Source organism: Pseudoalteromonas sp. ASV78 (genome assembly GCF_047806705.1).
GTDB lineage: Bacteria > Pseudomonadota > Gammaproteobacteria > Enterobacterales > Alteromonadaceae > Pseudoalteromonas > Pseudoalteromonas prydzensis_A.
Genome location: NZ_JBLOPA010000001.1, coordinates 1,325,787 through 1,383,457, shown reverse-complemented (window position 1 = coordinate 1,383,457; position 57,671 = coordinate 1,325,787). Strand labels below are relative to the sequence as shown.

Genomic DNA, 57,671 nt, shown 5'->3' with positions numbered 1-57,671 from the left:
AAGTCATTTTTAGAAGAATGATACATTTGATCACTTATTAAATAGTTTTGGTATGACCACCGTAGCGTGGGTTGATGAGTATCACGAAACCCACGACTAAGCCTGAGCTTTTTCTTTCACATATTTAAATAAGCTTTAAAATAGTGCAATAATACCAATCGACTTAAATATTTAGCCATTCTAGCGCTAATTATTTTGGTTTGTGTACCAAACCACGGTAAGGAATTAAATGTCTGATTGTAGCCTGAATCCTAATGTGATTGTTGATGACTTTATTGCATCGGTTTGTCATGAGCATGTGGAAATTTTATATCAAGACGATGATATTTTATTGATCAATAAACCCAGTGGGTTACTGAGTTTGTCTGGTAAAAACTCGGCTAACTGGGATTCGGTGCATTATCGTTTAGTGCATGGGCAGCGTGGTATCACAGCCGCATTTGAGAGCGCTAAATTGCCACATCGGTTAGATTATGGTACTTCAGGTATTATGATTGTAGGCCTTAACCCTGAATCAACTAGGCAGCTTAATAAGCAGTTTCAAGCAGGGACAATAAAAAAACACTATATAGCCATGTTGGATGGCTGGTTATTCAATGACGCAGGCCAAATAAACGCTGCAATAGCCAAAGATAAGTTACTCTTTCCATTAGTTAAAATTTGTAATACGACGGGTAAATCAGCCGTCAGTGACTACACAGTATTACAGCGCTTAACATCACCGCCACGTACTTTAGTGCAATTTACCCCTGTAACGGGACGTACTCATCAATTACGTATTCACAGTCATAGCATTGGGCACCCAATTGTTGGCTGTGATCTGTATAAAAACCAACATAGCCAACAACTGGCTGAACGGTTGCAATTACATGCCAGCGATCTGTTTTTTGTACACCCTCGAAGCTCCAAGCAAACGCACTTCCATTGCCCACAGCCATTTTGATTGCAAGGATAAACAACTTAACTTCCGTGTTTATCCTGCTAGAGCTTACTTTTTTACTCTTTTGACTTGAAGTTAACGAACCGCGCCCCATATTAAGTGCATAACGCAGACACTTTACAAATTGGAGATATATAAATGACTGCAGCACAAAAAGAAACATTAGGCTTTCAAACAGAAGTTAAACAACTATTAAACTTAATGATTCACTCACTTTATTCTAATAAAGAAATTTTCTTACGTGAGCTTGTGTCAAATGCCTCAGACGCGGCTGATAAATTACGCTTTTTAGCACTTTCAAATGGTGAGCTATACCAAGGTGACGCAGACTTACATGTGCGTATTAGTGCCGATAAAGAAAAAAATACCGTGACTATTTCTGATAACGGTATTGGTATGACTCGTGATGAAGTGATCAGCTCGTTAGGGACGATTGCTAAATCAGGTACAGCTGAGTTTTTCAAAAACTTAACTGGCGACCAAAGCAAAGATTCGCAACTGATTGGTCAATTTGGTGTTGGTTTTTATTCTGCATTTATCGTTGCAGATCTTGTGACAGTTCGTACCCGTAAAGCCGGTGAAGAAAAAGGCGTTGAGTGGCAATCACAAGGTGAAGGCGAATACACGTTAGAAGAAATTGAAAAAGCAGGCCGTGGTACTGAAATCACTTTACACCTGCGTGAAGATGAAAAAGAATTTGCTGATGAATGGCGCCTACGTAGTATTGTAACTAAGTACTCGGATCATATTTCTACACCAGTGCAAATGTACAAAGCCGAAGTGCCTGAGTCAGAAGGTGAAGATGGCGAGAAAATTCCAGCAGTCCCTGGTGAGTGGGAAAGCATTAACCGCGCCACGGCAATGTGGACGCGTGATAAATCAGAGCTATCTGAAGACGAATACAAAGAGTTTTATAAGCATGTAAGCCATGATTGGGAAGATCCACTTAGCTGGGCTCACAACAAAGTTGAAGGTAAAACAGAATACACCAGCTTACTGTACATTCCTAAAAAAGCACCATTTGATTTATGGAATCGTGATCGTCAAAGTGGCTTAAAACTGTATGTACAACGCGTATTTGTAATGGATGATGCTGAGCAATTTATGCCTAGCTACTTACGCTTTGTGAAAGGTTTACTTGATTCAAACGATTTACCGCTAAACGTATCGCGTGAAATCCTCCAAGATAACAAAGTAACGCAAGCAATCCGTAAAGGTTGTACGTCACGTACCTTAAAACTGCTTGAGCGTATGGCGAAAAATAAAGCCGACGATTATCAAGTATTTTGGAACGAGTTTGGTCAAGTGATCAAAGAAGGTCCAGCGGAAGATACAGCAAACAAAGAAGCGATTGCTAAGTTACTGCGTTTCTCTTCAACACACACTGATGAAGAGGCACAAAACGTTGCATTAGAGCAATACGTTGAGCGTATGAACGAAGGGCAAGACGCGATTTACTACGTTGTTGCTGATTCATTCACAGCAGCGAAAAGCTCTCCACACTTAGAGATCTTCCGTAAGAAAGGTATCGAAGTGCTGTTAATGAGTGACCGTGTTGATGAGTGGATGATGAGCCACCTAACCGAGTTTGCTGAAAAACCATTTAAGTCGATTACCCGTGGTGATCTAGACTTAGGTAACTTAGACGATGAAGAGACCAAAAAAGCGCAAGAAGAGTCTGAAAAAGAAGTGGCAGGCTTAGTTGAGCGCATCAAAACGGCACTCGGTGACAGCGTTAAAGACGTGCGTTTTACGCATCGTTTGACTGATTCACCAGCCTGTGTGGTTAGCGACGACAACGACATGAGCTCACAAATGCAAAAGCTAATGGAATCAGTGGGTCAAGCTGCTCCTGAAGCAAAACCAATTTTTGAGCTAAACCCAGAGCACCAACTTGTTAAGCATTTAAATGTTGAACAAGACGAAGATAAATTTGCTCAGTGGTCACATGTACTGCTTGATCAAGCCTTGCTCGCAGAGCGTGGCACACTAAAAGATCCTGCAGGTTTTGTGACTCGTTTAAATAAATTAATGCTAGATTTGAGCAAGTAATTGCCCAAAACGTAACATTTTAATAAAAAGGGGACCTTGGTTCCCTTTTTTATGATTGAGACTAATCAATTGGTATAAGTTGCTTGAGTATCGCAGGCGCTTATGGAAGAATTCAGGCTTTATAATAAATCATACTGATACGCTTTTCGTAAAATCAGTATCAAACGAGGACAATGATATGCGCATTATTCTTTTGGGCGCGCCGGGTGCAGGTAAAGGCACTCAAGCTCAGTTTTTGATGGACAAGTACGGTATTCCACAGATCTCTACCGGTGATATGTTACGTGCTGCAATTAAAGAAGGCACACCACTGGGTCTTGAAGCGAAAAAAGTAATGGATGCGGGTCAGCTAATTTCTGATGACATCATCATTGGTCTTGTTAAAGAGCGTATTACTAAAGCTGATTGTGAGAAAGGTTTTTTACTCGATGGTTTCCCACGTACCATTCCACAAGCAGATGCAATGAAAGAAAACGGCGTTGTGGTTGACCACGTAATTGAATTTGATGTAGCCGATGAGATCATTGTTGATCGCATGGGTGGACGTCGTGTTCATCCAGGCTCTGGCCGTGTATACCATGTTGTATATAACCCACCAAAAGTTGAAGATAAAGACGACGTCACAGGTGAAGAGTTAATTATTCGCGCCGATGATACTGAAGAAACAGTACGTAAGCGTTTGGGTATTTACCATGAGCAAACAATGCCACTGGTTGATTATTATCAAGCAGAAGCTAAAGCGGGCAACACGCAGTATCATCGTTTAGACGGTACTCAAGCTGTTGAAGCTGTTAACCAGCAACTTGCTGAATTATTAGGTTAATAATTCAATCAATAAAAAAACCGCCGATTGGCGGTTTTTTTATTATTGTAATTTACTCATTGGATAATAAATTACAATGCGCTTAATGCACTCAATACTGGGTCATATTTTGGTTCTGTTGATAAATCAGCGACTAACTGTTTATAAACAATTTTATGACTCGCATCTAATACAAATACGGCACGAGTAAGTAGTCCCATATCTTTAATTATCAAGCCATAATTTTGACCAAAGTCACGCCATACAGAATCAGATAATGCGGTGATTTTATCTATGTTTTCGGCTTTGCAAAAACGTTTTTGTGCAAAGGGTAAATCAGCACTGATGGTGAGCATGGCTATATTTGGAAATTGCGACGCGACCTTTTCGTTAAAATGTTTGGTTTGAATACTACAAACACCAGTATCTAGGCTTGGCACAACGCTTATTAAAATAGCCTTACCTTGATAATCCGCTAATGTGATTGGTGTAAATGAGCCATCAACCACTTTGAAATCAGGCGCTTTATCACCAAGTTTTACACCTTGCCCTAATAAAGTGATTGGTTTTGATTGTGCTGATACTTTACCAGCATCTAGCGTGTTTTCGGTCATATCGGCTGCAAAAGCCATAGAGCAAAAGGCACTTAAAGCAAAAGTGAGTGAACGAAGCATACGGTATTTCCTTTAGAGTTAACGCAATTAGCGTGAGTGTATTATAATCACTCATGTACACCAAGCGTTTAGTTTAATTTAAAATTGTAATGCACGGTTACATTGATTAACATGAAGCCGTGATACCGTTTGTACCTTACTCATAAAAATAAAAGCACATTGTTCTAGTATTTATTGCTACCAATGTAAGCGACCAGAGAGACACTATGCCAACATCGGTTCTAATTTGTGATGATTCTAAGCTTGCGCGCCGTCAGTTAGCTCGTTCGTTGCCCGATGATTGGGATATTAAAGTTGAGTTTGCTGAAGATGGCGTGCATTGTATTGAGCAAATTAAAGCGTTAAACCCTGAAATATTATTCCTTGATTTAAATATGCCGCAAATGGATGGCTACGAAGTACTGCAAGCAATTCAAGAGCAAAACTTGGATATATTAACCGTTGTTGTCTCAGGCGATATTCAGCCCAATGCGCATCAGCGGGTGATCGAACTTGGCGCGATAGACTTTATTCAAAAACCGTGTGATGCGCAAAAGCTTGCCGATATTATCGAACACCATGGCATTAAAGATAAAGCAATGCGCGAGCGACTCTCACACCGTTTAGGTGAGCAAGTTGACCCAGATGTTAGAGATATCTATCAAGAGCTTACTAACGTTGCTATGGGCCAAGCAGGGGACTTGCTTGCCCGTTTGCTGAATGTATTTGTAGAGTTGCCCATTCCGAATGTTAATATTCTTGAAGTAAACGAATTAGATATGGCACTGCGGTCAATTGACGCTAATGCGTCTACTTCTGGCGTGTGCCAAGGTTTTATTGGCGGCGGTGTTTCCGGTGAAGCGTTGTTATTACTTAATGATTCAAGCTTTAAAGAAATCGCGTCCTTGATGAATTATCAAGGGGAGCTCAATAAGAAAATTGAGCTGGAGCTATTAATGGATATTAGTAATATCTTGATTGGTGCAATTTTAACCGGTTTATCACGTCAATTAGATATGACATTTAGTCAGGGTCACCCTGTCGTGCTAGGGCAACACTGTGATGTAGCTGATTTAGTGAAGGCGAATAAATCACGCTGGCAACGTACCTTAGCCATAGAAATTAGCTATGGTATTGAAAATCACAATATAAATTGTGATTTAATGCTGTTGTTTACTGAAGATTCACTAAAAACTTTGAAATACAAAGTTGCTTACCTACTAGAAGACTAACATTATGCCTGCTGCTGATTTTAATATGAATGAAATCCATTGGTTAATGGATATGTTTAACACCGTTGATATTGGTTTGGTGGTATTAGATAGAGATTATAAAGTGTGTATTTGGAATGGCTTTATGGAAAACCATTCAGGTATGCTACCCAGTGCAGTGAAAGATAAAGACTTGTTTGATTTGTTTCCTTCAATAGACGAAAAATGGTTTCGCAGTAAATCTGAGTCAGTGTTTATTTTGAAAAACCGCTCATTTACGATTTGGGAGCAACAGCCCTATATTTTCCGTTTTAAAAACTACCGACCAATTACCGGTAAAGCGGATCATATGTATCAAAATGCAACGTTTATTCCGCTGTCAAATACAATGGGTGAAGTTGGCCATATTTGTATCATAATCTATGACGTCACTGACGTTGCGGTTAATAAAAAAGAGCTTGAAGAAGTCAATCGTCAATTGGAGCAAATGAGCCAAACGGATGCGTTGACACAATTAGCTAATCGCGGTCATTGGGAAAACACGCTTCGCCAAGAGTTTTTGCGGATCAAACGAAGTGCTGGATGTAGTACTTTATTGATGTTTGATATCGATCACTTTAAAAAAGTGAATGATGAATACGGCCATCGCTGTGGTGATGAAGCACTGCGCAACATTGCAGATTTATTGCGTAAAACATTACGTGAAACTGATATTGCGGGGCGCTATGGTGGTGAAGAATTTGCTGTTACTTTATTGGACACGGATCGCCAAGGTGCTGAAATATTTGCAGAGCGGCTACGTAGCTTAATTGAAAATTCCTCTATCTATTTTGATGAACAGCAAATTAAAATGACAGTTAGCATTGGCTTTGCTTGTTTTCAAGATAGTTTTGAGCGCCATGAAAAATGGATTGAAGCGGCGGATAAAGCACTTTATTTTTCAAAAGAAAATGGCAGAAACTGTGTCAGCGCCTATCAGGATTTAAACGAATCTTAATGCAAGAAATGACGCTAATAGCGTCATTTCTTTACCCCCGTGCAATTTATCATTACTGTGTGGTATGGCGAGAATCGTCCGATGGACATTGCCCAAGTGGGGTCATCTCGCCAGAGCTGGATTCTTGCTCCAGTTTTACTTGAAAGCCCCACAGCCTGTATAAGTGTTTTAATACCTCATCATGAGACTTAGCCAGCGGGATATTTTGATGTGGCACGTAGCGTAAGGTTAAAGAGCGATCACCTCTAATATCAACATCATAAACTTGGATGTTGGGTTCCCGGTTGCTGAGGTTATATTGTGCTGAGAGTGCGGTTCTTACTGCGTGGTAGCCGCTTTCATCGTGAATGGCACCGACTTGTAAGTTTGGATCTTTTTCGTGATCAATAATAGTAAAAAGCTTAAAATCACGGATCAATTTGGGTGATAGAAATTGGCTAATAAAGCTCTCATCTTTAAAGTTTTCCATCGCAAAATGTAAGGTATCCAGCCAATTACTACCCGCATAGTCAGGAAACCATTGTTTATCTTCTTCAGTGGGATTTTCGCAGATACGACGAATATCCACCATCATATTAAAGCCTAGCGCATACGGGTTAATACCAGAATAATAGTTACTATTATAAGGGGGTTGATACACCACATTGGTATGACTTTGTAAAAACTCTAACATAAACGAATCAGTAAGTTTTCCTTCATCGTATAAGTGGTTCAAAATGGTATAGTGCCAAAATGTTGCCCAACCTTCATTCATTACCTGAGTTTGTTTTTGTGGATAAAAATACTGTGAAATTTTCCGCACAATGCGGATCACTTCTCGCTGCCATGATTCAAGCAATGGCGCATTTTTTTCAATAAAGTACAAAATATTCTCTTGTGGCTCAGAGGGGAAGTGTCGCTCACGTTTTTTTGTTTCTTGCTGATTGGAAGGAATAGTACGCCATAGTTCGTTTACTTGTGATTGTAAATAATTTTCGCGTTCTTGCTGGCGTTTTTGTTCTTCAAATAAAGAAATTTGTTGTGGGCGTTTATAACGATCAACGCCATAATTCATCAGCGCATGGCATGAATCTAACAAATTCTCGACTTCGTCAATACCATACTTTTCTTCACAACGGGCAATATAGTTTTTAGCAAACAGTAAGTAATCAATAATTGAGCTGGCATCTGTCCATGTTTTAAATAAATAATTCCCTTTAAAAAAAGAGTTATGCCCATAACATGCATGCGCCATTACTAATGCTTGCATAGGTAAGGTGTTTTCTTCCATTAAATAAGCAATGCAGGGATCTGAATTAATCACAATCTCATACGCTAAACCCATCTGCCCGCGTTTGTAGTTTTGCTCTGTTTGAATAAATTTTTTGCCATATGACCAATGGCTGTAACCAATTGGCATGCCAACGCTGGAGTAGGCATCCATCATTTGCTCTGCGGTGATCACTTCTATTTGGTTGACGTAGGTATCGAGACGATAATGTTCAGCCACACGGGCTATTTCGTCTTGGTATTGCTGTAATAACTCAAACGTCCAATCTGGCCCATCACTCATTCGTTTATCGGTCATATAAATACCTCGTTGTGCAGCTTAGGCTGCACCTTGGTGTTGACGACTCTTTTTAAATAGCTCACGGAAAATAGGGTAAATATCTTCAACATTACGAATATGTTGAATAGCAAAATTGTCATGGGTTTGACAAATAGCTTGGTATTCGCGCCACAAACTCTGATGGGCACGCGTAGTGATCTCAATATAGGCATAATAACGCACGTCTTTTAAAAGTTTATTACGCAAAATTTCACCACACTGTGGTGAGTCATCAGCCCAATTATCACCATCAGAGGCCTGTGCTGCATAAACATTCCATTCGCCTGCGTGGTAACGCTCTGAGATGATCTCATTCATTAATTTAAGCGCACTGGAGACAATTGTTCCGCCGGTTTCTTGAGAATAGAAAAACTCTTGCTCATCCACTTCTTTGGCTTGGGTGTGGTGGCGAATATACACCACTTCAATGTCTTTATAACTACGGGTTAAAAACTGATAGAGCAATATATAAAAGCGTTTCGCCATATCTTTGGTGGCCTGATCCATTGAGCCCGACACATCCATAATACAAAACATCACAGCTTTACTGGTTGGGTGTGGTTGCTTTTCGTAATTACGAAAACGCAGATCATAATTATCAATAAAAGGCACTGCGTCAATACGTTTTTGTAATGCCGCAATTTCTTGCTCAAGTAATGCAATTGCTGCGATATCGGGTTTATCCTCTGCCATTAATATGCAAAGCTGTGCTTCAAGCTCTGCTAATTGCCGTTTTTTACCCGCGGTCATCGCTACGCGCCTAGCCACTGAACCTTGTAAAGAACGGACAATATCAATGTTGCTTGGCATACCATCGCTGCAAAAACCAGCGCGATGAGTTTTCATTTGCACGAGTTTATCCAACTGGTTCTGTTGTAGGTTTGGCAGCTCTAAATCTTCAAACAGTAAATCTAAGTATTCATCTTTTGAAATTGAAAATACAAAATCGTCTTCGCCTTCACCAGAGTCACTTGCTTCGCCTTCACCCGCACCACCACTGCCTTGGCCACCTTGCGGGCGTTTAATTGTATCCCCAGTTGAAAACTGATCATTGCCAGGGTGAATTTGTTCTCTATTACCTCCTTTACCTTGGTGAAAAGTCGGCTCACTGATATCCCGTTGTGGGATTGAAATACTTTCTCCACTACTGGTATCAGTGACGCTACGTTTATTTATCGCATCGGATACCGCTTCTTTTATTTGTTTTTTATAGCGCCTGATAAAACGTTGACGATTTAACGTGCTCTTATTCTTACCGTTCAGGCGACGGTCTATAAAATGCGCCATAAAGCCCCCTAAAATACTTCAGTTTGATTGTTATTGTGATTTACGCACCCGTAAATACCATTCAGATAACAAACGTACTTGTTTTTGGGTATAGCCTTTTTCTACCATGCGATTGACAAAATCCTCATGTTTTTTCTGATCTTCTGCGGATGTTTTCGCATTGAATGAAATAACCGGTAATAGCTCTTCGGTATTGGAGAACATTTTTTTCTCAATCACAGTGCGTAGTTTTTCATAGCTAGTCCACAATGGATTTTTACCATTATTGTGAGCTCGTGCCCGCAGCACGAAATTGACTATTTCGTTGCGGAAATCTTTTGGATTTGAAATCCCCGCAGGCTTTTCAATTTTTTCAAGTTCAGCATTTAAGGCTTCGCGGTTGAATAGCTGGCCGGTATCAGGGTCGCGGTATTCTTGATCTTGGATCCAAAAATCAGCGTAAGTGACATAACGGTCAAAAATGTTTTGGCCATATTCAGAATAAGATTCTAAGTAGGCGGTTTGCAACTCTTTACCGATAAACTCAACATACTGCGGAATTAAATAGCCTTTTAAGTGGCTTAAGTAGCGTTCTTCCACGTCGGCAGAGAATTGCTCGCGTTCAATTTGTTGCTCTAATACGTAGAACAAATGCACTGGGTTTGCAGCTACTTCAAGTGTGTCAAAGTTAAATACTCGCGATAAAATTTTAAATGCAAAGCGGGTCGAAAGCCCGGTCATGCCTTCATCAACACCGGCATAATCACGATACTCTTGATACGATTTAGCTTTTGGATCGGTGTCTTTTAAGCTTTCGCCGTCATAGACTCGCATTTTTGAGTAGATACTGGAGTTTTCAGGATCTTTTAACCGTGATAGCGTGGTAAATTTTGCCAATGTTTCCAATGTTCCAGGGGCACAAGGGGCATTATATAATTCACTGTGCTCTAGCAGTTTGTTGTAAATTTTCACTTCTTCTGAAGCGCGTAAACAATAAGGTACTTTTACAATGTAAACACGGTCTAAAAAGGCTTCATTATTTTTGTTGCTTTTAAAGGTCTGCCATTCTGATTCATTTGAATGGGCTAAAATCATGCCGCTGAAGGGCAGCGCACTGATCCCTTCGGTGCCGTTATAGTTACCTTCTTGGGTTGCTGTTAGTAGTGGGTGCAGCACTTTTATTGGCGCTTTAAACATCTCAACAAATTCCATTAAACCTTGATTTGCAAGACATAATGAACCGGAATAAGCATAGGCATCAGCATCGTTTTGAGCAAAATGCTCTAGTTTGCGAATATCAACTTTACCGACTAAAGCAGAAATATCTTGGTTGTTTTCATCGCCAGGTTCGGTTTTTGCAATAGCAATTTGATTTAATATCGAGGGGTAGCGTTTGACCACTCTAAATTGGCTAATATCGCCATTAAATTCAGATAAACGCTTAGTGGCCCAAGGTGACATTATCGTTTTTAAATAACGGGGTTTAATACCGTATTCTTTTGCCATCAGCTCAGCATCTTCATTTGGGTCAAATAGCGCCAGAGGGTGGTCATTAACCGGCGAGCCTTTAATTGAATAAATGGGCACCTGTTGCATTAAATATTTTAGCTTTTCGGCAATCGATGATTTACCACCGCCTACAGGTCCAAGTAGATAAAGCACTTGTTTACACTCTTCAAGGCCTTGTGCGGCATGTTTTAGGTAAGAAACGATTTGTTCAATCGCGTCCTCCATACCGTAAAAATCATTAAAGGCGGGGTAGCGTGCAACTACTCTGTTTGAAAATAATCGACTTAATCGTGCATCTTTGGAAGTGTCGATCATTTTTGGCTCACCAATGGCCGCTAATAATCGCTCCGGTGCGCTGGCATAAGCCGATTTATCAGTTTTACAAATCTCTAAGAACTCAGCGATACTGTACTCTTCTTCTTGTGCCGCTTCGTATCGTGCTTGGTAATGCTCAAAAATACTCATGGAACCTCCGAAAAACCTGCTTAAACTAGGTGCTTACAAATTAAAAAAGAAGCAAAGGTTATTTAAAGCTTAGTCATGAATTTAGATTTTTGTGCAATAAAATTAAAAATTTATGTTAGAAAATAAAAAAGACGCCGCAGCGTCTTTTAAATTAAGCTTGCTCAAAACGAGCAATCAATTATGCGAAGTTAGCGTTCGCGAATTCCCAGTTAACTAGCGACCAGAATGCTTTTAAGTAATCTGGACGAACGTTACGGAAATCAATGTAGTAAGCGTGTTCCCACAGATCCACAGTCAGGATTGGTGTTACACCGTCTTGAGTTAGCGGCGTTGCTGCGTTAGAAGTATTAACGATGTCTAAAGAACCATCAGCTAATTTAACTAACCAAGTCCAGCTAGAACCGAAGTTGTTAACTGCTTTGTCATCAAAAGCTGCTTGGAATGCTTCAAAAGAACCCCATTTAGCATTGATAGCATCTGCAACCGCGCCCGTTGCTACGCCACCGCCATTTGGAGATAGGCTGTTCCAGTAGAAAGTATGGTTCCAGATCTGTGCTGCATTGTTAAATACGCCACCTTCAGAAGAACATACGATTTCTTCAAGTGATTTACCTTCAAATTCAGTACCTGGGATTAAACCGTTAAGTTTAACAACGTAAGTGTTGTGGTGCTTGCCGTGGTGAAACTCTAATGTTTCTTGTGAAATATGTGGCTCAAGTGCGTTAATTGCATATGGTAGTGACGGTAGTTCAAATGCCATTTTTTATCTCCATCTTCTTTTGGTTGATAGTCCAAATAGTAATAGGTAATACCTGTTCAAACAGGATAGCTGCCTATACCAAATGGGATTATAGTGTTACTATAATTGTTGAGTATTTTACTCAAGTTTTAGCAAACAGCAATGCCAAACAGCAGTGCAAATGCAAGACTATTTCGATTGCGGCTTTATTTGCCCACTTTAAGATACATATATGAGGCTAAATGAAAATTTTTCAAGCCTTGATATGTTCAGCTATCGTCACTTTTGAGGTTGTAGATGGAAACCATTGATAAAATTAAACAGCAGATTTCTGAAAATCCAATTATCCTTTATATGAAAGGATCGCCTAAATTACCTAATTGTGGTTTTTCTTCACAAGCATCTCAAGCATTAATGTCATGCGGTGAACCGTTTGCCTATGTTGATATTTTACTAAACCCTGATATTCGAGCTGAATTACCAGCCTATGCTAATTGGCCAACATTTCCACAATTGTGGATTGATGGCGAGTTGATCGGTGGCTGTGACATTATCATTGAAATGTTTCAACGTGGTGAATTACAACCACTGATCACAGAAACAGCAGCTAAATACAAAGCAGCTGACGCTGAATAATCCTTATCAGCAAATCAACAAAAAGCCGCTTAATTGCGGCTTTTTTGTGATTGTTTGATGGGGTGGTGAGGCAGAATGACATGAACACTAAGGCCGCCGTGTTTACGATTATGTAAGCTAATTTGACCATGATGCGCTTCGACTATTTCACGGCACAATGCTAACCCCAAGCCGCTACCCGCGACTTTAGTTGAATAAAATGGGATCAATGCATTCGCCATCACTTGCTCACTCATGCCTTTACCTTGGTCGTTGACGCTAATATGCGTGCCTTTACTATCTTGTGAAATAGAGACTCTAATATGCTCGTGTGCTGAGCCTGATTCGTGGGCATTTTTTAGTAAGTTGATCAGCAGTTGCTCGATTTGAGTTGGATCGGCAAAGGTCGTTACCTCTTTACTGATCTCGATCATACAGCTCCATTGGGCCTGTAATTGTCCCAGTAACATCGGCCAATCAAGTGTAATGGGTTGTGGTGTAGGCAGTTTGGCAAATTTACCATAGCCTTGGACAAACTCATTGAGGTGTTTAATACGTTCAGAAATGGTGGCAAAAACCCGCCTAAGCCTTGGTTCATCTATTTTTTCACTGAGTAACTGGCCGCTGTGCAGCATTGATGACATGGGACCGAGTGAGTTATTAAGTTCGTGACTGATGATCCGAATGACCTTTTTCCATACTTCGACCTCTTGACGGCTAAGCTCGCGGGTGAGTTGTTTAAAGACATATAAGTAATGATATTGATTGTTAAGTAATAACTTACCTGTTGATAAATGCCACGCTTGAGATTCTTGCTGTTCAGTATCTAGTGTAAATAAACCATCACTACCGCGCGTTAAAGCATTGTTTAACTGCGGATGAGCATTTTCAAGCAGGTGTGTAAATTGACTTCCTTCAAGGGGAGTTTTAGCATTAAAAAGATCCCGTGCACTGTAGTTACTGTAAACAATAAAGCCTTTATCATTTCTTAATAGCACCGCTTGTGGTGAGCTTTGTAGCACTTTATCAAGCATCAATTCACGCTGATAAATCCACTGTCTCTCTTGGCGTAATTGCTTTGCCGTTTGATTATACAATTGACATAACTTACCTAATTCATCATTGCTGTTATAGGCAAGCAGGGTGGCTAATTCACCATCTTTAAAATTAAGTAAGCCGGTTTCAAGTGACTTTATACCTTGTACTAAAGTGTGGCTGAGCCGAAAAGATAAATAACTGGCAAGCAGTACTGTGATCAAAGTTGTTGTTATTAGTAATGGCCAGTTTAATTGCGTCAACCAACAGATGATCCAAACCGGAATAAGTGCAGAGACGTTACATAGCAACATTATTTTCTCGGTGATGGGCAATGCGAGTTTATTACTTTGCATCAATAATCAATCTCAAATTTTTGTAAACGTCGATACAGTGCCTGACGGCTTAAGCCAAACTGACGGGCCACTTTAGCAATAACGCCTTGTTGGTCACGCATGGCATTTTCTAGCGCTAGTTTAGTGGGTTCTTGTTTCGTTGGCTGAGCGTGGCTGGTTAGCGATTGCAGGGCAAAATCATCAAGGGTAATGTCGCCATGGGGCTTGAGTACCGCAGCACGTTTACAGGCGTTTTCTAGCTCTCGAACATTGCCTGGCCAACTGTACGCCAGTAACCCTTGCTCTGTTGCAAGTGTCAGTTCGCGATCAACTAAAAAGTGCTTAGCAAGTGCTAAAATGTCATCAGGCCTTTGCGCTAAACTTGGCAGGTTGAGCTCAATCACGTTGAGGCGATAATATAAGTCTTCTCTAAATCGACCTGCATGAATGGCCGCTTTTAAATCTTCATTGGTAGCTGAAATAACCCGTACATTTACTTTTTGTGTTTTTGTTGATCCGAGTCGTTCAAACTCACCCGTCTGCAGCACGCGCAATAATTTCATTTGCCCAGATAAGGGTAGGTTACCAATTTCATCTAAAAACAGCGTACCGCCATCAGCTGCTTCAAAGCGGCCAATTCGTTGTTTGGTAATACCAGTATAGGCACCTGCTTCAGCGCCAAATAACTCAGCTTCAATTAGGTCATGGGGCAGAGCCCCCGCATTGACTGTTACAAATGCTTTGTTATGTAAATGCGAGTTGGCTTGAATAATACGCGCAATGCGTTCTTTACCACTGCCGTTGGCACCTGTTATAAGCACAGACACATCCGATTTAGCCACTTGTATTGCCAAATTGAGAATTTTTTCCATGGCGGTACTTTGATAAACTAAACCAACTAAGTTGGCATCGGCTAAACTTGCTGTTCGCTCTTGCTGGTGGCGCTCATAAGTGGCGTTTTGTTGTTTTGTTTGGCCAAGTTCGATTAGGTTATTTACGCAGGTCAGCAATTTACTATCGTCCCAAGGCTTGGGTAAATAATCGGCGGCCCCCGCTTTCACCAGTTCAATAGCGGTTGCAAGCTCAGTCCACGCGGTGATCAAAATAATTGGCAAGTGTGGGTTGAGCTCTCTTAATTGGTAGAACAGCGCTTTGCCTTCCTCACCTGAGGTGGTGTCATTACTAAAATTCATATCTTGAATAACCAGCGCGATACGTTGGTATTGCACTATTTGTAACGCTTCACGCTGTGTTTTTGCAGTGACAACGTGGTAGTCATGAATTTCTAACAGTAATGACAAGGCTTCTAATATGGCAGGGTTGTCATCGACAATAAGTATTTTTTCCATGTGAATTTAATCGCTGTTTATTTTTATGTAGATAAAGATTTGTGAAAATGCTACACCGAGTAAATCAAGTGTAGCATAGGTTGGGAGCTGCTTTATATTGTTCTAGTGGCGATACTCGGTGATATGTTGGCGGCACGTTTTGCAGGGCCAAACACGGCAAGTAAGCTCATCACAAACACCATAATGGCGGTGCCTGCAATATAGCTCGGTGGCAGTGTGGCAATTGAAAAGTGCTGCATTAATAATTGACCAAGTAACAGCGCAGCAATAATGCCAATGAGTAACCCCATACAGCAGATCATCGCATTTTCAACCAAAAAGTAGTTAATGATGGCTGACTTTCTTGCCCCTAATGCACGGCGAGTACCTATTTGTTTGGTGCGTTTGCTGATATTAAATAAGGTTAAACCAAAGATCCCCAGAGCAGTTACCAGTACCAATATCGTGATGAGCACAATCAACATGCGCATCATCAGTTTGTCTGCTGCAACATATTCATCTTTAAGTTGATCTAAGCCTTTGATGTTGTTGATCACGCGTTTACTGTAATTATTTAGCATCGCGGTTTCGATTTGCTTCATTACAGCTGCACGTTGACCAGGCTTGGTTCTTACTGCAAATTGTGCGTAAGTTTTGCCTTGAATATAAGGGATCAGCGCCACATTATTTGGGTGACTATCTTTAAGCCAAGGACTCTTCATATGATCTGCTACACCGATAATCGTTAAAGGCAAATCGCCAAAGTAAATTGTTTTGCCTAGGCCATCACCTTCAGGAAAAAGTTCATCGAGTAACGCTTGCGTGACGACAGTCACATTGGTGGTTCGCTCCGTTGGTAAATTGGTGATTGTTACTTCATCCTCGCTAAAGTTGCGCCCTGCAATTAGTTTCACGCCATAAGTGTCTAAACCATGCTCATCAATGAAAATATAAGAACTACGGATACTTTTACTTTCTTGAGGAGCCGGTTTTAAATTAAAGCTTGATGCGCTACCACTGCCGGATAACGGAATACTGCTGCTTTGTGCTGCATTTACAACCCCAGGTAGGGCTCTTAACATCGCTTCGTCTAATTCAAACTGTTGGCTGGCATCAATATCTTTACCAAAGGTCATCACATTAAATTTGAATAAGTCTTGCTCAGGGTAACCCGTTTCTTGATTTAAAAAAGCGATTCTATCTTGGATAATAAATGCCGCATTACTAACAATGGCAGTGGTGATGGCAATTTGAATTAATAATAATACAGCCCCGACTTTTGAGCGGCAAAGAGCATGAAATATAGGTTTGATTTCTAACATAATAAGGCTCCTTATTGGCTCTTGAGGTAAATTGCAGGATTGGTTTTACAGACTAACCAAGCAGGATACAGTCCGGCTACGATGCAGGTTGTAATAGCGATAACAGGTGCACTGAGTAACATGGTGATATCCATGGTGGCGATTGATGAATAGTAATCATAGCTTTGACGAACACTCCACAGACCTAGTTGCGCAAGTACGATACCAACTAAACCGCCAAAACACCCGAGCATAGCCACTTCAACAAGGTGTTGTAAAAACACTTGTCGTTTACTGGCCCCTAGTGCTCGGCGCACACCCACCTCCGGTGCCCGACGTAAAAACTTCGCGAGCAATAAACCAAGGATATTTGCTAAGCACACAGCTAAAAACATAAAGCTTAAGCCGACCAATATTTTGTTGTCTTCACTAACGACATTGTTGTATTGCATCCATTGATTAACATCACGAAGGCTATACTCGGGTTTTTCTCGCGTAAAGCGGCCACGCTTTTTTTGTTCTGCAATGTAAGAATTAAGGTAATTGCTGTAGTTTGCTTTTTGCTCAGCGTTATCAAGTTGCGCCCAAAATTGGATCCAAACTATTTCCGATTGCATTCTATCGGCGTAGCTGTTGATATTTTCATGTTTCCAACCGTTACTGTTGCCCCAACTAGTGAGCTCTTTGGTTTTGACTAAACTAAACGGTAAAAATAAATCTTCAGGTTCATTAAATGCACCATTATTTAAATCATAATACTTAAGGTTGAGAGGCCAGTCAGCAATGACACCGACAACTTGGTAGCTATCGTCATCCAAATAGACTAGTTTGCCAATGGAGTTTTCACCAGCAAACAACTTATCGTTCAGCTCTTTTGAAATCACCACAACAGGGGCAGCAGATTGCTCTTGTTGCTCACTCCAAACACTGCCATAAATAAATGACACATCAAACATATTAAAGAAATCTGGTGTGGTCATGCGTGCTTCACCAGTAAACGGCTTTACTTTGTCTGAGTCTAAATAAACTGAAAAACCAGTGCGCATCATGGCCACCTTTTTTTCAGGAACAGCTGCATTTTGTAAATTGACTGCATCTTGATAAGTCAGCTGCATAGGCAGGTTATCATCGGTCCACCACGTATGTCCTTCATCCATTGTTTGTAATTGCACAGCATAAAGTTGACTGCTTTTTTCGGGAATAGGGTCCGCCGACATCATGTGATAAACGCTTAAACTGGTCATGGTCACCCCAATCCCAATAGCAATGGCTAGCACCATTAACATGCTTACCAGTGGTGTGCGCTTAAAGCTACGCCAACTTAAATCGAGGTAATGTAATAGCATGGCTTAGGCTCCTGCGACATTTTTAAGATTTTGCGCGCCTTGATAAAGGGTAAAGTCGGCGAGTTGACCATCAACCACTTGAATGTTGCGCGGTGCTCTGCGAGCAAGTTCTGGATCATGAGTCACCATAATGATAGTCGCGCCGTCACGATTAATTTGCTCAAGTAACTCCATCACTTGGCGTGCCATTAAACTATCAAGGTTACCCGTTGGCTCATCCGCTAATAAAAAGCGTGGCTCACCGGCAAGGGCGCGAGCTATTGCTACCCGTTGTTGTTGCCCACCCGATAATTGCTGCGGCAAATGCTTAGCGCGAGAGGCGAGGCCGACTTGTTCTAAGCATTGCTCAATACGACGTTTACGCTCGCTTGTTTTAATACCACGGTAGCGCAGTGGTACTTCAATGTTCTCATATAAATTTAAATCAGGAATAAGATTAAAACCTTGGAAAATAAAACCAATTTTTTGATTACGAACATCAGCGCGTTGATTGTCGTTAAGCTTACCCACATCAATGCCATCGAGCAGGTATTCACCACTGCTAAAAGGTTCTAACATACCTGCGATGTTTAAAAAGGTCGTTTTCCCCGAGCCACTTGGGCCTGTCACAGCGATAAATTCGCCTTCTTCTACGTGTAAATTAAAGTCGCGTAGTGCATGGGTTTGCACCATTTCTGTTTGATACAGTTTGCTGATATTGTTCATTTTAAGCATGAGTTGATCCTTGTAATATGTTTGTTCTTATCTCAGTAATAATGTTGGCGCTTGTTTAAAGTTATCGTAACTGGAAATGATCAGTTGATCGCCAGGGCTTACGCCTTGTATTAGTTCTATTGCATTGATACTGCTTGCGCCGGTTGTAATATTTACCAGCTGTGCGGTGTCGCCGATGACTTTATAAACCTGTGTACCACCTTGCTGCATAAACGCGCCGCGTTTGATTTGTAAAACGTCATCACGGTTTTCTAATAAAATGCGCGCTGTTAAGCGCTGGTTTTGGCGAATGCCTTTTAGCTCTTCGTCAAAGCGTACGCGGGTCGTTACTTCACGATTGTTTACTTCAGGGGAAATTGCCGATAACACACCGGTCACTTGTTTGGCCCCTAAGGTTAACTCTACTTCCATCCCTAAACCGAGTTCGTTGGCATAACTTTCCGGTACTTGCAGTTGTGCTTCAAAATTACTTAAATCGACCAGCGTCATTAACGGCTGGCTTTGCGTAACGGCTGCTTTTTGTTGCACCAGTAAGTTACCAACAATACCATTGACACTGGCTTTAATTGTTAGGTTACTCACTTGGCGATTTAACTCATCAACAATCAATTGTTGGCGAGCAAGATCACGCTCCGCTGCTTTAAGCTCAAATGCCAGCGTATCTTTAGCAAGTTCAACTTCTTGCTGAGCGTGTTTGTAAGAAAGCTTGGCACGGGCAAGATCATCAACTGCTTTTTCTAAATCAATTTGGCTGATCAAGTTTTTTTCGATAGAAAGCTTAGCACGGCGATTTTCCCTGTCTGCTGCATTGAGCTCTACTTGGGCGAGATCAAGCGTTTTGGTTAAGCTGAGTTTTTGGCGACGTGCTTCCAAATGCTTACGTTGTAACTCGCCATCAAGACGGGCTAATACAGATTGGTGCTGTTTTAACTCATTGGTTAATTCTGGGCTGTCGACTAATGCGATAATGTCATCTTTATTAACTTTATCGCCGGCTTTAACTTGTAGATCCACATAGCCACGTTCAGGGCTATACACCTTGGGAGCGTTTGCAGCGACAATTTTACCGCTGGCAGCTACATCCCGTACTAAACGACTCATATTAACGGTCGCAATGTGTAATGAAGCCCGATCAACAGAAATACTGCCTTGGTTACTGCCCATAAACGCTTGTGCACATAAAGCAAGTACGGCCAGTGATAGCGCCAGTGCTATTAATGGTTTTTTGTAACTACGTTTTTGCTTAACACTTACATCTTGTCCGCTGGTGTCTTTTATCATGAGTGATCCTTAGCTATGTCTATTTTCGCAGTAAGTGATCATCAAGCTCACTGCAAGCACAGTGATTGGTGAAACTAAAAATAAACTGAGAATAAACATAAGTTGTGTCCTGTAATTATCTTTTCATGTTTATTCGAATATCATGCCAATAATTAATGTCTTTACTTTCAATGGTTTAATGTTTTTTATGAAAAATGAATGTGTCCGTGGACAGAATAAGTGTCCGCAGTGGACAGTTATTTTTTAAAACAGCTTTCCGTCTAGGGAAAGGGATCCACTGTTTAAATAAAATTGGAGCGCGTAATTTATGCAATTATGTTCATTTTTATTGATAGTTATGCATGAGTTTGCTAATTCTCAGGGGCGATTGAAATAAGTTTGTTTGAAGTTATTACTCTAAGCCGATTGGGGATAGCGATTTATGCATACGTAAAAAGGTAATAAATAACAATAAAGATAAAATGCATACAATATAAACAGTGAATAAATATTCACTTTTCCGATGGTTTACGTTGACGTAAACTGTAAGTTGCTAGCGTGGTGTTTTTTACAACTTGTTAAATATGACACCAGTGTCATAAAAAAATAACGGGTGAATTATCGCTAAATGTTAAAAATAGACATGAAATAAAAAGATTGTGTTGTAGTGAGAAATATTCAAGAATGTGAATATGTATTCAAAGTGCTATTGACTCAATGTGCAATTGGCGATAGTTTTGACTGTCTGCTAGCAAACCGTCGAGAAGGTCATTCATAGCTAGCTGTTGTAGCAAGGGGAGGGGTCTATGTTATACGACTCAAAATTAGAAAAAGATAATTGTGGCTTTGGCTTAATTGCCCAGGTCAATGGTCAAGCAAGTCATCGCTTAATTCGTACAGCGATCACCGGCTTAGACCGTATGGAACACCGTGGTGGTATTTCTGCCGACGGCAAAACAGGCGATGGCTGTGGCTTATTATTACAAAAGCCAGATAGCTTTTTTCGTGCGATTGCCGCTGAACAAAATTGGCACTTAGGTAAAAATTATGCCGTTGGCATGATTTTCCTAAATTCAGATCCAGTACTTGCGCAAGCTGCAAAAGATATATTGAGTGAAGAACTCGAAAAAGAAACCCTCAATATTCAAGGTTGGCGTGTAGTACCAACAGATGAATCATGTTTAGGGCCGATTGCAATAAAGCAGTTACCTAAATTTGAACAGATCTTTGTTAATGCACCAGAGGGCTGGCGTCCTAAAGATTTAGAACGTCGTTTATACGTTGCGCGCCGTCGTGCTGAAAAGCGTTTAAGCGAAGATGATGGCTTTTATATTGCCAGCTTGTCAGGGTTAGTAACTATCTACAAAGGCTTAATGATGCCAGTGGATCTGCCTAACTTCTATTTAGATTTAGCTGATATTCGCATGACCAGTGCGATTTGTGTATTCCACCAACGTTTTTCGACTAATACGCAACCACGCTGGCCTTTGGCTCAGCCGTTTCGTTATTTAGCGCATAATGGTGAGATCAACACTATACAAGGTAATCGTCAGTGGGCACGTGCTCGTTCATATAAGTTTGCATCGCCGCTTATTCCAGATTTGCAAAGTGCAGCGCCATTTGTCAATGAAACCGGCTCGGATTCATCAAGCCTAGATAATATGCTTGAACTGTTTTTAGCTGGTGGCATGGATTTATTCCGTGCTATGCGTATGCTAGTACCGCCTGCATGGCAGAAAAACCGTGCCATGGATGATGACTTACGGGCGTTTTACGACTTTAACTCAATGCACATGGAACCATGGGATGGCCCTGCGGGTATCGTGATGTCGGATGGGCGCTTTGCCGCGTGTAACTTAGATCGTAATGGTCTGCGCCCGGCACGTTATGTGATCACTCAAGATGGCTTTATTACACTGGCCTCAGAGGTTGGTATTTGGGATTACACTGCGGATGAAGTGGTTGAGAAAGGCCGCGTTGGCCCGGGTGAGCTACTCGTTATTGATACTCAATTAGGTAAAATTTGGCACTCAGACGAAATCGATCGCGACCTTAAATCTCGCCACCCATACAAAGCATGGCTTGAGGCCAATGTTAAGCGCTTAACGCCGTTTGAACAGTTGTCAGAGCAAGATGCGGGCAACCGTTCGTTTGATGACGAAACATTACTGAAATACCAAAAAATGTTTGGTTACACCAATGAAGAACTTGATAGCGTTATTCGCGTGATGGGTGAAATTGGCCAAGAAGCCACCGGTTCAATGGGTGATGACACGCCATTTGCAGTGCTTTCGGAAGGTAACCGCTCATTGTTTGATTACTTCCGCCAAAAGTTTGCGCAAGTAACGAATCCGCCAATCGATCCACTGCGTGAAAATCATGTAATGTCGCTGGCGACCTGTATCGGTAGTGAGCAAAACGTGTTTAACGAGACCACAGGACACGCTAAGCGTCTACAGTTTGATACGCCAATTTTAATGTATGCTGATATGCAGCAGCTACTTAGTGCCGATCAAGCGCATTACAGCTATTGCAAAATCGATATCACTTACAGCAAAGAAGAAGGCCTTGGCGATGCGGTAACCCGTATTTGTGACGAAGCGCAAGAAAAAGCCGCTGCTGGCTGTGTGATGTTGTTTTTAAGCGACCGTAATTTTGATGAGAATAAATTACCAATTCCTGCCGCTATGGCTGTTGGAGCGGTACAAAAGCGTTTAGTTGATAACAACTTACGTTGTGAATCAAATATCATCATCGAAACAGGCAGTGTCCGTGACGCGCATCAATTTGCGGTATTAATTGGTTTTGGTGCAACGGCAATTTACCCGTACTTAGCCTATGAATCACTGGTTGCGATGAGCGACTCTAAAGTGATCAACAAGAGCTATTGCCAAGTTACGCTTGCTTATCGTAATGCAATCAACAAAGGCTTGTACAAGATCATGTCAAAAATGGGTATTAGTACCGTGGCATCGTATCGTTGTTCAATGCTGTTTGAAGCGGTTGGTTTGTCGGATGCAATTGTTGATACCTGTTTTAATGGTGTGGCAAGTCGCATTAAAGGCGCGTGCTTTACTGATTTTGATGATGATCAACGCAAGTTACATACTTTGGCATTGAGTAAACGTAAATTACTCAGCCATGGTGGCTTATTAAAGTATGTTCATGGCGGCGAGTATCACGCGTACAACCCTGATGTTATTCAAACGCTACAAAAAGCGGTGCGCTCAGGCGAGTATTCTGATTACAGCGTATACGCAGATCTGGTTAATAAGCGCCCAATCGCTACATTGCGTGACATGCTTGCACTTAAACTGCCAGCAGAGGGGATCAGTATTGATGATGTTGAGCCTGCTACTGATCTTTATAAGCGTTTTGATTCAGCCGCAATGAGTATCGGTGCATTATCGCCAGAGGCGCATGAAGCGCTTGCAATTGCGATGAACCGTTTAGGTGGCTGTTCAAATTCAGGTGAAGGCGGCGAAGACAAACTTCGTTATGGTACTGAGAAAAATTCACGTATTAAACAAGTTGCGTCAGGTCGTTTTGGCGTAACGCCGCATTATTTACGCAGTGCTGACGTGATCCAAATTAAAGTAGCGCAAGGTGCGAAACCAGGTGAGGGCGGGCAATTACCGGGCGAAAAAGTCACCCCGTATATTGCTAAGCTGCGTTACTCGGTACCGGGTGTGACCTTAATTTCACCTCCACCGCATCACGATATTTATTCGATTGAAGATTTAGCTCAGCTTATTTTCGATTTAAAACAAGTAAACCCTAAAGCGCTGATCTCAGTAAAACTGGTATCAGAGCCAGGTGTGGGCACCATCGCCACTGGTGTTGCTAAAGCGTATGCTGATTTAATTACTATTTCAGGCTATGACGGCGGTACTGGCGCAAGCCCGCTTACCTCGGTTAAATATGCGGGTAGCCCGTGGGAGCTAGGTCTTGCTGAAACACAACAAGCGCTGGTTGAAAACGGTTTACGTCATCGTATTCGTTTGCAAACTGATGGTGGTTTAAAAACCGGCCTTGATATCATCAAAGCCGCTATTTTAGGCGCAGAGAGCTTTGGTTTTGGTACGGGTCCTATGGTTGCGCTTGGTTGTAAATACCTACGTATTTGCCACCTGAATAACTGTGCAACCGGTGTAGCAACGCAAGACGAAACATTGCGTCAAAAGCATTATCACGGCCTACCAGAAATGGCGATGAACTACTTTAAGTTTATTGCTCAAGAAGCCCGTGAAATTATGGCAAGCCTTGGGGTTGCCAAATTAACAGACTTAATTGGTCGTCTTGATTTACTCGAAGCGATTGAAGGTAAAACGGCAAAGCAGCAAAAAATTGATTTATCGTCAGTGATTGCACAGCCGAATAACCCAACTGGTGAAACCTTATACTGCAGCGCACCGAATACGTCGCATTATTTAGGTAAGTTGAATGAAACCTTACTTGCTAAAGCTCAACAAGCAATTGATGAGAGCAGCGGTATTTCACTGGTCAGCCGTATTTGTAACACCGACCGTTCAGTGGGCGCGATGTTATCGGGTTATATTGCCGATAAACATGGTAACCAAGGCATGGCGGCAGATCCTGTCTCGATTGAGTTACACGGTACAGCGGGTCAATCATTTGGTGTATGGAATGCTGGTGGCCTTGAAATGACCCTAGTCGGCGATGCTAACGATTACGTCGGTAAAGGCATGGCGGGCGGTAAGCTGGTTATTCGCCCACCACTGGGTTCGTCATTTGCAAGCCACAAAGCGACCATCGCAGGTAATACCTGTTTATATGGTGCAACGGGTGGCAAGCTGTTTGCTGCAGGTTGTGCTGGAGAGCGTTTTGCGGTTCGTAACTCAGGCGTGCAAGCGGTTGTTGAAGGCGTAGGTGATAATGGCTGTGAGTACATGACCGGTGGCGTAGTGTGCGTGCTGGGCAATGTAGGCGTGAACTTTGGTGCCGGTATGACCGGCGGCTTTGCCTATATTTTGGATGAGCGTAATGACTTTGAAAAACGCATCAATCCAGAGCTAGTCGAAGTGGTGCTGTTAGATGAGCTGGCGTCACACCAAGAGCATTTGCGTGGTCTAATTGCTGAGCATTTAGAACTAACTGGCTCAAGCCGTGCAGAAACTATTTTAGCCAGTTTTGAAGCGTATTTACCAAAATTCAAACTAGTTAAGCCGAAATCAAGTGATGTGAAAAGTTTACTCGGGCATCGCGCTCGTAGTAGTGCTGAACTTCGTGTTCAAGCACAGTAAGGGGGTAGTATGAGCGAGAATGTATATCAATTTATAGACGTGCAGCGGGTTGATCCCCGCAAAAAGCCAATTTCATCACGTAAAAAATCATTTGTTGAAATTTACGAACCCTTTTCAGAGAAGCAAGTAAACTCACAAGCGGATCGCTGCCTAGATTGTGGTAATCCGTATTGTGAATGGAAATGCCCAGTGCATAACTATATCCCACAGTGGTTAAAGTTAATTCGCACTGGCCGTATCCTTGAAGCCGCGGAGCTATCACACCGCACAAATAGTTTACCAGAAGTGTGTGGCCGGGTGTGCCCACAAGACCGTTTGTGTGAAGGTTCATGTACATTAGACGAAGAGTTTGGTGCCGTCACCATAGGTAATATTGAAAAATATATTACTGATACTGCATTCAAAATGGGCTGGAAGCCTGATATGTCGTACGTGGTATGGACAGATAAAAAAGTCGCTATCATCGGTGCGGGGCCTGCAGGCCTAGGTTGCGCTGATATTCTAGTGCGTAATGGAGTAAAACCAGTGGTATTTGATCGTCACCCAGAAATTGGTGGCTTGCTTACCTTTGGTATTCCATCGTTCAAACTTGAAAAACAAGTCATGCAAAAACGTCGTGAAATTTTCACCGAAATGGGGGTTGAGTTTAAACTTAACACTGAAGTCGGTGTTGATATCACTATGGATGAAATATTGGCCGAATACGACGCAGTATTTTTGGGAGTGGGGACTTATCAAAGCATGCGTGCGGGCCTTGAGAATGAAGATGCACCAGGTGTTCATGATGCGTTGCCGTTCTTGATCGGTAATACCAACCGCGTCATGGGTTATGACGAATCAAACCAAGCTTACATTGACATGGCAGAGCAAAAAGTTGTGGTGTTAGGTGGTGGTGATACCGCGATGGACTGTGTACGTACCTCAATTCGTCAAGGTGCGGAAAAAGTAATCTGTGCTTATCGTCGTGATGAAGAAAACATGCCAGGTTCAAGACGTGAAGTGAAAAACGCCAAAGAAGAGGGTGTTGAATTTACCTTTAACGTGCAGCCAACCGGTATAGTACTAAACGACAACGGCCATGTTGCAGGCGTACAAATGGTGAAAACCCAAATGGGTGAACCAGATGAAAAAGGCCGCAGCCGAGCTGAAATTATACCCGGTTCTGAGCATGTGATTGAAGCCGACCAAGTACTCATGGCATTTGGTTTCAAACCACACAAAATGGATTGGTTAGAAAAGTATGATGTAGAAATAAACCACTGGGGCGGCATTAACGCACCAGAGCAAGGTGAATTTACCCATCAAACAACCAACCCTAAAATCTTTGCCGGCGGCGATATCGTCCGTGGCTCTGATTTAGTAGTCACCGCCATCTTCGAAGGGCGCAACGCCGCCGAAGGGATCATGGACTATTTGAAAGTGTAAACCTTTCAGACATAAAGATGTAAAGAGCAAGCCAAATGGCTTGCTTTTTTTATGGCTTCAATAATAGCCATAAGCCATAAGTTTTAAGTTACTCGGTGTTAAAGTAAGCGATGTAGGTAGGGTTGAGTAGTAGAACGAAACCCAACGAAAAAATACATTATTAGTCTGCATCAGGAACTTGCATTATCGAGTGTTTTATATCACTCAATTGTGGAAAAGCCATTTAAATAATGATCCACAAAGAGGTTAAGAGGCGCTGCGCTTAAGAGCAGACATTAAGACTATATTTAAGTCGCAGAGGTAAAACGCGGCCCCATTTCCTTCTATGAAGCAAGTAATTTGACCCCTTTTACTTTTTTATGCAGGCTACCCACACTTCACTGGGGGGAGTCTGATATCCCCCTCCTGGCCAACTTCTCTAAAGCAATAAATATACCCAAGCAGGACTTACGCAAGTTCATCTGAACCGCACATAAAAAACGAACTAAAAGCCTTGTGATGATCAGGTTTTCCTGACTGCGTATTCTCATGACTTTGATCACCGATTCTCATCAGCTTTGATCACCTGATTTATCATTTTGTAGAGCCGTTTTTAAATTAGCTTAACTGATCATCATCAGTCAATTTATTTAACTGTTTTCGTATCGATTCTCCTTTTAAGTTCAACTTAATCGAACCATGAATTAGCCTATCTAAAATGGCGTCAGCATGGGTTGATTCTCCGATCATCTCATGCCAGTTTTCCTGCGGGAGCTGGCTTATAATTATGTGTGATTTATACCCATACCGCGCATCGATTAATTCGAGTAAGTCACCTCGTTGCTGCGCACTCAGTGGTTCAAGCCCCCAGTCGTCTAAGATCAGTAGATCATACTTTATTAGCTTCGCTAGTAATTTTCGGTAACTACCATCTGCTTGTGCTAGAAACAGGCTTTCGAGTAGTTCTTTTAATCGAATATAGTAAACACTTTTTCCTTGTAGGCAGTGCTCATGTCCTAAGGCACACGCAAGGTATGTTTTTCCACAGCCTGTTGCCCCGGTGATTAAGATATTTTGATGTAAGTTCAGCCAGCTATTTTGGCTTAAGTTACGTATCTGTGCTTTTTCTATATTGCGTGTCGGCGAGTAAATCAGTTGATTTAACTGAGCCGGTAAGCGGAATTTAGCGTGTCGCACGAGCCGGTCGATTTTTCTTTGCTCACGCGTGTCAATTTCATGTGTTAGCAATAAACTGATACGCTCTATAAAGCTTTGCTCTTGGTATAAGTTAGGCTGCTCAAGCTGCTGTTTTAATGCGTGTTTTATGCCTGATAGCTTGAGTAGCTGAAGTTGTTGATTAATGGTGTCTATCATGATTCATTTCCTTAATGGTAATACTGTGTGCCGCGTATGTTGCCATGCTTAATTGGCTTTTCTGGCTCTGTTTGCTGTGTGGGTAACGGTTGTTGATCCAACCCTTTCTTCAGCATCTGCTTTATTGATTTGAGTGTGGTCGTATTCATTATGATTGCGCGATAGCACGCTTGCTCAAGCCGCTCTTTTGAATAGATTTTAGCTAAACTTAACACCCCTAAACAGGCGCGATAAGCGTGCTCGGGGTGACGCCGTCCACTGAGCTGTAACTCAATAACTTGGTGGGTATACTCCCCAATACTTAATGCCCATGAGCGTAAATTTATCGGTGACTGCTCATGCTGTTTTTGATGCGCCAGAGGCATATGATGAGACTGTGTTGTATGCCCACCTAAACGATGTGAGCGAGGATGTTGTGCGATTAAGGTATCGTCATGATAAAGCTGTACTAGCTGATTGGTTATGTGTGCGCGTAATTGTTTCTTAACCCACTGATACGGCACACTGTAGTAATGTTTTTCTATTTCAACATGATAATCAATGTGCACTCGCACCGTTTTGATTTGTGTATAGTGATAAGGCTTTTCAGGCAATGGCTTTAATGCGCTTTTATCCACCCTATCAAATAGCTGTTTACGTGACTGTTGATATTGCTTCATGACCTTATTGTTCATAGCATCAAGTAGTTTTGCTATTTCTCGATTTAGGTGCGCTAAGCTGTAGAAGGTTTGCTTGCGTAGACGTGCCATGATCCAACGCTCAACAATTTGTACACCGACTTCAGCCTTCGATTTATCTTTGGGTTTATAAGGTCTAGCGGGTATGACCGCGACATTAAAATACTCGGCTAATTGATGATACGTGGGGTTTAAATCAGGCTCGTAGCGACAGGGTTTACTAACGGCGCTTTTTAAGTTGTCGGGAATAACAAGTTCAGGAACACCGCCTAAAAACGCAAAGCAACGGGCATGACTCATCACCCAATCTTCAAGTTGTTGACTATACGTTGCCTCAGCATAGGTATAATTTGATGCGCCGAGCACGGCAACAAACACTTGAGCAGGTCGTGTTTCCTGTGTTGTAGGGCACGTGATGGTCAGCGTGGGGCCACAATAATCCACAAACAGCTTTTCACCGCCTTTATGATGCTGACGCATCGACAATCGTTGTTTGCCCACCCATTCCCGATAGGCTCGGCAAAAGTGGCTATAACTGTAATAAGGCTCACCGACTTTCTCACGCAATTCATCAAATACTAACTGCAACGTCAAATGTTTGTGCTGCTTCAAATCCTTATTGATGGTGAGCCAGTCAGGTGTTGGGTATCTTTTTTGACGGGTTGAGAAGTCCCTGATTTTTGTATTAAGAAAAGTACCGTGTTGTTTATCTTCAGGTAACGGCCATTGGTTTAAGCCTAACTCATTGGCCTTTTTAACGTAATTAGCCACAGTGCCAGGGGAGATAGTTAAGCTTCTGGCAATCTCTCGATGGGATAATTTTGCTGAATATTTCAGCCGTAAAATAGCATGTAATTTACTCATAGATATAGGTCTTGTTGACATTATTGTTATCCTCATCAAATGATTTAGATAACGGTTTAACATACCTACAAAAATGATAAAACGTGAACTCGGTGAGGAGTGGCATTAAGCTTTGATCGGCAAAATCATTAAGAACACAAAAGTGATCATTATCGAGTGATTTTCGTGATCAAAGCTTAATGAGAATAAGTGATCAAAGTTAATGCCATTGGGTGATCAAAGCTGGAGAGAATATGCACCTGACCAAAAAATATCAGATTACCAAGGATGTGGGGGTGAATAACTTAGACACGTTCTTCGTAAGTATCGATGATTTTTGTTTATTGCTTAAACCTTAATGGCAAGCACACTTACTCGAAACGGGTGAAAAGCAGTGATTTTCCAAACCTACTGGTATCGCCTTTAGGGACTCCACGCCATTGAAGCAATATCAAGCGTCAACCCATTTAAGGTTGGGATCGAGCAATGTCATCAAAACGGCGTTTGATCGACTTAAGAGCTTGCATAACTGGATCATAAGGACATCGTAGCTGCATTTCAATCATCGTGAACTTGATGGCAGGACTTAGTGCTCATACTGTTCGTGCTAAAAAGCCGAATATTAAGGTAACTCGGCTCTAGTTTTTTATAGATCTCGGGGTAATTAAAATCGCCTTTCCAATTTTATATTTCTAGTTGGGCGTTAATTTGATACCGAAATAGAAACTGTCGCTACGGCGCTTGTAATATCATAAAGGTTATTACCCTTAATGCGATATTGGAACGAATCCTGGCCAATGAACCCAGCTTTAGGTGTATAGGTAATAGAGTAGTCACTGTTAACAGATACTGTACCGTTAGTTGGTGAGCTAAAAACCTCAACACCGTAATAATATGCTACACCAGTGTCGTTATCTTTAACGTACACATCAACTGGTTGATCAATGAATGTCTGTGCCGAGTCATCACTCGGATAAACATCGTAATTACCATCAAAAGCTTGGTCTAAACTCACTCTAATCTCTCCCCACTCCGACGTTTCTCCAGCAGGGTTAACAATGCGAAATGGAATAGTATCAATCTCTTGGTTACCGTTGTCTTCACCTGAAAAGTAAAGAACCTTGCCCTTAAATTTAACCCAACGTCTATCTAATGTGTTGTATGCAACCGCCTGTCCGTATGTAGTGTAAGCTTTGTCATAAAAGCCTATCTGGTCGTAGGTTTTACTACCATCCAATTGAATACGCAATTCACTGTTTGGATAATTTGGATCAGTCACGTTGCCATCAGCAAAGATATTAAACTCTTCTTGAATGTTTAATCCTGCATTGTACTCAAATATGGCTTTATCAAGCTGAGGCGCTGCACTTACTAATGGTGCAAATAGCGCTACACTTACGCTGAGTGACTTTAGCCACATTGTATTTAATTTCATTATCTTATTTCCTTATGAATAGATTTCCAATTTCATTAACTGAGCCTTAATTAGAAACAAGACCATACCAAAAAAACATTAAACTTACAATATTAACAACTGGTAATCTTGTCATGTTAATAACTTTAGATATTAAGCCCACAGCAATTGCAACATACAAAAATTAGTAAGCCTAAGATTAATTAAAGACAAACACGACTTTTTGTTACCATTATGTTGATACGTTTTGCTTTTCGCGTTACTGCTCGTTGCTTTACCGGCGCACAGGTCAGACTGCAGTGAGTGTAATAACACTAACCTTACAAGCCATATTTTGTCTTGTAAGTAACACTTTGTTAAGTTGTATTGCACTACTAAATGGCTGCACAACGTTAAGTCAAGATGAGTGTAAAGTCTCGAATTGGCAAAGTTTAGGTTATAAACATGGCGTAAACGGTGGTGATTATGCCGATGGCATAACAAAGACCGCGACGTGAAACGATTACAATATCACCCCAAACGTAGCACAATTTAAAAGTAGCTACGAACGTGGTTTAGCTGTGTATTGTCAACCTGAAAACGGCTTTACTCTTGCTATGCGCGGAGTCTCGTATAGCGGTGTATGTAACAGCCGTGCATTTTGAAAAGCGTGGGAAGAAGGTAACGACTGTTATCAAATCCAACAACTCTCTGAAATTAATCAGCAATAACATCACGCAAACGCAGCGCAAAGAGTTAAATACATAGCAACGCCAATTAGAACGTGAGTTAAAAGACTTAAGACGCGAAAAATCCTTATTACTACTATTGAATAAAACCCAACCCACGGTGGCGAATTAAGCGCCGAGTTATTTGTGGGGGTCCTAGCGCCTAGCACCTCCAGCCTAGTATCTTTCCTTTAATACTTAATGCCTCGCTTGCAGACAATTCAGCCACTCATCGGGTTCAGCTAAAATAAACTCTAAGTGATGATTTTCTTTGGTGGTTATTTTAATCCCTGACGTTGTGATAGGCAGCACACCGGCTGCTTTACCAGCGCATTTCTCAACATGAGAGATATTATTAAGTTTTATCGCGTAACTGCCTAGGCTAAGTTGTTTATTGAGGGCCTCAAAGTGCAAAATATTATCTGTTAAAGTGAGGCGTCCATCTGCTTTACCGACTCCTAGTTGTAATGTTGCATAACAGCGTTTCAATTGTGTTGCGTTCATTATTCACTCCATCGATTTTATTATTTTCTTGAGTGTATGTGGGTAACCTTAATGTGTCAATCATGTAAATAAAATGTTTTATTTTGACTGTGTTTACAACTAATTATAAAAAATTATTGGCACGATGGAGCATTTTTTGCTGTTTATTTATACGTACAAATGCAAACGCAACCAATGCCATTTGCGTACCAAGTGCACATAAGGTGAGTATTAAATCTATTCTACTATCAGTACGTTGCACTAAACCTACCTCAATAAACCAGGCAATAGCGAGCATTAAAATAAGGGAGCCATGAAAATAGCGTTGTAGTGTGATTTTAAACTGGATGTGTTTCCACTGGCTAAATATCAACAGCGCTAAACTCAGTATTGGTATTAACACCAAGCAGCTAGTTGCTATGATTAATAGCGGCTGCCATGCAGGGAAAGTCGATGTTCCGTCAGTGATAAAATAGTCGTTGCAACCAGTTAGGGATATTAAGCAAAACAAGAGGCTTGCTAATTTTGTTGAGTCTGTTTTTTTCATCATTGTAAAAGTGTACTTAGGTTAGTTTGCAAGCCTTACAACCATTGGTAAGGCTTGCTAGTGTTTTGTCAAAGGGTGCAGCATTAATTGTGCTATTAGCTCTATAGGCTACAGTTTTAAGCATGGGCCATAATTAACTCTTTGGCGTTAGCTTTGGCTGTTTTACTGATGTTATCACCACCAAGTAAACGGGCAATTTCATCAATACGACCATGCTTATTCAGAGGTAGCATTTGGGTGAAAGTTTCACCATCAGCAATTTCCTTGGCAACAAAAAATTGCTGATGTCCTGAGCTGGCCACTTGCGGTAAATGGGTTACACAAATTACCTGAGTAGATTTACCCAGTTGACGTAATAACTTTCCAACAGCAGAGGCGGTTGGTCCCGAAATACCTACATCCACTTCATCAAAAATAAGCGTTGGCGTAGTGACTTTTTGCGCAATAATAACTTGGATCGCTAAACTTATGCGTGACAGCTCGCCACCGGAGGCAACTTTTGATAATGGTTGTAACGGTTGGCCTGGGTTAGTCGAGACTAAAAAGGCAATGCTGTCAAAACCTAAGCTGTTTGGCGCACGATCATGTTCTTGCTTTAGCGCAATTTCAAACAGGCCGTTTTCCATCGACAGGTTCGCCATACTTGCACTGATCAATTCATTTAGCGTATGCGCGGCACTTTGGCGGCTTGCACTAAGTGCGATTGCAGCACTGTGGTAGTCATCAAGTGCGGTTTTTATCTCATCGTTAAGCTCATCAAGTCTTGCTGAATTGGTACTGATCGATTCAAGCTCTTGGCTAATCGACTGGTGAAACTCGACTAGTTGATCCGGTTTTATATGATGCTTGCGAGCAAGATCCATCGCACCACTTAAGCGCGCTTCAACGTCAAGCAAACGATTAGGGTCAAGCTCTGTTTGCTCAGCGTAGTTACGAATTTCTCGGCTCGCTTCTTCTACTTGCACTGCGGCTTCTGCTAATAATGCAGCAACGCCACTTAAGCTTTCATCAAAGCTGGCCAGCTCTGCAAATTGTTGGGCACTATGTTGCAACATCGAGCATGCATTTTGTTCGTCGCTTTCATATAAGTGTTGCAGCTCACGCTGACACGCTTCAATAATCGTCTGGCTGTGGCTTAATTTGTGATGTTCAGCCTCAATCTGGCTAAACTCATCGGCTTGTAAAGCAAACTCATCAAGCTCAGCAACTTGATATTCTAATAGTTGTTTTTGTGCTGCTTGTTGTTGCTGTGCTTGTTCAAGGACAGTAAATTCTTTTTGTAGATTTTGATAATGGCGATACTGCTGACGCACATTATCAACTAATGTATGGTGCCCAGCATATGCGTCGAGTAACTGTAATTGATGCTCGCTTTTTAACAGGTGTTGATGCGCATGTTGACCATGGATTGAGATCAGATGTTGGCCGAGTTCTTTTAGCTGTGCTGCGGTTACAGGGCTACCATTAATATAGCTTTTACTGCGACCATTTTTACAGATCACGCGGCGCAATAAACATTCTTGATCAGTATTGCTAAGTAGCTGCTGCTCTAAAAATTGTTTGGCAAGGGGCAGTGCCGTAATATCAAATTGCGCACAAATTTCTGCGCGCTCTGTGCCTGGTCGTACCGCTGAGGCTTCAGCACGTTCGCCTAAACACAATGATAAGGCATCGATAGCGATTGATTTACCCGCACCTGTTTCACCGGTAATAGCAGTCATACCGCTTTGCCATTCGGTGCTTAAATTGCTCACAATTGCAAAATTTTTAATTTCTAACCCAATTAACATACTGTTTATCCATCCAGTCAATTAACTGTTAATTTATACAGTGTTTTGGGTTTTTGCAAATTAAATTTTATTATATTAGCGAGTTTATTTAATGCTCATTTACAGAAGTGTCAAAATTGTTTGCTGGATCAACAGCTTTTTCATAATCATCGGGATTGGCTGATAACTCGCTGGTAGATAAAACTTTGATCAGTGAAGGTAATAATTCATGGTAAAAGGTTTTATTGTAAGCTAAGCCCGCAGTGGGTAATTCACTGACAAAAAAATCTAAGCGCTCTGCGAGCGCATCACGTTCACCGGTCACATAAGTTTTTGCCAGTTCACTATTAATAGTACTGATCAGTGACTCTACAAGGCGCTCTAAATAAAGTAAGTTTTCGTCGCTGTGGGGCTGTACAACAAAAAAATTACTAACAATTACCTGAATACGAGGAATGTATTTTGGGCGAATTATTTTTGCTTCATAATATTCATTGAGCTTTAACTTTACATTCGCATTCACTTCGTTGACGCGGGTATTAAATAACTTCTTTTTTGCTGCGAGTGCTTTGCGGCGGTTATTTTCAATCACTAAATAGCTGCCAAGTAGGGTGATCAATAATAATAAAGCCAAGAAAACAACATAAGTCATGAGGCGTTAATTTCCCTGAAAAAGGTAACAAATAAATTTCAACTATTTTGCTCTAAAGTATGGTTAAGCGCAATGAAATTAATACAAACGACTGCCCCAATTTAACTTGGTTCTTAATACATGATAATACGAGTAATTTTTAGGATGGATCAGACGCAATTTCTTATCTGCTTTTTTAATTAGCACTTCATCGCCAGGTAATACCGCAAGCACCACATGACTATCACAACTAACTTGTAAACTGTCGGTATTTTCCAAGCTCAATTTTAAGCGTACTTCGTTATCTGCATCAACCACTAAAGGTCTACTTGATAGTGTATGTGGAAACATCGGCACTAATGAAATTGCATTAAGCTCTGGGGTTAAAATTGGCCCGCCACCAGAGAGAGAATAGGCGGTAGAACCTGTTGGCGTTGAGACAATTAAGCCATCGGAGCGCTGCGAAAAAACAAAATCGTTATTAATGAAGGCTTCAAATTCAATCATATGAGCGACTTTATCGGCGTGTAAAACTGCTTCATTCACTGCTGAGTTAGCGCTTTTTAGTTCGCCATGGCGGTATACTTCAACTTCGAGTAAAAAGCGTTTTTCTTCAATGTATTGACCACTTAATACTTGCTCTAAACTGGCTTCAAAGCCTTCGGGGTCTAAATCTGTTAGAAAGCCTAAGTTACCACGGTTCACGCCAATTACGGCAACATCAAAGCGGGCTAAAACGCGCGCTGCACCTAGCATATTACCATCACCACCCACAACAATGGCTAGATCAGCCTGCTCACCAAGCTCTATCAGTTTGACTAGTTTTTCTTTGGGTACGTCGGCTAATTGATGGCCAGTGCGTTGCTCTAATAATACGTTAAAGCCCAGCGCATTTAAAAAAGTGTATAAGCGCTGTAAAGTTGCAGCTGCGCCACTGTGATTTGGTTTGCCAATTAAACCTATGGTTTTAAACGGTGATTCCATGATAAATGCATCAATAGTATTAATATCAGTAGAGTAACTCAAAAGAGACAAGTTTGAAAATAACCTTGAAATAAACTCATTGCGCCCCGATATCCCCTGTATGCAGCAAGATGTAGATACTATGAATTTAAACCCTCGAGATCAGCAAATATTTTCCGCCGTAATGAGCCTGTACTGTAATGGTGAAGGGCAACCTGTGGCGTCTAGTCGTATTGCTAAACAAAAAGGCATGGCTGTGTGCTCAGCAACAGTCAGAAATGCGATGTCACGCCTTGAAAAAATAGGCTTGTTATATTCGCCGCATACCTCTGCCGGACGAGTACCGACCAATGCTGGCTTTGATTACTGGCTAAGTGAATTTTTTCCACTTGCTGAGATTGCCCAGTATTGGCAACCAGCGCAAGCGCAATTAGTTGAGCTTGCGCATGGTTTGAGTCAGCGTTATCAAGTGTGTTGTTGTGTTGGTTTACCGCAAGTCAGCTCGCAGCATGTTTTTAGAGTTGAAGTATTAGATTTTGACAGTAATGATTGGCTTATTTTATTGCTTGATAGAGCAGGGCAAAGTCATAATATTTGTATTCACAAGCCAGATGAGGCTTCAGATACCTTGCGTTATCAATTTGCAACTTGGCTTAATACGGTGTTTAGTCAACAAACCTTAATGGAAGGTTTGTATCGTATGCAAGCGATGGCAAATACCGCCCCGCGTAATTGTCATGACTCATTGCATCAATGGACTCGAGAGCTGAGCCAAAAATTAGGCTCAGATAACAGTATAGTCGTTGGTGAAAATTATCTATACCGACAAATTGATTGTGAGCAAAGCTTAAATATAGGTGTCTCTTTTTTAAACTTTGTTGAAGATAAATTGGCATTTAAAAATGGCGTGTCAGTGTTAAACACTGCGCAGCTGCCATTTACAGATTGTGATGAACTGATGGTGATCAGCGTACCGTATTTTCAAAATCAAGAATATCAAAGTCGTTTTTGCGTAATTTGCCCTAAATCGGCGCAAATTGAAGCAATCATTCAAGAATTTAAATTAATCGAGTCATTTGGCTCTTGAATCTTTTGATTCAATCCCCATAATTACCGCAATTGAAAAGAATTGGAGCACTTAAATTATGTCTGAGCAGACAAAATCACCAGAGCAAGAAGTCGAATTAAACGAAGAATTAGAGCAAATGCAAGCCGAAGTGGAAGCCGCTGTAGAAGCTGCGGATGCTCATGAAGGCGAAGAAATTAGCCCTGAAGCTGAAATTGCCATGCTTTATGCAGAGCTTGAAGAAGCTAAGCAAACGATTGCGAGTCAAAAAGACGGGGTCGTTCGCGCTGCCGCAGACGTAGATAATATGCGTCGTCGCGCTGCACAAGATGTAGAAAAAGCGCATAAATTTGCACTTGAAAAGTTCGCTAACGAATTATTGCCCGTTATTGACAACTTAGAACGCGCTATTGAGTTCTCAGACAAAGAAAACGAAACCTTAAAGCCATTGCTTGAAGGGATTGATATGACTGTGAAAAGCTTTAATGATGCGGTTGCAAAATTTGGTGTTGAAATTGTAAACCCACAAGGCGAGCAGTTTAATCCTGAATTTCACCAAGCCATGTCGATTCAACCAAGTAATGACGTAACACCTAACACTGTATTAGCAGTGATGCAAAAAGGTTACACATTAAATGGTCGTTTATTACGCCCTGCAATGGTGATGGTATCTAAAGCAGCTGAATAAATAAGTTGTTTATAAAAAATGCCCGTTAACGACGGGCATTTTTTTTGTTTCTAGCTCGGTGCCAAAGCTGAGCAATGAGTGTAAGCACTAAGGCACTGAACATTAAGCTCGAAAATGGCACTGCACTTTGTGCATGCATCAGCGCTAAAATTGGTCCCACTAATGCACCGCTACCAAAACGTAAAGTACCAATAACTGCTGTAGCTGTACCTGAGCGCTCTTCAAATTGCATTAATATCAGTGCATCGGCATTACTTGCGGTCACCCCTAAACTCATCATTAATGGTGCAATCGCTGCGACAATAAAATACAGTGACAGGTGTAATATACTGAATGTAAGTAGCGCACTGCCAGCAACAAAGCCAACCGCTAAACCATAATAGAGCATTTTTCGCGAGCCAACCCTCGGTACTAGTCGGGTATTTAAAAAGTTACCAAACATTAGCGCCATGACGTTAAACGCGAACAAAATACCAAATAACTGCTCTGACACTTTAAAGTAATCAAGGTATACAAACGGCACTGCGGTTAAAAAGCAAAAAAAGCCGAATGATACAAACATTGAACTGGCAATATCTGCACGGGTATCTTTATTTTTAAACACTGTTTTATAACTATCAAAAAATAGCGCAAAGCCTTTTAGCGGACTTTTAAAAATAGGAATATCAATTAGGTAAATTTGCACTAACGCCAGAATGACAAAGCTGTAGCTTGCCAGTACCAAAAAGATAGTTTGCCAGTGAGATAAGCCCATGATCATAGAGCCCACTGTGGGGGCGATCAAAGGGGCAACCATCATGATCATGGATACATACGACATACCTTTAGCGGTATCTTGTTTGTAGATATGGCGAATTATGCCAGGTACTACCACGGTTGCCGCAGCACCAGTAAAGGCTTGAATAGCACGCAGCGCCCAAAATAGATGAATATCATTACAAAAGGCCAATGCTACTGAGCTTACCCCAAATAATGCGAGTCCAACTTTGGTGAGTACGCGCCGACCAATTTGATCCGCTATTGGACCAAAAAATAACATCCCTAAAGCATACCCTGCCAAGTACAAACTTAATGATATTTGTACATTTGGCATGCTGGTATTAAGATCATTGGCAATAACTAACATTGCAGGTAAGTACATATCAATTGCCAATGGTGTAATTGCTACAATGCTGGCAAGTAAAGGTAACAGAATGCGTTTATTCAAAGAGACCGAGTCTTGCATGATTCACCCATTAAATAAAAAGAGACCTATATTGTAACAGCGGTAGTGACCCTTGGGTACTTAGTTTGCACGCTAACTATCATCTTTAACATATTAATAATAGAAGTAGTGTGTTTAGCTGTTATTGCAATATGTTCAATCGTAGACTGGTTTGCTATTCTAGGGATAATTAAATGTGAGTTGAGGGAATACAATGAAAAAATTAGTTTTGGCTGTGCTTGCCACTGCGGTATTAGCGGGTTGTAAAACATCACCAACAGGGCGTACGCAAATTGCGCTTTATTCTGATCAACAAATGAGTCAGATGGGTCAGCAAAGCTTTGCTGACATGAAAAAGAATCAAAAAATTAATAATAATCCTCAAGTAAATGCCTATGTAAAGTGTATTGCTGATGATGTGATTGCAGTATTACCGCAACAGTATGCACGCCAAGCTTGGGAAGTGGTGGTATTTGAAGACGATTCAGCTAACGCGTTTGCATTACCCGGTGGCTACATTGGTGTACACACGGGTTTATTAAAAGTAGCTGAAAATCAAGATCAACTCGCGACTGTAATTGGTCACGAAGTAGGCCATGTAATTGCTGAGCATTCGAATGAGCGTGTATCGCAAAGCTCAATGCTACAAACAGGTATGCAAGCCGGCAGTGCCGCACTTGAAATGGGTAATGTGCAATACCGTAACGAAATTATGCAAGGGCTTGGTTTAGGTGCGCAGTACGGCGTTATTTTACCATTTAGTCGTTCACATGAATCTGAGGCTGATGAAGTGGGTTTAGACCTAATGGCAAAAGCGGGATTTAATCCAAAAGAATCGGTCACGCTTTGGCAGAATATGAGTAAAGCGGGCAGTAGCGGTACGCCTGAGTTTATGTCTACGCACCCTGCACCGGGGAATCGAATTAAAGAGTTACAAGCAAAATTGCCACAAGCATTGAATGAGCAAAAAGCAGCGAAAGCAGCGGGTAAAAACCCACAGTGTAAGCTGTAATCTCACTTTTTGATGGTATAAAAAAAGCCTGTGAACTAACTGTTCACAGGCTTGTTAATTTTCAAATGCGAGTTAACCAGAGTGCAGGTTAATTATGCATTTTCAACAGCAGTACGTGGATCTACGTATGGCATGTTGAATGCTTCAGCAACTTCTTTATACGTTACTTGGCCTTTGATCACGTTAAGACCTTTAAGGAAGTTAGCGTCATCAAGTAATGCTTTCTTATAACCTTTGTTAGCAAGGTTAATGATGAAAGGCAATGTTGCATTGTTAAGTGCAAACGTAGATGTACGTGGTACAGCACCTGGCATATTAGCAACACAGTAGTGAACTACGTCATCAACGATGAAAGTAGGATCAGCGTGTGTAGTTGCTTTAGAGGTTGCGATACAACCACCTTGGTCGATTGCTACGTCAACAATAGCAGAACCAGGCTTCATTGCTTTGATGTGTTCAGCAGTTACTAGCTTAGGTGCAGCAGCACCTGGAATAAGTACGCCACCAATGACAAGATCAGCTTCAAGTACATGCTTTTCAAGGGCATCAGCTGTTGAGTAAATTGCTTTAACTTTATTGCCAAACTGAGCGTCAAGTGCGCGAAGTACGTCAATGTTACGATCAAGTACCACAACATCAGCACCTAGGCCTACCGCCATTTGTGCTGCACTGCGACCAACCATACCACCACCGATCACAACTACTTTAGCTGGCTCAACACCTGGTACGCCACCTAATAACATGCCACGACCATGATTTGATTTTTCAAGCGCTTGTGCACCAGCTTGAATAGACATACGGCCAGCAACTTCACTCATAGGCGCAAGTAATGGCAAACCACCACGTGAATCAGTTACTGTTTCATAGGCAATACATACTGCGCCACTTTTTACTAGGTCTTCAGTTTGTGGAAGATCGGGTGCAAGGTGTAAGTAAGTGAACAGAATTTGATCTTCACGAAGCATTGCACGCTCAACAGCTTGCGGCTCTTTTACTTTTACGATCATCTCTGCGGTTGCGAAAACGTCAGCTGCGCTTGCTAACACTTCAGCGCCGGCTTGAATATAGTCGTCATTAGTAAAACCAATGCCCATACCTGCATCAGTTTCAACAAAAACTTGGTGGCCGTGGTTTACTAACTCACGAACACTCGCAGGGACCATACCTACACGGTATTCATGGTTTTTTATTTCTTTAGGTACACCGATAATCATAATATTGCCTTGTTAGAACGGGATAAAATTTTTCACTATTATATTCATGACAAGCCAGTGTGTCTCACCTTTTTTAATTGATATTATAGTGATATAATCTACAAATACAATTTAAACAGTGTAAAAAACTAGTTGACCCTATGCATGAGTTATTAGACCGTATTGACCGTAAGATTTTGATAGAATTACAACACGATGGACGTGTTTCAAATGTCGAACTGGCCCGACGAGTAGGGCTCAGTGCGACCCCCTGTTTAGAGCGCGTTAAAAAGCTTGAACGCGAAGGCTATATTGTTGGTTATAAAGCGGTGGTTGACCCAGCTAAACTCGGTCAAGGTCTCTCTGTGTATGTAGAAGTGACGATCACTAAAACATCGCCAGATGTATTTGATGAGTTTAGCGCCGCGGTTAAAAAGCACGATGAAATTATTGAGTGTCACTTAGTGTCTGGTAATTTTGACTTTCTACTCAAAACTCGGGTAAACGATATGTCTGAGTATCGTGGCGTATTAGGTGACATATTATTAAAGCTGCCAAATGTCAGTGAAAGCCGTACCTATGTAGTAATGGAAGAAGTAAAAGGTGAGCAAGGGGTGATTATTCGCCCTTACATTGCTTGAATGATAAAAACTCGTTCATAATCAGGCCAGCATTGTTAAGATAAAGTGCAACAAAAAGTATTTCCTGCTAAGGTATTCCATTGCTAAGAGATGAGTACAAAGAAGTACAAAGAAAATGAGGAATAGCGAGTTATGCGCCTAAACGGTGTACAAAGACTATTAGAAACCGGTTTGATAATCAGCACCTTTGCCGCCATATTTATTTTGTGTGCATTGATAAGCTTTGATCCCGCTGATCCTAGTTGGTCGCAAACAGGTTATGAGAGTGTAAGAAACATAACTGGGGCGGCTGGCGCGTGGATTGCCGATATTTTATTACTTACTTTTGGTTGGTTGGCTTATTTAGTGCCGGCTGCAATCCAAATCTTTGGTTATTTATTATTTAAGCAACCGCATAAGATTTTTCAACTTGACTATACAACCTTGTCGCTTCGCGTAATTGGTTTTGCATTATTTATAACCTCGGCAACGGCCATTAGTAGTATTAATTTTGATGATATTTATAATTTTTCATCCGGTGGGGTAGTAGGTGATGTAATAGCCTCAGCTATGATGCCGGCCTTTAATTTTACTGGCACGTCTATTTTATTATTGTGTTTCTTTTTTGCCGGCTTAACCCTGTTGACGGGTGTATCTTGGGTACAGTTTGTCGACTTTATTGGCGACTGGATCATGCGTGGTTATCATTTTATCGCGTATCATCTACAAGCATGGTTACAACGTGAACGCGCAGCAAATACGCCAGTTACAGTTGAACAAGCTCCCATTGATGAAGCAAAAGCCACGAAGCAGACCCCGTCGATTCGCTTTACTGAAGCAAGCACAGGAACGACAACAGATCATCAAGACTCGCATCCGGCATTTGATGATTTGGATGACATTCTGGATCAAGAAATTAATTTTAGTGCCATTGATGATGAACCAATGGATACAGCGGCGGCCTTAAATGCACTTGATCAAAGCCATGTTGCTGAGCCTGAAAAACCGATAACCACAGTGGTTTCTCCTGCGCGACCTATGCCGAAGCCTAAGAGTACCTATCAGCCGCCACCTACGGCAAAAGAGCAGTTCGAGCAGTTATTAGAAGAAAAGCCGCCGAGCACACCTTTGCCAACACTTGATTTACTGGATAGGCCAGACAAAGCAAAAAACCCAATTTCGCCGGAAGAGCTAGAAGCCGTGTCACGTTTAGTTGAAACTAAACTACTTGATTTTAACGTGCAAGCTACGGTTGTTGCGGTTTATCCTGGGCCTGTTGTAACACGTTTTGAGCTTGATTTAGCGCCGGGTATTAAAGTATCTAAAATTACCGGTCTGGCAAAAGATTTAGCCCGCTCGTTATCAGCGGTGAGTGTCCGTGTTGTTGAAGTTATTCCGGGTAAAACTTATGTAGGGATTGAATTACCTAATAAACACCGTGAAATAGTGCGGTTATCAGAAGTGATCGACGCACCAAAATTTGAGCAAAATCCTTCGCCATTAACTATGGTATTGGGTAAAGACATTGCCGGTGAGCCAATCTGTGCTGATTTGGGTAAAATGCCGCATCTATTAGTTGCAGGTACCACAGGCTCTGGTAAGTCAGTGGGCGTTAATGTGATGATATTAAGCTTACTGTACAAATCAGGCCCTGATGATGTACGTATGATCATGATTGACCCGAAAATGTTGGAGCTTTCTGTTTACGAAGGTATCCCACATTTACTGTGTGAAGTGGTCACCGATATGAAAGAAGCTGCCAATGCGCTGCGTTGGTGTGTAGGTGAGATGGAACGCCGTTATAAGTTAATGTCGGCGTTAGGTGTGCGTAACTTAAAAGGTTACAACCAAAAGGTATTGGATGCTAAAGAAGCGGGTTACCCAATTCTCGATCCATTATTTAAAGATACTGATGGTATGAAAGAGGGACCAGACGAGTTAGGTAAGTTACCGAGCATCGTGGTGGTGATTGACGAATTTGCCGACATGATGATGATTGTTGGTAAAAAAGTTGAAGAGCTCATTGCCCGTATTGCGCAAAAAGCCCGAGCGGCAGGTATTCATTTAATACTAGCAACACAGCGCCCATCAGTGGATGTTATTACTGGTTTAATTAAAGCGAATATCCCAACGCGAATGGCGTTTCAGGTATCAAGTAAAATTGACTCGCGTACCATCTTAGATCAACAAGGTGCAGAAAACCTGTTAGGTATGGGTGATATGCTTTATTTACCGCCGGGAACTAGTGTGCCTGTACGTGTACATGGCGCGTTTGTTGATGACCATGAAGTGCATGCGGTGGTGAACGATTGGAAAGCCCGCGCTAAACCAAATTACATAGATGAAATTTTAAACGGTGACGCCACGGAAGATATTTTACTACCAGGCGAAGCCAGTGAGAATGCGGATGAAGAATCCGATCCCTTGTATGATGAAGCCGTCTCATTTGTAATAGAAACAGGCAAAGTGTCGGTTTCAAGTGTTCAGCGTAAGCTGCGTGTTGGTTATAACCGTGCAGCACGTTTAGTGGAGCAGATGGAAACGTCGGGTATTGTGAGCGCACCAGGTCATAACGGTGCCCGTGATGTATTAGTGCCCAATGGTGGAGCAAATTAAATGAAAAAAATTAACTATTTAGCCTTGGCGATCAGCTGCTTGTTATCAGCCTCAGTGTATGCAGATGACAGCCAAGCATTACAAGCTAAGCTTGCTGGATTAAAAAGCTTTCAAGCGCAATTCGAACAGCAAGTGAATGACGACCAAGGTCAGTCAATTATGCAAGGTAAGGGTAATATTGCTTTACAACAGCCAATGATGATCCGTTGGCAACAAGCCAGCCCTGACGATACCTTATTTGTTTCAAATGGCGATAAAACCTATTACTTTGACAGCTTTGCAGAACAAGTAACGATTATGAATACTCACAGTTTGATTGACTCAACACCGTTTGTATTACTCACTTCTAAAGATCCTGCGCAGTGGCAAAAGTATCAAGTAACAGCCACCGATGCAGGCTTTAGTGTGACACCTAATAAAGGCGTAGAAAGCCAAGTGGAGCAATTAGACATTGTATTTGCGAAAGACCAAACCGGTTTAGCGCAGCTATTGGTAAAAGACAGCTCTGGGCAATCATCAACCTTTACCTTTAGCGATGCCAAAGTAAATGAAAGTTTAGCTCATTCAACCTTTGAATTTAATATTCCTGAAGGTGTTGAAATAGACGACCAAAGCCAAGGTGAATAATTACAGTGAGTAATTTAGGCTTTAATTTTGGCCCGGATGTGCGCCCACTTGCGGCGCGCATGCGACCAACCAGTTTAGATGACTATATTGGCCAGCAACATCTATTAAGCCAAGATAAGCCACTCTATCAAGCTATTTTAGCTGGGCGTTGCCACAGTCTTATTTTGTGGGGACCGCCGGGCGTTGGTAAAACCACTTTAGCGCAAATTATTGCCAACCATGCCGATGCGGCGCTTATTCAAATGTCGGCGGTAACCGCAGGTATCAAAGACATTCGTGATGCGGTGAGTGAAGCACGCAATAACCTTGAAGGTCGCGCACAGCGTACCTTATTATTTGTGGATGAAGTGCACCGCTTTAATAAATCCCAGCAAGATGCGTTTTTACCACATATTGAAGATGGTACTTTTATTTTTGTTGGTGCGACTACCGAAAATCCCTCGTTTGCCCTTAATAATGCGATTTTATCGCGAGCACGAGTGTATGTATTAAAATCGCTGCAAGAAGCCGATCTTCACAATGTTATTGAACGTGCCCTTGCGGGCGACGATGAGCTAAAAAATAAAACGATTGTGCTTGCACAAAATGCTAAACAAGCACTGTGCCAAGCAAGTGATGGTGATGCCCGCAAAGTACTTAATCTACTTGAGCAAGCGATTGATTTAACCGTTGAGCAAAACGGTCAATATTTAGTTGATGAACACGTACTCAGCCAAGTATTGCCAACGCATTTAGCCAAGTATGATAAAGGCGGCGATGAATTTTACGATTTAATATCTGCCTTTCATAAATCAGTGCGGGGTAGTTCACCGGATGGCGCCTTGTATTGGTATTGCAGAATTCTCGCAGGCGGTGGCGACCCGCTGTATGTTGCAAGGCGATTACTTGCCATTGCCACCGAAGACATTGGTAATGCCGATCCGCGGGCGATGGAAGTGGCCCTTAATGCATGGGATATATTTCAGCGAGTAGGGCCAAGTGAAGGTGAACGGGCGATTGCTCAAGCAACCCTGTATTTAGCTAGCGCACCGAAAAGTAATGCTGTATATGCTGCATTTAATCAAGCCAAGCTGGATGCGCAAAACGAGCCGAGCTATCCGGTGCCAGAGCATTTACGCAATGCCCCAACAAATTTGATGAAAGACTTAGGCTATGGTGCGCAGTATCGCTATGCCCATAATGAAGAAGGCGCCTTTGCCGCCGGTGAAAACTATTTCCCGGAGCAAATAGCTGATAAACAATATTACTTTCCAACGGAGCGTGGTTTAGAGCAAAAAATTAAACAAAAGCTCGACTACCTCAAAGAGCGCGATCAACACAGTGACATAAAACGCTATGACAAGCCTTAAGATATACCTCATGATTGCCGCAGGAGGTGCCTCAGGTGCCTGTTTACGGTTTTTTATTAGCGAAACCATGTTAAAACTATTGGGCAGGGGATTCCCTTTTGGCACGTTGGCAGTTAATATTCTTGGTTCATTGTTGATGGGCATATTATACGGTTTGATAGAGCGCGAAATTATCACCGCAAGCCCCGCTAAAACCCTGATAGGAATTGGCTTTTTAGGTGCTTTGACCACCTTTTCGACATTTTCAATGGATTCGTTGTTGTTATTACAACAAGGTCACTTTTTTAAAATGGCCCTCAATATCGTCTTAAATGTGGCGGTGTGTATTTTTATGGCTTGGCTGGGCCTTCAGCTGGTAATGCAAAAAGGTTAAAAACTAACATGTTAGATTCTAAATTATTACGTCAAGATCTCGAGCAAACAGCGGCACGCTTAGCAGCACGTGGCTATGAGCTAGATACTGCGACTGTAAGCGCACTTGAAGAAAAACGCAAAACTTTACAAGTAAAAACACAAGAATTACAAAGTGAGCGTAACAGCAGCTCCAAAGCGATTGGCCAAGCAAAAGCAAAAGGCGAAGACGCACAACCGTTGTTAGATGCTATAAGCAACTTAGGCGCGCAACTGGATAGCGTAAAAGCCGAACAAGACGCCATTTTAGAAGAGCTTAAGCAAATTTCTTTAGCTATCCCAAATTTACCGGATGGATCAGTACCAGCGGGCGCTGACGAATCTGACAACGTTGAGATTTCAACTTGGGGCGAGCCTAAAAAGTATGATTTTGCAGTCAAAGATCACGTTGACTTAGGGCAAGATTTAAACGGCCTTGATTTTGAAATGGGCGTTAAAATTACCGGTTCACGCTTTACGGTAATGCGCGGCGCAATGGCTCGCATGCACCGTGCTCTAGTACAGTTTATGCTAGACACGCACACGGATAAAAACGGTTATACAGAAATGTACGTGCCGTATTTAGTAAACCGCGACAGCCTATATGGCACAGGCCAGTTACCTAAGTTTGCCGAAGACTTATTTCACACTAAAGGTTTAGTAAACGATGACGGCGAAGAGCAAGAAGGTTTTAGCTTAATTCCTACCGCTGAAGTACCGCTTACTAACAGCGCCCGTGACGAAATCTACGACGAAAAAGATTTACCAATTCGTTTAACTGCGCACACGCCATGTTTTAGAAGTGAAGCAGGTAGCTATGGCCGTGATACCCGTGGTCTTATCCGTCAGCACCAATTTGATAAAGTTGAATTAGTGCAACTAGTAAAACCAGAAGATTCAATGCAAGCACTTGAAGAGCTAACCGGTCACGCCGAGCAAATCTTACAAGCGCTAGAGCTACCATACCGTAAAGTAATTTTATGTATGGGCGACATGGGCTTTGGCTCAGCAAAAACCTACGATTTAGAAGTATGGTTACCAGCGCAAGATACTTACCGTGAAATTTCATCATGTTCAAACATGGTTGATTTCCAAGCACGTCGTATGCAAGCACGTTTTCGTCGCGCCGGTGAGAAAAAGCCAGAGTTACTGCATACACTCAATGGCTCAGGTTTAGCCGTTGGTCGTACCCTAGTCGCTATTCTAGAAAACTACCAACAAGCCGATGGTTCAGTGGTCGTACCAGAAGTGCTACGCCCGTATATGAACGGCCTTGAAGTAATTAAATAAGTTGTAGAGCTTTAAGTTTTAAACTGTAAGCTCTAGGAAGAGGCCGCTGTTTGTAATGAACAGCGGCTTTTTTGTAGGTTAAGCTCTAGCTAGCTTAAAAGTTATTCAGGATAAATCCCAGCCAACGACTTTAGGTGATGCTAAAGTGTATTTTACTCGGTTATGCAAACGGTAAGGTAAGCCGTGGACCTATCAGCAGCTTAAAGCGCATACTGATAAATATCACCTTGAGCGGGCTGTAAACGAACCCAAAAAATATGTTGTTGATCGGGCGATATTGTATATTGGTGAATAAAATTATCTGGTTTTGACATAAGCAATTGCTCAGTCTGTGTATCGATATTATATGCCCAGATGCCTGTTTCTTGTCGATAAAAATACAGCTGATTATTTATAACTCGCCAATTTAACCAATTAATACGATTAAAGTCTGCAATTACTAATTAAACATTGATAAACCCCAGCTCAGCTGGGGTGACTCGCATAGGTTTGACCGTGACAACGGTAGGGGTATCTTCTTTGCTCGACCAAAAGTAAAGAGGAAATAACCTATGCGAGACTATAAGAGTTTGTCTCATACTCGTTGGGATTGTAAATATCATATTGTATTTATTCCCAAAAAAGAGACAAAAGTTGATTTACGGATCGATTAGGAAGCACTTAGGTGAGACGTTTCATGAATTAGCTAAAAGAAAAGGGGTAATAATCGAAGAAGGGCATTTAATGAAAGATCACGTTCATATGTGTCTGAGTATACCTCCAAAACTTGCAGTTTCTAATGTTGTCGGTTATTTGAAAGGAAAAAGCGCAATTTCGATAGCAAAAAACTTTCGAGGGCGACAACGAAATTTCAATGGGGAAAACTTTTGGGCTCGAGGTTATTTTGTATCGACAGTTGGTTTAGATGAAAATATGGTTATAGATTATATTCGAAACCAAGAAAAGGATGATGAACACCGAGATCAATTAAAGTTTCAAGTGTAGTACGCCTTGGGCGTTTTCTTTAGCCCTTTGAGGGCGTAATCACAGAAGCCTCCGGCTTTGCCGGAGGTCAGTTAACTTTTGAACCTTCGGGTGATGATTTTATTCAATGAGGGGTTGTGCCCATTTAGGGTTCAATTCAGCATCGAATTGGTCATTTTTACAAAGTGCAAGTTGCGTAAAGAGTTACCGATAACATTTTAGAGGGAGATTAAGGTAGTACCCCTTTCCTTGATGTAGCGTATAACTCCGTGTAAACGAGCGGTATACTCGTGCATCAACATTTGTTTAAATATTGTTTCCTAAATATTGATGCACTTTTTATCACCCGTTTGTAATCATTATTTACATCAAAACAATGATTATTTGTTGATGCATACTAGCCGTTACGCTCTTTGAACAATTTATCGATTTCAGCTAGATCATCATTCGTTATTGACGAGCCACCAACCTGACTACAATCTAAATCACCAATACATGGGCGAGGATTTTGTGGTTCATTGGCTGTAGGCACCGCTAATGCAGCTAATGCTATTTGAAATTTTTGTGTTATTTGCGAACCAAAACTAATCGGAACGCCATCAATGGTAATATCACTGACAGTAAAGCCCTCCGATTCAGGAACTTCAAAGACTGCGTGCAAAATTTGATCATAATTATCACCTGTGTGACCGCGAACTACCCGCCAATAATCAGCAGCTGTTTTTCCTATAGGCGCATTGGGTGGTAATTGAAAACTTGAGAAGTCTGGTGTTTGAATATATAAACCAACGGGGTTGGCTAGCGAAGCCTTTAAACCGCCAGAACGAATAATTCGATTTACGGCACTACCAATTGTTGGATCACTATTTCGTCCTGGAGTTCCGTATTGACTACATTGAATCAACTGGTTTTTATTGGTAACAATTTTACCTTCACACTCGCGAGTGATAGTAGCGGCTGCAGCAAGGTAAATTTCTGCTGGTAGTGTGTTGGGCGGAGAAATAAGGGTAACCGCACCATTGGTAGTATTATTGTTGAATTCATTTTTCTTATTATAGTTACCCGCTGAATCTTCCAGATTAGCCCTTGTGACATTCATTCCTGTTAATTTTCTATAAATATCGACCACCGCATCTGGGCTAACACGCCACAACAATGAAAAATATTCCGGGTTTTCACAGGTAAAATCAACTTTGCTTATATTGTCATTGTTGTCTCTGGTAACGCTCCATTCACAATACTCATCTTGCCATCCACGTGGTCCTGCAGGTTGATATGGTTGCCCATTAACATTTGGTGGACCCTCATCGGCATATCTTTGCCTTTGGGTTTCACTGCTATTTGGGAACAGCACATTGATCCTATTAGGAAATGCGGTCCAACGAACTACTGCAGGTGCTCCTGCCTGTGATAGATCCGTATCGAGCGGGTTGTAATACCAGTCTCTGTCATTATCCAGCGGCCTTGAACCCCCTTTAATTGACTGGTTGGTCCATTGATTTACTGCTGTTGACCAAAGCTCTCTGAATTTATCTTCTAACGGACCCGATGGTAGATCACTGATATTTGCCGGTAGATCAAAAACCTCTAATTTACTCATTTTAGTCATCCTTAATATTTTAATTTAAAAACTAACAGCTAGTCACTTGCTACTACTTTACCTACTACATTCATACGTAAAAAAGGTGATATTGGTAAACTTGAAAAAGGGAATAACAAACTAAACTCAACAAGGTTACCCAAAGGAGTCGTCGCTGCCATTTGGCGATGTTGTGAAACCAAAAGTTTCAAGTACTCATCTTGACCTGTACATGATTCAGTTGTACAAGAGATGTTCTTATCTATAGCTTGAAAATAGGCATTAATTCTTTTCTCGGTATTTGCCTTCCAGTTAGCATCCTCCCAAACAAATAGAAACTGTTGCTCAGCAGTGCATGTATCCAAGGTTATATCGTTACATTTTTCTTGCTGACTACTTGCTGTGGTGATTTTACTTGCAACTAACGAGGCCATATTACTGCTATTATTAGCAATAGTTGCTGTGCCAACTGCCTTAGCGTATTGGATCAAACTATTACGTTTTTGTGAAAAAATGGGGTTTTGAAAATCTACCATCAAAATTGCTGTTATAAATTTGGGGCTAATCAGTTTCAGTAACTTTCTTTCTATACCAACTCGAATCAACAAATTTGACATTAAAACATCTTCGTTACCCAGTACTGGTGTAAAACCGGCAAAGTGAGTTGATCCTAAAACAGTAAATTGGGGGGGCTCAACACATGCTGATTTAGTTGCGCCCTTTAAACTACACTGCACTAGTCTTGAATCAGTTGTTTTGAGAAATTTCTTGTAATTATCCACTGAAAACATGAGCCCTTGTGGAATATTGTAATCAAGGCCTATTAGAGGACCTCTTAAAATGCTATCTGCAATCCAAAAATCTTTAGGAAACGCAAAAGTGTTGGCATTTCCTGGTAATGGATTGGTAGATTCCAAGTTAACAGTAGTGGTTACTATTACAAAACGTAAAAGCTCTGAAACATTGGTGATCTGTGTGAAATTGTCATTGATGTGAGAACGAATAAAATTTGGATAATATTTACTGGATGCTCCTTTTATTGTTGGTTCAAGTTCTTGTGCACCAATTCTATTTTTAAATGGCGGATCGTTTTGAATTTTTAGTGAAACGATAGAGTTGGTGATATTGGCGCGCTCTGAGCTCCAATTATTCCACGGGATCTTCAGTTCTTTCATGATAGGTACACCGTTATGATGGCAATCAAAGCAACCTACACCTATAGTTTTTTTCTTCCTTGCCCAGCTTGAATCTCCCGCCCAAAAATAATCTGTACGAGGATAGTCAAATCGTTCATAAAAGTTGAAACGTTGTTTTGATTCATCAAAGGCAATAACCTGCAGAAAATTACTGGTATTATCACTAGGGGGTGAAGAACTACCAAATACCATAGGGGTACCATGGACGTCCGCCCAACTTACTGTATAGCGCATATTTCTTAGGGAAGCAGAAGATGGAATTGCTGTACTTACTGGGATTTGCCCACCTTCAGCCACCACATACTGTTTTTTTACAAAGTCATGAGAAGGATTATCTAAGTGAGTGGTGATCTGTTTTAGCGAAGCTGCAGGAAGCCCAGAACAAAGTATTGATTTGGCAAAGACATCATTTAATTCTTTCGTTTTTTCCTCAGGCGCCATTACAGTAGGTTGTGAATCCTGACCTTCAATAAAACGATAAATTGTACTGCTACAATTAGCACTTTCGCTACTTTGAGCCATATTTATATTTACTACTAATAAGAAAACGACAATACAACGAGTAAACAATCTGATTCTATTCATATTAAATTCTCCCAAATTTAATTTTTGACCTAATAATATAATTGTTCATTTATTTAAATTTATATGGATAAATAAACCTTAATATTTACAGTTTGCCACATATATATTTTAATCTGTTCTCTCTTAGCATCAATTTAATTCTAGTCTTCTGATTACTTCAGGTATAACTATTTCCTTTTTTTAAACAAATATCTTCCTAGTAAATAACCCCTAAACACATCTTCATTGCTGTATGTATATATTCATTAAACTTAGTTCTCATCATTAAATAGCTCTTATTGCTATCAATACTGGATTAATTTTTATGAATATCTTTAGCAAATTAAAGATTTATTGCATAGCAAGATCTAATCATCCACATAGTGTGTATATTTACAAAGTATGCGTTGTGTAAAGAGTTACAAGAGTTACAAAAAGTAGAACCATAGGGGAACGGGCTATTTAGTGAGTGCTTCCCTTCCTTGGTGCTGCTTGTTATCCCTTACAAACGAAATATAGTCCAATAATTATCAAAAAAACATTACACGTCACTACACGGATAAAAAGCCTTATTTATTCTTAGCTGGAATATTAAATTTTACGATACAGCTCTATCGGAGTTATCCCTATCAAGCGGTTCAATATCACTTAGTAAACCGACTAAATCTATTTCTTTCTTGCCTTTGTTAAATACTTCGCCGCTTGCGGCGTAGTATTGAGTTATGAGCGAATTTATAGATAAAAGCCTGATGAATCCCCACGAAAAGAATCAAAAAAGATGAGTAAGGGGAAAATGCAATGGGCGGTTCATCTCCCATACAAAATGTGTTTATTGTTTTCAAAAAATAATTATGACGGGTACCAATGTATTTCAATGTTGGCCAAAACTAGTCGATCGTTACATGGTTAGTGCCTTACTGATATGGGCCGCAAATCAGCAAAGCAAAATTTTTCATGGCATTACAATATAGTAACTAAACTTCAGAGGCTCTAGTTGCAAACCTCTAAGGTAGTTTATTAAGGTTTTGTTGCCTCAGCGAAGCGTGACATTTCACTTATATTGAGTGTACCTTGTTTACTATAGATGCCTACTTGGCGTTTATCTAAGTAATAAAGCCTAAAGGTTAGTGCTCTAAAATCATTGATATATGCGGTACCATAGCCACTTTCTGGTTGTAAAAGAAGATCCACGGTTACCCCTTGTTGTAAATTGATAGGAACAATAACTTGTGAGTCGATTCGACTTTCTGAAGTAGGTTCAGGTTGCTCACCCAGTACCGCAGGTAATGCTGCTGCCCTGAATTCATCAGCTAGAAGGTAAGCTAAGCTGTTGTCTGAGCCATCGTCATTATGAAGATCAATAAACTGTATAAAGGCTGTTTTTCCAATGAACTCTTCAACATCCCAGGTTGCCCATTGCATTGTTAGTTTATTATTCTCATCGGGTTGTGTATTTTTACCAGATTGACTACGTACAACTTTACCGTCCACTATAAGCACAACTGCAGTTGCTTTAGGGTGGTCAAACTGATTTGAACCCCCACCTATCTTGAAATTAATATATTGCTGTGAGATCACAAATGACGGGCTATCCATTTTTCCTGTTGCGGAGTAACCTATCCACCCTAATGCAGTTCCATCTTCATCATAGCCATCTGCAAAGCTGGAGAAAACTCGTTCGCCAACGTTGTTGTTTACATCGGCCCCCCACCAACCTCCATCTAGTTTAGATAAGTCTCCAGTTAGATTAGTAAAACCGTGGGCTTGGAGGGTGTTATAACCGCCGCAGAAAAATTCAAAACCAGCTATATGCTGAGTCAGGTCTTCCTCTCGATTGAATAGAGGTTTGCCTTCTAGTTCAGGTGTGAGGGTGATGTTAGAGCTTGATTGAGTGAGTGAATCGCCGAAGTAAAAAGTGGCTGTTTCTGTGGCTGTGTTTATTTCTATACGAGCTGTTTGTTTACTCTCTTCATAAGCGGGAAATATCAGACCAAATCGGTTGTCGGTATCTTCACTCGAAATACTAAAGTGAAGACGGTTGATTTTATTGTTACTACCTAGTAATACTTGATTACCTGGTGAAACCAATAGTGAATTATTATTATTGGTTTGTGCTGATTGGGTTTGTGCATTTTCATCTATTGGTGTTGCTAATGCGCTTAAGTATTGCTCAGGAATTGATACCGCTAGTTCTCCCGATTCTGTCATTGATACTTGATGAATTGCTAAGTCACCGCCAAAATCAGCACTGCCTATATTTGAGCGGGTATTTTTATGAGCGACCCAACCAAACATCAGGGTTTGAGTAGGGGAGCTTGCAGTTCTTCCTGCGTAGTAAAATTCTCCATCTAGTGAAGGGTATCGACCAGGTACCCATATGTCTTCATTCTTTACTAAATATTTTACATCGCGCTCATTATTATTTTGGTCAGAATAAATTATTGCTTGTCCGTTATTGAAGCTCACCCAATCAGGAACCTCAAAGTTAAGTGGTTTGTCTGCGGTATAAATCGGCTCTTGCGCTTCCCAAGTTTTGAGATCGCTCGAAGTATAAAGAGCAATAGCTGCATCTGCGTTATATCGACTAGTTAATAACATCCAATAGTTGTTGCTTTGTTCGTTATAAAAACATCAGGATCACGAAAGTCAAAGTCGCTATATGATCCTGTACCACTGAATGTGTTATTAACTTGTTTTTCCCATTTAGTTAGCGTGTTATCTGTTGCTTTTGCATGCATAACAGCTTCGACAGGAGAAAAATCGAGGTTGTGTCCTGAATAAAATAAATGAGCTACATTGTCTTTATCTTTAATAACACTACCTGATCCCGTCCATTGGTCTTGTGTTTGTGCATCTCCTGTCGCTTCTAGAACACGTTGTGGGAATGTACCATTAATTAAATCTGTGGTGCGGGTTAGATACCAATCATGGAATGCGATATCAATTAAATAATAAATATAAAACTCACCGTTTAAAAATACAGGGTTAGGGTCTGCCATCGTTAATGGTAAAGGTATCGTGTGTTGATTCAGTTGGGTGACAATACTTTCACTCGACGGGTCAACGAAACAAAAAAGACAACGAAACAAAAAAGACACCCATCATAAAGTTTAGAAACAAAAAAGAAACAAAAAAGACACCCATCATAAAGAACAAAAAGAAACAAAAAAGACACCCATCATAAAGTTTATATTTTGCCAATTTTTTACTAAGAAACAAAAAAGACACCCATCATAAAGTTTATATTTTGCCAATTTTTTACTAACGTTTAATTAGTATGAAAATCAAACCGGGTGAAATATGGCTACTGCAAGAAAACGTCAAGTAAGTTTGGCAGATACAAAATACTATCACTGTATTTCACGTTGCGTTCGGCGTGCATTTTTATGTGGCGAAGACCACTTTACAGGACAATCATACGAGCATCGTAGAGGTTGGGTTGAAGATAAACTGTTAGAGTTAGCCAAGGTATTTTGTATTGATGTGTGTGCTTATGCCGTAATGAGTAACCACACCCATTTAGTACTCTATGTTGATGATAAAAAAGTAAACAGGTTGAATGACAAAGCGATTGTTATTCGCTGGCATAAACTGTGTAAAGGCACCTTGCTAACGCAGAAATACGTACAAGGTGAAAAGCTAAGTAAAGCAGAACTCATCTTTTTTAATCAAACGGTCAAGCAATATCGCGAACGCTTATCAAGTATTAGCTGGTTTATGCGGTTGCTAAATGAAGATATAGCGCGCAAAGCAAATAAAGAAGATAACTGCACAGGCAGATTCTGGGAAGGGCGCTTTAAATCACAAGCACTCCTAGATGAAGCTGCACTTGCAGCATGTATGGCGTATGTAGACTTAAACCCTATTAGAGCTAAAATGGCTAATAGCCCGGAAGAATCGTACCATACCAGTGTTCAAAAGCGTTTAACAAGCGCAACAGAAGGTAAGCAACCTAAACAGTTACTTCGCTTTGCTGGTATGTCGCGTCAAATAATGCCAAAAGGCTTGCCATTTGAGCTTAAATCGTACCTTGAGCTTGTTGAATTAACGGGACGAATAATACGAGATGATAAACGCGGACATACAGATAATTCGTGCCTTCCTCTACTCGAAAGGCTAAATATATCCCCAGAAAATTGGTTAAAACTAACCACTCAATTTACACGTGTATTTCATGGTGCTGTTGGCAGGGCATCATCACACGAAAGCTATTGTGAGAACCTCAACCGAAAACGGCGAACAAACATGAGTAACTGTGAAAAGTTATTCGGATAAAGTCTAGTCACCCAAAAAAGTACTTTTACAGCATAACGCAGGCATTTTCATGGCTGTCATTTAAGTATTACAACGAAATTTACTTATTTTGCAACCTAAGTAAGTTTTGCAAAGTGATAAGCGTGTAGATCTAGTTTATAAATTTAATTTTGTAGCACCAGTTAAATAGATAAATTAGAGTGGGTGTCTTTCTAATATTGCCTCTTTAAAACAGGGGGCTTTATGCTTAGACCTTTCTTTTGAAAAAGCAAAAACAAGGCATGGTAACCATGTAACAAGCACCTTGAGTTTTACGTTACAGTTGTTCCGAACGAAGAACAAAAACATCTCCAAATAGTAATCTGTTAAGCCATCACTATCCTAAAGCGGTACTGCTGCATTGTCTAAAGTTAGACTGGCTATTTAAAAATAAACACTAAAGCAGATATGCATTTGAACGTTAAGTTATTTATTTGGCGTTATTAGCAGTAACTTAGCTTCTTTGCCATCGGTTAACACTGCGATATTGCCCTTGGCAGTAACAAATACATCCCGCAAACGTCCAGTAACCTCAGGGAATATATGAGTCTGGGTAAATTCACCGTTAGCTAAATTAACGCTGTAGATTTTTTTGTCGACTAAAGTGGTGAGTAGCACATGCTTTTGCAGTACAGGAAAGGCAGATTGCTCAGAGCCATAATACGCCATGCCTGATGGGGCGATAGAAGGGGTCCAATCTATGGTGGGCTTTTTCATACCGGCATATTCCCTAAAGGGCGAAATGCGGGCTTGAGAATAATCGTTACCGTAGGTTATTACCGGCCAGCC

The 57,671-nt window shown here is 41.1% G+C and carries 44 protein-coding genes and 2 pseudogenes (1 of these 46 only partly in view); 21 read left to right on the top strand and 25 right to left on the bottom strand.

Translation table 11 applies throughout. From position 1 onward, the window contains the following. Positions 1-229: 229 nt before the first annotated feature. The 3 genes from ACMVDV_RS06135 (at position 230) to adk (ending at position 3,815) form a co-directional block, all read left to right on the top strand. A complete protein-coding gene (locus tag ACMVDV_RS06135) occupies positions 230-943 on the top strand; it encodes an RluA family pseudouridine synthase (RefSeq protein WP_416157547.1) in 714 nt (237 codons plus the stop codon). Between the two features lie 135 nt (positions 944-1,078). Then, a complete protein-coding gene (gene htpG / locus ACMVDV_RS06130) occupies positions 1,079-2,992 on the top strand; it encodes a molecular chaperone HtpG (RefSeq protein WP_304182820.1) in 1,914 nt (637 codons plus the stop codon). 178 nt (positions 2,993-3,170) lie between these two features. After that, the gene (gene adk, locus ACMVDV_RS06125; RefSeq protein ID WP_416157546.1) at positions 3,171-3,815 is read left to right on the top strand and encodes an adenylate kinase; all 645 of its coding nucleotides are present in this window, start codon (positions 3,171-3,173) and stop codon (positions 3,813-3,815) included. A 71-nt stretch (positions 3,816-3,886) separates the two neighbouring features. Here the strand turns inward: adk and tpx are convergent, their stop codons facing one another. Continuing rightward, complete coding sequence (tpx, locus tag ACMVDV_RS06120; RefSeq protein WP_304183162.1) at positions 3,887-4,468, bottom strand: thiol peroxidase; 582 nt, start codon at positions 4,466-4,468, stop codon at positions 3,887-3,889. A 206-nt stretch (positions 4,469-4,674) separates the two neighbouring features. Between tpx and ACMVDV_RS06115 the strand changes: the two genes are divergently transcribed. Continuing rightward, positions 4,675-5,679, top strand: a complete 1,005-nt coding sequence (locus ACMVDV_RS06115; RefSeq protein ID WP_304183165.1) for a response regulator — start codon at positions 4,675-4,677, stop codon at positions 5,677-5,679. Positions 5,680-5,683: 4 nt separating this feature from the next. After that, positions 5,684-6,655 (top strand): diguanylate cyclase, encoded by a 972-nt coding sequence (locus ACMVDV_RS06110; RefSeq protein ID WP_304183167.1) that lies wholly within the window; start codon positions 5,684-5,686, stop codon positions 6,653-6,655. 52 nt (positions 6,656-6,707) lie between these two features. Here the strand turns inward: ACMVDV_RS06110 and ACMVDV_RS06105 are convergent, their stop codons facing one another. From ACMVDV_RS06105 to ACMVDV_RS06090, 4 genes are all read right to left on the bottom strand, one after another. Next, complete coding sequence (locus ACMVDV_RS06105) at positions 6,708-8,222, bottom strand: SpoVR family protein (RefSeq protein ID WP_304183169.1); 1,515 nt, start codon at positions 8,220-8,222, stop codon at positions 6,708-6,710. A 21-nt stretch (positions 8,223-8,243) separates the two neighbouring features. Then, positions 8,244-9,530, bottom strand: a complete 1,287-nt coding sequence (locus ACMVDV_RS06100; protein ID WP_416157545.1) for a YeaH/YhbH family protein — start codon at positions 9,528-9,530, stop codon at positions 8,244-8,246. Positions 9,531-9,560: 30 nt separating this feature from the next. Next, the gene (locus ACMVDV_RS06095; protein ID WP_304183174.1) at positions 9,561-11,483 is read right to left on the bottom strand and encodes a PrkA family serine protein kinase; all 1,923 of its coding nucleotides are present in this window, start codon (positions 11,481-11,483) and stop codon (positions 9,561-9,563) included. 178 nt (positions 11,484-11,661) lie between these two features. Further along, the gene (locus tag ACMVDV_RS06090; RefSeq protein ID WP_304183177.1) at positions 11,662-12,243 is read right to left on the bottom strand and encodes a superoxide dismutase; all 582 of its coding nucleotides are present in this window, start codon (positions 12,241-12,243) and stop codon (positions 11,662-11,664) included. Positions 12,244-12,519: 276 nt separating this feature from the next. Here ACMVDV_RS06090 and ACMVDV_RS06085 point away from each other — a divergent pair, with 276 nt between their 5' ends. Next, the gene (locus ACMVDV_RS06085) at positions 12,520-12,858 is read left to right on the top strand and encodes a Grx4 family monothiol glutaredoxin (protein WP_304183178.1); all 339 of its coding nucleotides are present in this window, start codon (positions 12,520-12,522) and stop codon (positions 12,856-12,858) included. Between the two features lie 29 nt (positions 12,859-12,887). On the opposite strand, the gene ACMVDV_RS06080 is transcribed toward ACMVDV_RS06085, so the two are convergent. The 6 genes from ACMVDV_RS06080 to ACMVDV_RS06055 form a co-directional block, all read right to left on the bottom strand. Then, on the bottom strand, positions 12,888-14,228 hold the full coding sequence (locus ACMVDV_RS06080) for a sensor histidine kinase (RefSeq protein WP_416157544.1): 1,341 nt from the start codon (positions 14,226-14,228) through the stop codon (positions 12,888-12,890). Beyond that, positions 14,228-15,556 carry a sigma-54-dependent transcriptional regulator gene (locus ACMVDV_RS06075; protein ID WP_416157543.1) on the bottom strand — a complete coding sequence of 443 codons (1,329 nt, stop codon included), beginning with the start codon at positions 15,554-15,556 and terminating at the stop codon, positions 14,228-14,230. Before ACMVDV_RS06075 ends, ACMVDV_RS06080 begins: the two co-directional genes overlap by 1 nt. Before the next feature lie 92 nt (positions 15,557-15,648). Continuing rightward, positions 15,649-16,857, bottom strand: a complete 1,209-nt coding sequence (locus ACMVDV_RS06070) for an ABC transporter permease (RefSeq protein ID WP_416157542.1) — start codon at positions 16,855-16,857, stop codon at positions 15,649-15,651. Positions 16,858-16,868: 11 nt separating this feature from the next. Then, positions 16,869-18,182, bottom strand: a complete 1,314-nt coding sequence (locus ACMVDV_RS06065) for an ABC transporter permease (protein WP_416157541.1) — start codon at positions 18,180-18,182, stop codon at positions 16,869-16,871. Between the two features lie 3 nt (positions 18,183-18,185). Next, the gene (locus tag ACMVDV_RS06060) at positions 18,186-18,896 is read right to left on the bottom strand and encodes an ABC transporter ATP-binding protein (protein WP_304183184.1); all 711 of its coding nucleotides are present in this window, start codon (positions 18,894-18,896) and stop codon (positions 18,186-18,188) included. A gap of 27 nt (positions 18,897-18,923) precedes the next feature. Then, the gene (locus ACMVDV_RS06055) at positions 18,924-20,177 is read right to left on the bottom strand and encodes an efflux RND transporter periplasmic adaptor subunit (protein ID WP_416157540.1); all 1,254 of its coding nucleotides are present in this window, start codon (positions 20,175-20,177) and stop codon (positions 18,924-18,926) included. A 785-nt stretch (positions 20,178-20,962) separates the two neighbouring features. On the opposite strand from ACMVDV_RS06055, the gene gltB reads away from it, so the two are divergent. Next, positions 20,963-25,420, top strand: a complete 4,458-nt coding sequence (gene gltB, locus ACMVDV_RS06050; RefSeq protein WP_416157539.1) for a glutamate synthase large subunit — start codon at positions 20,963-20,965, stop codon at positions 25,418-25,420. A 9-nt stretch (positions 25,421-25,429) separates the two neighbouring features. Beyond that, positions 25,430-26,845 carry an FAD-dependent oxidoreductase gene (locus ACMVDV_RS06045; RefSeq protein WP_416157538.1) on the top strand — a complete coding sequence of 472 codons (1,416 nt, stop codon included), beginning with the start codon at positions 25,430-25,432 and terminating at the stop codon, positions 26,843-26,845. A 597-nt stretch (positions 26,846-27,442) separates the two neighbouring features. Here the strand turns inward: ACMVDV_RS06045 and istB are convergent. From istB to ACMVDV_RS06030, 3 genes are all read right to left on the bottom strand, one after another. Then, on the bottom strand, positions 27,443-28,198 hold the full coding sequence (gene istB, locus ACMVDV_RS06040) for an IS21-like element helper ATPase IstB (protein WP_416157196.1): 756 nt from the start codon (positions 28,196-28,198) through the stop codon (positions 27,443-27,445). 11 nt (positions 28,199-28,209) lie between these two features. Next, complete coding sequence (istA, locus tag ACMVDV_RS06035; RefSeq protein WP_416157195.1) at positions 28,210-29,760, bottom strand: IS21 family transposase; 1,551 nt, start codon at positions 29,758-29,760, stop codon at positions 28,210-28,212. 661 nt (positions 29,761-30,421) lie between these two features. Further along, positions 30,422-31,153: an Ig-like domain-containing protein gene (locus ACMVDV_RS06030; RefSeq protein WP_416157537.1), complete on the bottom strand. Its 732-nt coding sequence runs from the start codon at positions 31,151-31,153 to the stop codon at positions 30,422-30,424. 278 nt (positions 31,154-31,431) lie between these two features. Between ACMVDV_RS06030 and ACMVDV_RS06025 the strand changes: the two genes are divergently transcribed. Beyond that, positions 31,432-31,629: a hypothetical protein gene (locus ACMVDV_RS06025; protein WP_416157536.1), complete on the top strand. Its 198-nt coding sequence runs from the start codon at positions 31,432-31,434 to the stop codon at positions 31,627-31,629. Positions 31,630-31,692: 63 nt separating this feature from the next. Then, on the top strand, positions 31,693-31,776 hold the full coding sequence (locus ACMVDV_RS06020; RefSeq protein WP_416159059.1) for a hypothetical protein: 84 nt from the start codon (positions 31,693-31,695) through the stop codon (positions 31,774-31,776). A gap of 261 nt (positions 31,777-32,037) precedes the next feature. Here the strand turns inward: ACMVDV_RS06020 and ACMVDV_RS06015 are convergent, their stop codons facing one another. The 5 genes from ACMVDV_RS06015 to nadK all read right to left on the bottom strand — a co-directional run bounded on the left by ACMVDV_RS06015 (position 32,038) and on the right by nadK (position 36,253). Beyond that, a complete protein-coding gene (locus ACMVDV_RS06015; RefSeq protein ID WP_416157535.1) occupies positions 32,038-32,343 on the bottom strand; it encodes a GRAM domain-containing protein in 306 nt (101 codons plus the stop codon). Positions 32,344-32,446: 103 nt separating this feature from the next. Further along, positions 32,447-32,872, bottom strand: a complete 426-nt coding sequence (locus ACMVDV_RS06010) for a hypothetical protein (RefSeq protein WP_416157534.1) — start codon at positions 32,870-32,872, stop codon at positions 32,447-32,449. A gap of 113 nt (positions 32,873-32,985) precedes the next feature. After that, complete coding sequence (gene recN, locus ACMVDV_RS06005) at positions 32,986-34,659, bottom strand: DNA repair protein RecN (protein WP_416157533.1); 1,674 nt, start codon at positions 34,657-34,659, stop codon at positions 32,986-32,988. 88 nt (positions 34,660-34,747) lie between these two features. Beyond that, the gene (locus ACMVDV_RS06000) at positions 34,748-35,290 is read right to left on the bottom strand and encodes a hypothetical protein (protein WP_304179086.1); all 543 of its coding nucleotides are present in this window, start codon (positions 35,288-35,290) and stop codon (positions 34,748-34,750) included. 78 nt (positions 35,291-35,368) lie between these two features. Then, complete coding sequence (gene nadK / locus ACMVDV_RS05995; protein ID WP_416157532.1) at positions 35,369-36,253, bottom strand: NAD(+) kinase; 885 nt, start codon at positions 36,251-36,253, stop codon at positions 35,369-35,371. Positions 36,254-36,353: 100 nt separating this feature from the next. Here nadK and ACMVDV_RS05990 point away from each other — a divergent pair, with 100 nt between their 5' ends. Beyond that, the gene (locus ACMVDV_RS05990) at positions 36,354-37,319 is read left to right on the top strand and encodes an HrcA family transcriptional regulator (protein WP_416157531.1); all 966 of its coding nucleotides are present in this window, start codon (positions 36,354-36,356) and stop codon (positions 37,317-37,319) included. Between the two features lie 58 nt (positions 37,320-37,377). Beyond that, a complete protein-coding gene (gene grpE, locus ACMVDV_RS05985) occupies positions 37,378-37,986 on the top strand; it encodes a nucleotide exchange factor GrpE (protein ID WP_304179092.1) in 609 nt (202 codons plus the stop codon). Between the two features lie 25 nt (positions 37,987-38,011). Here the strand turns inward: grpE and ACMVDV_RS05980 are convergent, their stop codons facing one another. Continuing rightward, a complete protein-coding gene (locus ACMVDV_RS05980) occupies positions 38,012-39,211 on the bottom strand; it encodes a Bcr/CflA family efflux MFS transporter (protein WP_304179095.1) in 1,200 nt (399 codons plus the stop codon). Positions 39,212-39,404: 193 nt separating this feature from the next. On the opposite strand from ACMVDV_RS05980, the gene ACMVDV_RS05975 reads away from it, so the two are divergent. Then, the gene (locus ACMVDV_RS05975) at positions 39,405-40,202 is read left to right on the top strand and encodes a M48 family metallopeptidase (RefSeq protein ID WP_416157530.1); all 798 of its coding nucleotides are present in this window, start codon (positions 39,405-39,407) and stop codon (positions 40,200-40,202) included. Between the two features lie 92 nt (positions 40,203-40,294). Here ACMVDV_RS05975 and ald read toward each other — a convergent pair whose 3' ends face one another. Beyond that, positions 40,295-41,416: an alanine dehydrogenase gene (gene ald / locus ACMVDV_RS05970; protein WP_416157529.1), complete on the bottom strand. Its 1,122-nt coding sequence runs from the start codon at positions 41,414-41,416 to the stop codon at positions 40,295-40,297. Positions 41,417-41,556: 140 nt separating this feature from the next. Here ald and lrp point away from each other — a divergent pair, with 140 nt between their 5' ends. From lrp to tnpA, 7 genes and pseudogenes are all read left to right on the top strand, one after another. After that, complete coding sequence (lrp, locus tag ACMVDV_RS05965) at positions 41,557-42,036, top strand: leucine-responsive transcriptional regulator Lrp (protein ID WP_304179101.1); 480 nt, start codon at positions 41,557-41,559, stop codon at positions 42,034-42,036. A 132-nt stretch (positions 42,037-42,168) separates the two neighbouring features. Beyond that, the gene (locus ACMVDV_RS05960) at positions 42,169-44,631 is read left to right on the top strand and encodes a DNA translocase FtsK 4TM domain-containing protein (RefSeq protein ID WP_416157528.1); all 2,463 of its coding nucleotides are present in this window, start codon (positions 42,169-42,171) and stop codon (positions 44,629-44,631) included. Next, on the top strand, positions 44,632-45,258 hold the full coding sequence (gene lolA / locus ACMVDV_RS05955) for an outer membrane lipoprotein chaperone LolA (RefSeq protein ID WP_416157527.1): 627 nt from the start codon (positions 44,632-44,634) through the stop codon (positions 45,256-45,258). It begins immediately after the preceding gene. Between the two features lie 5 nt (positions 45,259-45,263). Further along, positions 45,264-46,607, top strand: coding sequence for a replication-associated recombination protein A (locus ACMVDV_RS05950; RefSeq protein ID WP_416157526.1), 1,344 nt, complete (start codon positions 45,264-45,266; stop codon positions 46,605-46,607). Positions 46,608-46,617: 10 nt separating this feature from the next. Then, positions 46,618-46,980, top strand: coding sequence for a fluoride efflux transporter CrcB (gene crcB / locus ACMVDV_RS05945; protein ID WP_416157525.1), 363 nt, complete (start codon positions 46,618-46,620; stop codon positions 46,978-46,980). 8 nt (positions 46,981-46,988) lie between these two features. Continuing rightward, on the top strand, positions 46,989-48,287 hold the full coding sequence (gene serS, locus ACMVDV_RS05940) for a serine--tRNA ligase (protein WP_416157524.1): 1,299 nt from the start codon (positions 46,989-46,991) through the stop codon (positions 48,285-48,287). Positions 48,288-48,838: 551 nt separating this feature from the next. Further along, positions 48,839-49,271 (top strand): annotated as a pseudogene (tnpA, locus tag ACMVDV_RS05935) (IS200/IS605 family transposase). A gap of 376 nt (positions 49,272-49,647) precedes the next feature. Here tnpA and ACMVDV_RS05930 read toward each other — a convergent pair. The 3 genes and pseudogenes from ACMVDV_RS05930 to ACMVDV_RS05920 form a co-directional block, all read right to left on the bottom strand. Further along, on the bottom strand, positions 49,648-50,850 hold the full coding sequence (locus ACMVDV_RS05930) for a hypothetical protein (protein ID WP_304185856.1): 1,203 nt from the start codon (positions 50,848-50,850) through the stop codon (positions 49,648-49,650). A gap of 38 nt (positions 50,851-50,888) precedes the next feature. Further along, the gene (locus tag ACMVDV_RS05925) at positions 50,889-52,610 is read right to left on the bottom strand and encodes a hypothetical protein (protein ID WP_416157523.1); all 1,722 of its coding nucleotides are present in this window, start codon (positions 52,608-52,610) and stop codon (positions 50,889-50,891) included. 996 nt (positions 52,611-53,606) lie between these two features. Beyond that, positions 53,607-55,588 (bottom strand): annotated as a pseudogene (locus tag ACMVDV_RS05920) (hypothetical protein). 301 nt (positions 55,589-55,889) lie between these two features. Here ACMVDV_RS05920 and ACMVDV_RS05915 point away from each other — a divergent pair. After that, entirely contained in the window at positions 55,890-56,864 is a 975-nt protein-coding gene (locus tag ACMVDV_RS05915) for a transposase (protein WP_304185854.1), read from the top strand. Between the two features lie 444 nt (positions 56,865-57,308). On the opposite strand, the gene ACMVDV_RS05910 is transcribed toward ACMVDV_RS05915, so the two are convergent. Further along, on the bottom strand, positions 57,309-57,671 hold the 3' end of the coding sequence (locus tag ACMVDV_RS05910; protein ID WP_416159058.1) for a PQQ-dependent sugar dehydrogenase. 822 nt of this gene lie beyond the right edge of the window; only the last 363 of its 1,185 coding nucleotides appear in the window; its start codon lies beyond the right edge, outside the window; it ends in the stop codon at positions 57,309-57,311.

Coding starts and splice junctions, on each gene's coding strand:
- lrp (WP_304179101.1), top strand. CDS start 41,557: ATGCATGAGTTATTAGACCGTATTGACCGTAAGATTTTGATAGAATTA.
- gltB (WP_416157539.1), top strand. CDS start 20,963: ATGTTATACGACTCAAAATTAGAAAAAGATAATTGTGGCTTTGGCTTA.
- ACMVDV_RS06100 (WP_416157545.1), bottom strand. CDS start 9,530: ATGGCGCATTTTATAGACCGTCGCCTGAACGGTAAGAATAAGAGCACG.
- ACMVDV_RS05975 (WP_416157530.1), top strand. CDS start 39,405: ATGAAAAAATTAGTTTTGGCTGTGCTTGCCACTGCGGTATTAGCGGGT.
- ACMVDV_RS06000 (WP_304179086.1), bottom strand. CDS start 35,290: ATGACTTATGTTGTTTTCTTGGCTTTATTATTATTGATCACCCTACTT.
- ACMVDV_RS06105 (WP_304183169.1), bottom strand. CDS start 8,222: ATGACCGATAAACGAATGAGTGATGGGCCAGATTGGACGTTTGAGTTA.
- nadK (WP_416157532.1), bottom strand. CDS start 36,253: ATGGAATCACCGTTTAAAACCATAGGTTTAATTGGCAAACCAAATCAC.
- ACMVDV_RS06095 (WP_304183174.1), bottom strand. CDS start 11,483: ATGAGTATTTTTGAGCATTACCAAGCACGATACGAAGCGGCACAAGAA.
- ACMVDV_RS06075 (WP_416157543.1), bottom strand. CDS start 15,556: ATGGAAAAAATACTTATTGTCGATGACAACCCTGCCATATTAGAAGCC.
- ACMVDV_RS06055 (WP_416157540.1), bottom strand. CDS start 20,177: ATGATAAAAGACACCAGCGGACAAGATGTAAGTGTTAAGCAAAAACGT.
- ACMVDV_RS05915 (WP_304185854.1), top strand. CDS start 55,890: ATGGCTACTGCAAGAAAACGTCAAGTAAGTTTGGCAGATACAAAATAC.
- recN (WP_416157533.1), bottom strand. CDS start 34,659: ATGTTAATTGGGTTAGAAATTAAAAATTTTGCAATTGTGAGCAATTTA.
- ACMVDV_RS06090 (WP_304183177.1), bottom strand. CDS start 12,243: ATGGCATTTGAACTACCGTCACTACCATATGCAATTAACGCACTTGAG.
- ACMVDV_RS06080 (WP_416157544.1), bottom strand. CDS start 14,228: ATGCAAAGTAATAAACTCGCATTGCCCATCACCGAGAAAATAATGTTG.
- ACMVDV_RS05960 (WP_416157528.1), top strand. CDS start 42,169: ATGCGCCTAAACGGTGTACAAAGACTATTAGAAACCGGTTTGATAATC.
- ACMVDV_RS05925 (WP_416157523.1), bottom strand. CDS start 52,610: ATGAATAGAATCAGATTGTTTACTCGTTGTATTGTCGTTTTCTTATTA.
- serS (WP_416157524.1), top strand. CDS start 46,989: ATGTTAGATTCTAAATTATTACGTCAAGATCTCGAGCAAACAGCGGCA.
- ACMVDV_RS06135 (WP_416157547.1), top strand. CDS start 230: ATGTCTGATTGTAGCCTGAATCCTAATGTGATTGTTGATGACTTTATT.
- ACMVDV_RS06010 (WP_416157534.1), bottom strand. CDS start 32,872: ATGATGAAAAAAACAGACTCAACAAAATTAGCAAGCCTCTTGTTTTGC.
- ACMVDV_RS06065 (WP_416157541.1), bottom strand. CDS start 18,182: ATGCTATTACATTACCTCGATTTAAGTTGGCGTAGCTTTAAGCGCACA.
- ACMVDV_RS06085 (WP_304183178.1), top strand. CDS start 12,520: ATGGAAACCATTGATAAAATTAAACAGCAGATTTCTGAAAATCCAATT.
- ACMVDV_RS05990 (WP_416157531.1), top strand. CDS start 36,354: ATGCAGCAAGATGTAGATACTATGAATTTAAACCCTCGAGATCAGCAA.
- grpE (WP_304179092.1), top strand. CDS start 37,378: ATGTCTGAGCAGACAAAATCACCAGAGCAAGAAGTCGAATTAAACGAA.
- crcB (WP_416157525.1), top strand. CDS start 46,618: ATGATTGCCGCAGGAGGTGCCTCAGGTGCCTGTTTACGGTTTTTTATT.
- ACMVDV_RS06045 (WP_416157538.1), top strand. CDS start 25,430: ATGAGCGAGAATGTATATCAATTTATAGACGTGCAGCGGGTTGATCCC.
- htpG (WP_304182820.1), top strand. CDS start 1,079: ATGACTGCAGCACAAAAAGAAACATTAGGCTTTCAAACAGAAGTTAAA.
- ACMVDV_RS06060 (WP_304183184.1), bottom strand. CDS start 18,896: ATGCTTAAAATGAACAATATCAGCAAACTGTATCAAACAGAAATGGTG.
- ACMVDV_RS05980 (WP_304179095.1), bottom strand. CDS start 39,211: ATGCAAGACTCGGTCTCTTTGAATAAACGCATTCTGTTACCTTTACTT.
- ACMVDV_RS06110 (WP_304183167.1), top strand. CDS start 5,684: ATGCCTGCTGCTGATTTTAATATGAATGAAATCCATTGGTTAATGGAT.
- lolA (WP_416157527.1), top strand. CDS start 44,632: ATGAAAAAAATTAACTATTTAGCCTTGGCGATCAGCTGCTTGTTATCA.
- ACMVDV_RS06115 (WP_304183165.1), top strand. CDS start 4,675: ATGCCAACATCGGTTCTAATTTGTGATGATTCTAAGCTTGCGCGCCGT.
- adk (WP_416157546.1), top strand. CDS start 3,171: ATGCGCATTATTCTTTTGGGCGCGCCGGGTGCAGGTAAAGGCACTCAA.
- ACMVDV_RS06015 (WP_416157535.1), bottom strand. CDS start 32,343: ATGAACGCAACACAATTGAAACGCTGTTATGCAACATTACAACTAGGA.
- tpx (WP_304183162.1), bottom strand. CDS start 4,468: ATGCTTCGTTCACTCACTTTTGCTTTAAGTGCCTTTTGCTCTATGGCT.
- istA (WP_416157195.1), bottom strand. CDS start 29,760: ATGTCAACAAGACCTATATCTATGAGTAAATTACATGCTATTTTACGG.
- istB (WP_416157196.1), bottom strand. CDS start 28,198: ATGATAGACACCATTAATCAACAACTTCAGCTACTCAAGCTATCAGGC.
- ACMVDV_RS06070 (WP_416157542.1), bottom strand. CDS start 16,857: ATGTTAGAAATCAAACCTATATTTCATGCTCTTTGCCGCTCAAAAGTC.
- ACMVDV_RS06030 (WP_416157537.1), bottom strand. CDS start 31,153: ATGAAATTAAATACAATGTGGCTAAAGTCACTCAGCGTAAGTGTAGCG.
- ald (WP_416157529.1), bottom strand. CDS start 41,416: ATGATTATCGGTGTACCTAAAGAAATAAAAAACCATGAATACCGTGTA.
- ACMVDV_RS05930 (WP_304185856.1), bottom strand. CDS start 50,850: ATGAGTAAATTAGAGGTTTTTGATCTACCGGCAAATATCAGTGATCTA.